We start from the raw sequence: 56,043 nt of genomic DNA on the forward strand, positions 1-56,043 counted from the left end.
AGCCCGACCGCGCCGCGCCCACGGCTGAGGTGGATCGGCGCTTTTACACGCGGCGGTACTTTCTTGCAGTCGCCCCTGAGGACTTTGTCGAACGGTACCTGGAAACCCTGCTCAGCCTGGGCAAGGATCAGGAGCGCCGCATCAAGGACGTGCTCGACGGCCCGCTGCTCAGCGGCAAGCGCGGGGTCAACGACCTGATCGACCGCCCGGCCATGGACGAGCGACTGAACCTGCTGCGCGACGATCTCGGCCGCTGGAATCGCCTGCTCGAACGCATCACCGCTGACCGCACGCAACTGCTGGTCGCCGGGCGCTTTCACCGCGCCGCCTGGTACTACGACGCGCAAGTGGCGGCGCAACTTCATCAAGCGCTCAGCGCCGAGTACGCCTGCCTCAAGGATCTGTGCCGCAGCGACGAAGCCAGCGAGAAAATGCTCGGGTTTGTGGAACAACACCCGGAACTGACCCGAACAGCCTTCTACACCTTGCCGCTGCGCCTGCAATCGGAGCAGAGCGGGCAATACTCGACGCTGTTCAACGCCGGTATGGCGACGTTCAACAACCTGCCGGACTGGCTGGCCAAACTGAAAAAGATCGAACAACCGCAACTGCCTGCGCTCGACGACATGCCCGAGCACAGCCGCGTTGTCGCGGCTGCCGTGCAGGACACCTACAGCCCGGCGCTGAACCTGGGCCTTGACCGGGCGCTGGAAGGCTTCGACCTTGCGGGAGAGAAAATCCCCGACCTCGATGAAATGTTCCTGCGCCTGCCCAAAGCACTGCGCTTGCGCCTCTTCGACGCGGCAAAAACCAGCGGCGTGACCTTCACCGTCGCCAGTCCCACAGAACAGGCTGCGCTGCAAACCACGATCAAGGAGGTACTGCGCGAACGTGAATACCTGAAAACCCTCAACCGCGAACGCAACCAGCTCACCCACAACAAAAATCGTCCGGGCCACAAGACTCCAAGGGCGGTGGAGTTGCAGGAAGAGATTGTGCGCGTGCGGGCGCAACTGGCCCAGGTGGAAGGACGGCTGGCGGCGGCATTGAGCCCGATTGAAGAACTGCCGGACCGCTCGGCCCGGTTGTACGGCGCCACGCCTGCAAGAGCGGGGGTGACGGTGGTGTTTCCGCCGGCGCAGCAAGGGGAGTTGCGGAGTTTGTTGGGGAATATTCGGTTGGGGATTGGAGGGCTGTCCAGGACCAGTCTGGTGAAGACGGAAGGGATGGGGGTGGTGGTGGTTTTGGTGCAGGTGGTGAATTTGGTGGGGGCTTATAAGGAATTGATGAAGCAGACCAGAGACAAGAAGAAGCGTGCGGATTTCTTTGCTGCTTTGGCTGCGACAGGTGCGGCCGGGTTTACTGCGGCGCAGGGGCTTGCGGATACGGCGTTGAAAGCTCGTGGAACAGCGCTTGTTGCAGCGCTTCAGCATCATGCATTGCTGAATGTGCACGTACAGATGGGGAAGTTACACATCGGGTTGGGTTTCTTCACTTATGGCTTTGGTTTGGTGTCATCAGTGATGAGTTTTAATAGCCAGTACTCAAAATTGCAGGAGTCGGTTCGTAGTGGAAATCAATCGGCGCAGGGTGCCGCTGCATTAGCTACATTAGGTGCTGGCGGCATGGTATCGGTTAATGCTTACGGTCTGAGTCATACCGTTCACGCCACTTTCACTGTATTTACTGCTCCGAACAAGGCTGCGCGAACTGCTGCCTGGGCCGCCGCCGGTACACGTCTATCAACAGTGTTTTTCCGCTTCAATCTGGCAGGTGCGCTGTTCACGGTTTTGGAAATCAGTGGTACTTGGCTGTTCAACCGTTACAACATGAGTGCCCACGACAAATGGCTAAAAATCACACCTTGGAGTCGAGATGCGGAGATGCGTGGCGATCACTCACTGGATGACTATCAAAGTTATCTGGCCTTTCTGATCCATGCACCTTAGGCACAACTTGGCCCAAATCCATACGACTCCTGGCTGAAAAACCTGTTGTTCAAAGCCAAGCCCAGCGATATCCATCTGGTCCTGCCCGGACTGACATTGGAAAACTTTCTACCTCCCTTGGGTGGGAAGCCAACACACCGGCTGGGCATTGGTGCACACCGTATTTCCATGCCCCTCCACGGTCGAGGCGCGCCGCGAGAGCGTAAAGACGTGCTTAGCGACGAAGTGTTAAGCAGCCTGCGAATCGTCAAGTCATCGCCAGAAGGGTTGGTCCTCTGCCTCCAATACCCGGTTGATCACAGCGCCGAGTACACGCCAGCAAAAGAAACGCTGGAATTGGCCGTATGCGTTCAAAACCTGAACGACAAAGGTGAGTGGGTGTCACGAACCCGTGTCATCCATATCGACCCGCGGGGTGACGGGCATTTTGCGGTGGTTGCTTCTCAATTGGTCAAGGGGAATCCGCCCATGTTGCTAGTCGAAACCCAGTTTCTGGAGCAAGCCGATCATGGCGAATAAGTGCGATCAAGCCGCAGGTTGTGTGCGGTTTGAACAACCGCGAAAGGCCGGAGATATCGAAACTTTTCCGAGCGGCAAAACTACCTATCTCGCGCCGCTTCCGCTGCCAACACCGATGTCACCCTATGGCCCGCACATTGGTGAACTGAATGATGTGTACATGGATTTTGGGTTGGGTTCGCCACAAGTCTTTTCTTGGCAGGTCGTATTGGGTGGACCATTCAGCGTGTCTTTCACAGTAGTTTTCTTATTCCCACTAATCACCGGTTTTTTGGGAGTTATTTTTGGGTATGGACAGGAATTCATTTGGGACTCGATGGTCGGCTTCTTTGAAGTAGCCTGCGAGAACATACTATTTACAGGTCCATTGATGCTCCTGATCTGCTTAGGAGTCTGGCACCACAACCACAAAAAACGCGCCTCAATCATCCCGACCCGTTTCAACCGCCAACGCCGCGAAGTCTGCTTCATGTCCGAAGGCGAAACCGAACCTGTCTTTGTTCCCTGGGAATCCCTATCGGCCTGGATCATCGAGGCCCAGGGCGCGACCCAATACGGCATCCACCGCCAGTACGGCATGGGCATCGGTTTCTACCACGGCGAAACCCTCACCAGCCTCGAATTCCCCTGCGCCGCGCTACCCCTCGCCATCAGCCATTGGGAAGCCATTCGCGGCTACATGGAATACGAAGTCAACGACCTCAAATCGATTCAGGATCTGCAAGACCTGCAAGGCCCCGACGACCCGCCCCACGAAGGCCAGCACACCTTCCACAACGCCCGCGCACGCATGCATCAGCAGATTCGCGACGGTTCGCGCACGCGGCTGTCCGGCTTCTTTTGGTACCTGTATCACGTCATGACCCTGTGGACGATTCCCAACCGCCTCGTCGAATGGGAAGTGCGCCGCCTCGAAAGAATCGGCAAGCAAACCCTGCCTGAGGCCATGCGCCAATGGTCAGAGTCGCTGCCAGAAGATCAATGGGCCAAACCGAGTGAGGAGTTGCTGCGGTTAAGCGAGCAGGTAAGGCAGATGCAAAAGCGCCAGCCACGCAGACCGATTACCGAGATTTTTGCCGAAGTACAAAGCGCAACACCCAGCGTTAAGCGTGGAGTATGAATAGTTATTCTCTGAACCTGTTCGTCCTCAGCAGCCTTCAAATCGTCAAGGCCGGACGATTCTGGCGTTGTTGTAGGCAATGACTCAAGACGATGTAGCTTCGGAATGTAAAACGCTATTTCTTGTAGGACCTGCCGAAGACGGCGACTGTTTGACCTCGTGCTTCAACAGAAGGATTTATGCCATGGATCTGTTACACCATCTGCTGCATCTTGAGCAGCGCCTGCTATCCCGTGCTGTGCGCGAGGACGCCGCTGAACTGGCACTGCTGATCGCGGACGACTTTGTCGAATTCGGCGCGAGCGGCGGTATCTGGAATAAGTCCGATGTACTGGAAGCACTGCCGCAGCAGACATTCACACAACGTACCGTCAGTCAGTTCACGCTCAAGCCGCTGTCGGAAGATTCGGCGCTGGTGACGTATCGCTGCCATACCGTCGCTGTCGGCCCGCGGGTGCCGGCGGACAGTCTGCGCAGTTCGGTATGGCGGCGGCAGGGTGAGCAGTGGCAGATGGTTTTTCATCAGGGCACCTTCTGTGCTCGGCCGTGAAGCGGTGGTGAGCGGGCGATAGCTTTCGCGAGCAAGCCCGCTCCCACAGGGGACCTTCAGTGAAAGCAGGATTTGTGGATGGCCGCGAGCCAATGTGGGAGCGGGCTTGCTCGCGAAGGGGCTCGGACAGTCAGCGCCAAAATCAGCCGGCCCGCGCTCTGCTAGAATCCGCCCCATCAACTGCCAGAGACTCTCCCATGAGCGAGCCGATTCGTCTGACCCAATACAGCCACGGTGCCGGTTGTGGCTGCAAGATTTCCCCGCAGGTGCTGGAAGTGATTCTGGCCGGCAGCGGAGCGCAGAACCTTGACCCGAAACTGTGGGTCGGCAATGCCTCGCGTGATGATGCGGCGGTGTACGAAATCGATGCGGAGCGCGGTGTGGTGTCGACCACGGACTTCTTCATGCCGATTGTCGACGATCCGTACGACTTCGGCCGGATCGCTGCGACCAATGCGATCAGCGACATCTATGCGATGGGCGGCGATCCACTGATGGCGATTGCGATCCTTGGCTGGCCGGTGAATGTGCTGGCGCCGGAAGTGGCGCGGGAAGTGATTCGCGGCGGGCGCGCGGTGTGTGACGCGGCGGGCATTCCGCTGGCCGGCGGGCATTCGATTGATGCGCCGGAGCCGATCTTCGGTCTGGCGGTGACCGGTCTGGTGGAAAAACGCCACATGAAGCGCAACGACACTGCCACCGCCGGTTGCCTGCTGTACCTGACCAAACCGTTGGGCATCGGCATCCTCACCACCGCCGAGAAAAAAGGCAAATTGCGCCCCGCTGACATTGGTGTGGCCCGCGACTGGATGTGCACCCTGAACAAGCCCGGCAGCCGCTTCGGCAAACTGGCCGGGGTCGCTGCGATGACTGACGTCACCGGTTTCGGTCTGCTCGGGCATCTGGTGGAAATGGCTGACGGCAGCCACCTGACCGCGCGCATCGGCTACAACCACGTGCCGCGTCTGGACAGCGTCGAGTACTACCTCGAACAGGGCTGCGTGCCCGGCGGCACCCTGCGCAATTTCGACAGTTATGCGAGCAAGCTCGGCCGTTTGCAGGAACTGCACAAACGTGTGCTGTGCGACCCGCAGACCAGCGGTGGCCTGCTGATTGCGGTCACCCCTGAAGGTAACGACGAGTTTCTTGCCGTGGCTGCCGAACTGGGCCTGGATCTGGCGCCAATCGGCGAACTGGTCGAGCGACAGACCCACGCAGTCGAGGTGATTTGATGTCACGCGACTGCACCGATTACCGCGACATTTTCCTCAACGACCGGCCGCTGATGGATGCTCGTGCGCCGGTCGAGTTCCACAAAGGCGCATTCCCCGGTGTGGTCAACCTGCCGCTGATGAACGACAGCGAGCGGCAGAAAATCGGCACCTGCTACAAGCAACACGGCCAGCAGGCCGCCATCGAATTGGGCCATCAACTGGTGTCCGGCGCGGTGAAGGCCGAGCGTATTCAGGCCTGGGCCGATTTCGCCCGGGCTCATCCTGATGGCTATCTCTATTGCTTTCGTGGCGGCTTGCGCTCGCAGATCACTCAACAGTGGCTGCGTGATGAGGCCGGCATCGACTATCCACGGGTCGGTGGCGGCTACAAGGCCATGCGTAACTTTCTGATCGACACCCTTGAACAAAGCCTCGCTCAATGTGATTTCGTGTTGCTCGGTGGCATGACCGGCACCGGCAAGACCGAGGTGCTGGTGCAGTTGCGCAACGGTCTGGATCTGGAAGGTCATGCCAATCATCGCGGTTCCAGTTTCGGCAAGCGCGCCACCGGCCAACCGTCGAACATCGATTTCGAAAACCGTCTGGCCATCGACATCCTAAAAAAGCGCGATGCAGGTATCGAGCAGTTTGTGCTGGAAGACGAGAGTCGGGTGGTGGGCAGTTGTGCGCTGCCGCTGCCGCTGTATCAGGGCATGCAGCAGTACCCGATGGTCTGGCTGGAAGACTGTTTCGAGGATCGCGTAGAGCGGATCCTGCGCGATTACGTGGTGGACCTGTCGGCCGAGTTTGCAGCGGTGCATGGCGAGGACAGTTTCAGCTTGTTCGCGGAGCGCTTGCTGGACAGTCTGAACAACGTGCAGAAGCGCCTCGGTGGCGAGCGGCATCGGCGGATGTTGCTGTTGATGGAGGATGCGCTGGCGGAGCAGGAACGTAGCGGGGCGGTTGATTTGCATCGCGGCTGGATCGAAGGGTTGCTGCGCGAATATTACGACCCGATGTATGTGTTCCAGCGCGAGAAGAAGGGCGCGCGGATCGAGTTTGCCGGGGAGCGCGGGGCGGTGTTGGAGTATTTGCGCGAGCGGGTGAATCAGCGGATTTGATCCTGTCTTTGCTGGCCCCATCGCTGGCAAGCCAGCTCCCACAGTGTTTGGGGGATGCCGTAGATTTAAGCATCACTCAAACCCTGTGGGAGCTGGCTTGCCAGCGATGAGGAACTGACAGACGACCCATCACTCAGGTCGGGCAAGTCACCTTGCCGTTATCCAGTCCTTGCTTGTAGCTGTGGCTCTGCAGGCTGGCCTTGCCGTTGTGCCAGGTCAGGGTCAGCACGTACAGCGAATCGAAATCGCCTGAGGCCCAGTCATCGGTGATGGTCTGCTTTTCGCCGACGGCCTTGCCTGCGACCTTGTTGATCAGCTCCGGCAGGTAGCCATGCGACCACGCGGTGTAGATCGTTGCGTTGTGGTACTTGTCTTCGGTCAGCTCACGCGCCAGATCACTGGTGTCGTTGGCGGAATACTCGATGTTCACCGGCAGGCCGAGCTTGATTGCCGCAGGGCTGATGGTCATCAGCGGGCGGATGTAGCTGTAGGAGTTGTCCAGCTCGCCTTCCTCGACATTGCGCGTCGGGTTGGCGGCGAACACGTAATCGGCCTTGCCGAATTTTTCTGGCAACAGGGTCGACAGCTCGATCGCCCGGTTCAGGCCCTGGCAGTTGAGCTGGCCGAGACCGCCCGCAGGTTTTTCCGCGTGGCGCAGGAAAATCAGAGTCTGGGTGCCGTCTACCGGTTGCGCGCGGATCTGGCTCGACTCGAGCGACAAGGTCAGCGCACTGACCGCCAGCACGGAGGGCAGGGCCACGTAGGCGCGATGTTTGAAGCGTTTGGCGAAACTCATGAGGTTCGTCATTGAATATTGGATTCTTCAGCAAATTCGGTTGGGGCTGACCAACCCTTACACCGCGGGCTCCCAGCACCGGGTGTTGTCCATGTCGTGTGTTGCGCTTCCTGTGCGAAAGGCATAGCTCAGAGTCCTCTGAGGCCGGTTTGGTTCATGCACATTACCCGCAGGATGTTACGGTTCGTGTAGGAGCCGCCGCAGGCTGCGATCTTTTGATCTTGGTTTTTTAAAGCCAGATCAAAAGATCGCAGCCTGCGGCAGCTCCTACATTATGATCAGTGCTTCCCATGTGACTGGATGTTTCCCATGACCGATCTGTCCGCGTTCCCCATCACCCAGAAATGGCCCGCGCAGTACCCCGACTGGATTCAGCTGTATTCCCTGCCGACCCCCAACGGCGTCAAGGTTTCGATCATGCTCGAAGAGATCGGCCTGCCCTACGAGCCGCATCGCGTGGGCTTCGACACCCAGGATCAGCTGTCTCCCGAGTTCCTGTCGCTGAATCCGAACAACAAGATCCCGGCGATCCTCGACCCCCACGGCCCGCAAGACCAGCCGCTGCCGCTGTTCGAGTCCGGAGCGATCCTGATCTACCTCGCCGACAAGAGCGGTCAGTTGCTGGCGCAGGAAGGCGCGCTGCGTTACGAGACGATTCAGTGGCTGATGTTCCAGATGGGCGGTATCGGTCCGATGTTCGGCCAGCTCGGTTTCTTCAACAAATTCGCCGGCAAGGACTACGAGGACAAGCGTCCGCGTGATCGCTACGTCGAGGAGAGCAAGCGCCTGCTCAACGTGCTCGACAAACGTCTGGAAGGCCGCGACTGGATCATGGGCGAGCGCTACACCATCGCCGACATCGCCACCTTCCCGTGGGTGCGCAACCTGATCGGTTTCTATGAGGCGGGGGATCTGGTCGGCATCAGCAATTTCCCCAACGTCACCCGGGTGCTGGAGCGCTTTCTGACGCGGCCGGCGGTCGTTCGAGGCTTGACCATTCCTTCCTGATTTGCGCATGACCCCCTGTAGGAGTGAGCCTGCTCGCGATGGCGCCGTGTCAGGCAACATGGACGTCGACTGATACACCGTCATCGCGAGCAGGCTCACTCCTACAGGGCAACGTGTGTTGTCTGACGGATTATTGCGCTCCCGGTAATGCTGTCTTGATTGATCCAGGTTTGTACCCGCGCCCACCGAAGGCATAAGCTTCGCCCCCTACGACTTTCGTCTCATCTGCCGTTTTCAGGAAGCACCATGTCCAGCCAGTTCCCCGAAGCACGTCCCCGCCGTCTGCGCCGCAATGCGAGCCTGCGCAGCCTGTTCCAGGAAACCGAGTTCAGCCTGAATGATCTGGTGCTGCCGATTTTCGTCGAAGAAGAGATCGACGACTTCGTGCCGATCAAGAGCATGCCGGGGGTGATGCGCATTCCCGAGCGCAAGCTGGCCAGCGAAATCGAGCGTTATGCCCGTGCCGGGATCAAGTCGGTGATGACCTTTGGCGTGTCCCATCATCTGGATGCCAACGGCAGCGACACCTGGCGCGAAAACGGCCTGGTCTCGCGCATGTCGCGCATTGCCAAGGACGCGGTGCCGGAAATGATCGTGATGTCCGACACCTGCTTCTGCGAATACACCGATCACGGCCACTGCGGCGTGATGCACAACCACGAAGTCGACAACGACCAGACCCTGATCAACCTTGGCAAGCAAGCCGTGGCGGCGGCGCGTGCTGGCGCTGATGTGATCGCCCCGTCGGCAGCGATGGACGGTCAGGTACGGGCGATTCGCCGCGCACTGGATGACGCCGGGTTCACCCAGATTCCGATCATGGCCTACTCGACCAAATTCGCCTCGGCACTCTACGGCCCGTTCCGCGAAGCCGGTGGCAGCGCGCTGAAGGGCGATCGCAAAAGCTATCAGATGAACCCGATGAACCGCCGCGAAGCCCTGCGTGAATCGCTGCTCGACGAGCAGGAAGGCGCCGATGCGCTGATGGTCAAACCGGCTGGTGCGTATCTCGACATCATCCGCGATATTCGTGAAGCCTCGAACCTGCCGCTGTCGGCGTATCAGGTCAGCGGCGAGTACGCGATGATCAAGTTCGGCGCGCAGGCTGGCGCGATCGACGAGGATCGCGTGGTGCGCGAAAGCCTGGGCGCGATCAAGCGCGCGGGGGCGGATCTGATCTTCACCTACTTTGCGATGGATCTGGCCCTGGCCGGGATCTGAACCCCAGCGCATAACCCCTGTAGGAGTGAGCCTGCTCGCGATAGCGGTGTATCAGTCACAACATTTTTGACTGACACACCGCTATCGCGAGCAGGCTCACTCCTACAGTTTTTTGTGTTGTGTCAGGGGCAGGCGAAATACGGCCTTATCCCGTGATCGCGGAAATAGCGCTCGATCACCTTCGGATCCGCACTGTTATCGGCAATCGCCACATAAGTATCCGGGCGCAACAGATAAAACCCGTTACGCGCCAACCCCGCCGTGTCAAACGCCGGCCGCCAGTCGAACACGTGCAGCGGCAGATGGTGTTCAGTGCACCAGGCGATCATTTCGTCGCTGGTGTCGCCGTACACATGCACCTGCCAGCACGGCTGCCTGAGCGGTTCGTAATTATCCCCCTCACCATCATGTGCCCATGGCAAGCGGTCGCCGCCATGGACGTGGCCGGCCGTGCCCTGGCTCAGCGGCATGCCGCGATAGTTGAGGGTGACTTGCGAGACGGTGCGAAAGAGGAATTCGCGACTGGCCTCGAACGCGGCCATTTTCGGGATCAGAGACGGTGCCAGACGCGTGCGCAGCAGATCGGCGATGCGTCCTTCGGCGGTGACGAAGCTGAACACCTTGTCGGTGGTCGACACCAAGCGCCGGGCGAAGGCAATGCGTTCGGTCTCGTAGGTGTCGAGCAGCTTCGCCGTGGCACTGCCGTCGAGCACGGCGGCGAGTTTCCATGCCAGGTTGATTGCATCGCCGATGCCCGTGTTCATGCCCTGGCCGCCGGCGGGGCTGTGTACATGCGCGGCATCGCCAAGCAGAAACGCCCGACCGCCGCGAAAGTGCTCAGCCACGCGATGATGCACACGGTAGGTGGAGAACCAGTTGACCTCGTCGATGTGCACTTTCAGGTGCTCGATGGCGCGGCTGCTGACGTCGGCAAATTGCAGGGTTTCGGGATGCCTGGCGCGTTCGTCGCGCACCGTGCCGATCAACCGGGCGCGGCCTGCACCGGCCAGCGGAAACACCGCGAGAAAATCCGCTTCGTCCAGATCCAGGTGCAGCTCGCCATTCAGCGCCGGACCGCTGGCCTGCACATCCGCGACGTAGAAAATCTGCTGATAGGTGCCGCCCGGGAAACCGCTGTCGAGGGTTTTGCGCACCACCGAACGCGCGCCGTCGGCACCTGCCAGATAGCATGCCTGACAGATTTCCTGCTGCCCGTCCGGCAAGCGCAAATGCGCGCTGAGGCCATCGCCGGTTTCTTCGAAACTCTCAAGCTCAGTATTGCGCTCAACCACCACGTCGTAGTCTTCGAGGCGTTCGAGCAACAGTCGTTCGTGCTGGTCCTGGGGAAAGATTTCGATGAACGAGTAGGGTGTCAGGCCTTCGCCGATGCGCTGCAGCGGCAACTGCGCGACCGGTTTGCCCTTGACCCAGAAATTCGCCGCCGCGACCTTGTGGCCGTTGCGCACCACGGTGTCGGCCAAGTCCAGCTGGCGGTACAACTCCAGTGTGCGCGCCTGCACCGCCAGTGCCCGCGAAGTGGTGCCGGGCGCGGACGTCTTGTCGATGATGCGCACGCGCACGCCGAGTTTGCGCAGCCACAGGGCCAGCACCAGACCGGTCGGGCCGGCACCGATGATCAGTACGTCGCTGCGGTTCATGGGCCTGTCCTCCGTTGGCTGTGCAGCAAGTATGGATCAGATGGAAAGGGTAGCCAGTGCCGGCCTCTTCGCGAGCAGGCTCGCTCCCACAGTCGAACGCATTCCAATGTGGGAGCGAGCCTGCTCGCGAAAAGGCCTGTTCAGGCACCCAAAAACTCAAAAGGCCCCGCAGCGGTGAAGCTGCGGGGCCTTTTTCATGTTTGGCTGAGTTTCTGTGGCGAGGGAGCTTGCTCCCGCTGGACTGCGCAGCAGTCCGCTTTGCTCACAACAGCGGGTTAGAAATCGATGGTGCCCGACAGCTTCGCCACCCGTGGCTCACCCTGGGTCAGATAACCGCCCTGAGCCGATTCCCAGTATTTCTTGTTCGCCAGGTTCTCGACGCCCAAACGCAGGGTCACGTCTTTCTGCGAGACCTTGAACGCGTAACGCGCACCGGCGTCGAAGCGGTTCCAGGTCGGCAGGCTGAGGTTGTTGGCGGCGTCGGCATATTGGCCACCGGTGCGCAGCATTCGTGCATTCAGCGCCACGCCTTGCAGGCCCGGTACATCCCAATCGGCACCGGCGTTGAACTGGAAGCTCGGCACGCCAATTGCACGGTTGCCGTCGTTGGCGCCGTTCTGGGTGTTGCGCAGTTCGGTGTCCATCAGGGTCAGGCCGCTGATCAGACGCAGGCCGCTGATCGGCTCGCCGAACACGTTCATTTCCACGCCTTTGTTGATCTGCTCGCCTTCACGCACGTACGTGCAAGTGGCGGCGCTGTTGATTTCACAGTAGCCATCGCTTGGCTGCTCGATGCGGTACACGCCCAGGCTCGCGCCGTAGGTGCCCATGTCGACCTTGACCCCGGCCTCGGTCTGCTTGGAGCGGGCCGGTGCGTAGACTTCGTTGCCGTTGGTCACGCGCAAGCCGCCGGCGCTGGTCGGCGAGGTCGGGCCCTGGGCCAGACCTTCGATGTGGTTGGCGTAGAACGACACATGTTCCCACGGCTTGAACACGATGCCGTAGACCGGCGTGGTGATCGATTCGTCGTAGCTCGATTTGCGACTGCCGCTGCCGTAACTGGCGTAGTTGTAGCCTTGCACCACCAGTTGCTGACGACGCAGGCCGGCGGTGAGCAGCAGGCGATCATCGAAGAAACCGAGGGTGTCGGAGAGCGCGAGGCTGCGGTTGAAGGTCTTGCCGACAATGCCCGGATCGCTGACGTCGCCGCCGGAAAAATTGCCCACCGGCGACGGCGTTTCCACCGGGTGGTAGATGTTGTTGGCGTACTTGGTCAGATCGAAATCATAGGCGCTGCGCTGTTCCGCCCACAGACCGCTGAGGCCGAAGTTGAGCTTGTGGCTGACCGCGCCGGTGTTGAACTTGCCGTTGAGGCCGGCCATCAGGCTGGTGTTGTCCTCATCGTGGGGGATGAACGAGCCGGTGGTGTACGAGGCACCGTTGTTGCCGACCAGCGTGGTCGAGTTGTAGCGGCCGACTTCGCGGGTATGCTTGGCGCCGCCGGCAACGTACGCGGTCCAGTTGTCGTTCAGGTCGTACTCGGCGCGGAGCATGCCGAAGGTGTCTTCGATGTCGGTGTAGCCCCACTTCGGCGCGTAGTTGGTGTCGGCCGATGGCGCGTCCGGAATGTGCGTGGTGGTGCCGAGGTTGACCGAGTTGCGGCCACCGTTGACGCGTTCCTTCTGATAGGCGAAATCGCCGGAAATACGCAGCGCGTCACCGCGGTAATCGAGGCCGAGGCTGAACAGTTTCGAACGCTGGTTTTCGTGGTCGATGGCGGTGTCGCCTTCGCGCTGGGACAGGTTGATCCGCGCACCGAAGCGGTTGTCTTCACCGAAACGCTGGCCGATATCGAAATGCTGACCGATGCGGCCTTCACTGTTGATGTCAGTGGTGTAGCGGCGCAGCGGTTCGTCGCCGGCACGCTTGGGCTGCAGGTTGACGCCGCCACCGATGCCGGAGCCGGTCGGGGTCACGCCGTTGATGAAGGCGTTCGGGCCTTTGAACACTTCCACGCGCTCCAGGGCGTCGGTGGAAATGATCTGCCGCGGCAGCACGCCGTACAGGCCGTTATAGGAAATGTCGTCGCCGGTGAGCGGCAGACCGCGGATCATGAAGATCTGCGCCTGGTTCGAGAAACCAGAGGCCTGACGCACTGATGAATCGTTGAGCAACACGTCGGCAACGTCTTCGGCCTGCTGATCCTGAATCAGCTGTTCGGTGTACGACGCAGCGCTGAACGGCACGTCCATCATGTCCTGATTGCCCAACACCCCGAGCTGACCACCACGCGCTACCTGACCGCCGGCGTAGACCGGAGGCAGGGCGTTGGGCGTCGGGGCTTGGGCATTGATGTTGACGTTGTCGAGCACCAGCGCCTTGGCATCTTCATCGGCAGCGTGGGCGGTGACGGTCAGTGAGCACAGCAGGGCGAGCAGCGTTGGGCGAAACGGGACAGCGAGGCGAACTGAAGCGGGCATGTGTTCGTACCTGGAGGCGCGTGGCCGGTAAGAAAAAATAGGGCGGCGCGGGAACTCCTTGCGCAAATGCGACTCCAGGCGCAAATGATAGGTTTTCTCAGTAACGCTTTGCAATCAGTTTGTCATCACCCCTGAAAACACCCGAGCCTGCGGCAGCTCCTACAGGGATTGTGTATGGTGGTTTCGGCTTATTGGATTGGATGAAGCAACATGCGATTACTCATTACCCTCGCCGCGCTGCTGGTGCTCGCCGGTTGCGCCGGCCAGCGCAGCCAGGAGCCGGCACCGCGAGCCCCGGCCGAAGTGAAGGCCGAAATCGTGCGGCTGATGCCGGCGAAAGTGCCCGACCGCCAGGGCTGGGCCACCGATATCTACGCCGCGTTCGCCGCGCAGCACATCAGCCCGACCACACAAAACCTCTGTTCGGTGCTGGCCGTGGCCGAGCAGGAATCGACCTATCAGGTTGACCCGACGGTGCCGGGGCTGGGCAAGATCGCTCGCGACGAAATCGACCGCCGCGCCGGCAAGGCGCACATCCCCGGGATGCTGGTCAGCGCCGCGCTGGCGGTGCGTTCGCCCACCGGCAAAACCTATAGCGAACGTCTGAACGCGGCGCGCAGCGAGAAAGAGTTGAGCGCGATCTTCGACGACTTCATCGGCATGGTACCGATGGGCCGCACCTTGTTCGGTGGCTTCAACCCGGTACACACCGCCGGACCGATGCAGGTCAGCATCGAATTCGCCGAGCAGCACGCCAAGGATTATCCATACCCGGTCAACGGCACCATCCGCCACGAAGTGTTCACCCGCCGTGGCGGCATGTACTTCGGCATCGCGCATTTGCTTGGCTATCCGGTGAGTTATCGCGAGCCGCTGTACCGCTTCGCCGACTTCAACGCCGGTTGGTACGCCAGCCGCAATGCCGCGTTTCAGAACGCCGTCAGCCGAGCCTCGGGCATCCCGCTGGCGCTGGATGGCGACTTGATCCGTTACGACTCGATCATGCCCGGCAGCACCGAACTGGCGGTGCGCACCCTCGGCAAGTCGCTGGGCATGCGCAACCCGACGATTCGCGATCAACTGGAGAAGGGCAAGACTCTGGAATTCGAAGAGACCAAACTCTACCAGCGGGTGTTCGAACTGGCCGAGAAGGCCGAAGGCAAGACCTTACCGCGTGCGGTGTTGCCGGGGATCGTCCTGCAGAGCCCGAAAATCACCCGCAAGCTGACCACGGCATGGTTCGCCAAACGCGTCGATGAGCGCTACAAACGCTGCATGGCGAGGGGCGGGTGAGAGGCCGTCACAGCACTTTGACCGCGCGACCAATCGCCTGAATCGGCCCGGTCGGTTTACCGATCGGCGAGCCATTGGCGCCTTCCAGCGTCAGCTCGAACAGCTGATTCGGTTGCAGCGGCGGCAGCTTGTCCAGCGGCACCGACAGCGCCTCGCCTGGCTTGACCAGCCCCAGCGACACCGGCCCTTGCCAGCCGTCAGCCTTGGTCCAGAACTCCAGCGCCTTGTCCGCCGGCACTTCGACCACGCCCAGCGGGATCAACTGAATTTCCCGTGGATTACTGGCCTGAATCACCCAGCCTGGCGCCTTGTCCTGCGGCGCGACCAGCACCACCAGATAACTCGGCTTCGGAGTGGTCTGAGTCAGCAGGATCGAGCCCAAAACCAATGTGGCGACCAAGCCGGCCGCACTCAAGCCGCGCCACAGCGGCAGCAGATTCCACCACGAGGTTGACGGCTCAGCCGGCGCTTTTCGCGCGAACCGCTCGACACTGCGCTCGATGCGCGGCCACAAGTGCGGCGAGGGCTGCTGCGTCCCGGCAAATTCGGTCAGGTCGAGCAAGCGTCGCTCCCAGGCATCCACCGCCGCTTGCAGTTCGGGCTCGTGGGGCAAGCGCTGTTGCAGTGCTTCACGCTCCGGCGCCGACAGGGTGCCGAGCACGTATTCACTGGCCAGTTCATCACGTTCCTGCGCCGATTCGATGGTCATCCCATGCACTCCCGCAAAGCGTTGAGGCTGCGTTTGATCCAGGCTTTGACCGTGCCCAGCGGCGTGTCCAGGCGCGCGGAAATCTGCGCGTGACTGTAGCCGTCGACATAGGCGTGGAGGATGCAGCTTCGCCGCTGCGGGTCGAGTTGTTCCAGGCAACGATGGATCCGCGCCGAATGGCCCTGCACATCGAAGGCGTCCTCGTCAGGCACGGCATTGTGGTCTTCGTTGAACGGCGCCTCCCGACTTTGATCACGCAGCAGGTTCAACGCCAGATGCCGGGTCACGCTGAACATCCAGCCACGCGCTGAACCGCGCGCCGGATCAAATTGCGCCGCACCGTTCCAGATCTTGATGAACGCTTCATGCACGATGTCTTCGGCCAGCGCCGCGTCACGCACCAGTCGTTTTGCCACGCCGAGCAGGCGCGGGCCTTCCTGCACGTACAAATCGCGCAGGGCCGACTGCTCGCCGCGGGCACAGGCAGCGAGACGGGCTTCGTAATCAAACACCGGTTCAGGCAAAGACATGGGGTGCAATCTAGCTCACATTCGGCAAACATCCAGACAACCCGGGTGTCTCTGTGGACGCCTGTGTGGGAGGGGGCTTGCTCCCGAATGCAGTGTGTCAGTGAACGAGAGGGTGGCTGACACGCCGCCTTCGGGAGCAAGCCCCCTCCCACAAGGAAGATTTGTGCGGGATCGGAAAGTCAGTTCGCCGCCCAGAAAATGTAGTCGGCCTGATATTTCACCACTTCCTGCTTGCCCTTGTTCGCCGCCGTGCATTCGCTGCCTGGTGCTACGCCGCCCTTGAGCGCGACACGCTGGATGTAGCTCACGCCGCTCATCGCGCCTTTGCCGTCAGCGGGATTGGCCTTGACCAGTTGATAGGGCAGGTTGCCCGGGCTCGACGGCGCGACTGCCAGTTGCGTGCCGGTGACTTTCGAACCGTCCTTGGCCTGCCAGGTGGCGGGCGGGCCAAAGTAGGTGCCGACCTGTTTGCCCCTGCGATCATTGAGCACCGCTTTAGGGCCGACGAAAGTCCATTCGGTCTGCCCGGCCGCGTTGGGCTTGTCGCGGCATTCGTAAGTGATCTCGCCGACGCCGGTGGTTTCCAGGGCGATCTTGTGACCGTCCGGGACTTTGATTGCGTCGGGATAGTTGCTTTGGGCGAAGGTTGTCGAGGACAGGGCGAGCAAACCGGTGAGGCCAATCAGTTGAGTGATGTTCATCAGTGTTATCTCCGAAAGGGGTAGACCGCTGACAGCCGACGAGGGCTGTTACAGGGACTACCCGTGACGGAGGCGTTTGGATGCAGTGTCTGAAAAAAATTTTCCACATCCACCAATCCCCCCCTGTGGGAGCGGGCTTGCTCGCGAAGGCGTCCTGCCAGTCGATATTCATGTCACAGGCATATCGCATTCGCGAGCAAGCCCGCTTCCACAGGGATTTGTGTCGGTCTTGAGGCCGGAGGCTGTCAGCAATTCCTGGGTATAGGGATGCTGCGGTGCGGCAAAAATCTCCCGCGACGAGCCCTGTTCCACCACCTTGCCATCCTTGATCACCATCAAGTCATGGGCCAGCGCATGCACCACCGCCAAGTCATGACTGATAAACAGATACGTCAGTCCATGCTTGATCTGCAATTGCCGCAACAGGTCCACCACTTGTTTCTGCACCGTGCGATCCAGCGCCGAAGTCGGTTCGTCGAGCAGGATCAGCGCCGGCTCCAGCACCAGTGCACGGGCGATGGAGATGCGCTGGCGTTGGCCGCCGGAGAATTCGTGGGGATAGCGATGGCGACTCTTGGGGTCGAGGCCGACTTCCTCCAGCACGCGAATCACCGCTGCTTCGCGCTCGGCCTCGGTGCCGATGCCGTGGGTCAGCAAGCCTTCGGCAATGATCTGCTGCACCGACATGCGCGGGCTCAGGCTGCCGAACGGGTCCTGGAACACCACCTGAATCTGCCGTCGCAAGGGCCGCATCAAGCGTTGATTGAGCAGGCTCAGTTGCTTGTTGCCGAAGCGGATATCGCCCTCGGATTCCACCAGCCGCAGGATGGCCTGGCCCAGCGTTGATTTGCCCGAACCGGACTCGCCGACAATCCCCAACGTCTTGCCGCGTTGCAGGCGGAAACTGACCCCGTCCACCGCTTTGATATACGCCTGCGAACGACTGAACAAGGCCTTGGGCAGGGCAAACCAGACCTTCAGATCATCGACTTCCAGCAGGTTGTGCTGGTACGGACTCGGCACCGGCGCACCGCTTGGTTCAGCCTCGATCAGCAAGCGGCTGTAAGGGTGCTGCGGCGCGCGAAACAGCGTCGCGCAGTCGGCCTGTTCGACGACTTCGCCGTGGCGCATCACGCACACCCGTTGCGCGATGCGCCGCACCAGATTCAGATCGTGACTGATCAGCAGCATCGACATGCCGAGCCGCTGTTGCAGCTCGATCAGCAGCTCGAGAATCTTCTGCTGCACGGTGACGTCCAGCGCCGTGGTCGGCTCATCGGCGATCAGCAGTTCCGGCTCATTGGCCAGCGCCATCGCAATCATCACCCGTTGCCGCTGACCGCCGGAGAGCTGATGCGGGTAGGCTTTCAAGCGCTGCAGCGGTTGGCGAATGCCCACCAGTTCGAGCAATTCCAAAGTACGCTCACGGGCGGCGCGGCCCTTGAGGCCCTTGTGAATCTCCAGCACTTCGCTGACCTGTCGTTCCACGGTGTGCAGTGGATTGAGCGAGGTCATCGGCTCCTGAAAAATCATCGCAATCCGGTTGCCGCGCAAACCGCGCATCTGCTGCTCGCTGGCGTCCAGCAAGTTCACCCCGTTGTACGCAATCGAACCGCTGCTGCTGACGGTTTTTCCCGGCAACAGGCGCAAAATCGAATGTGCCGTGACCGACTTGCCCGAGCCGGACTCACCGACCAGCGCCAGGCATTCGCCACGGCGGATATCGAGGTTCAAACCGTGCACCACCGTCTGTTCGCCAAAGGCAACACGCAGGTCGCGGATCTCGATCAAATTGTTTTGCATGTCAGCTCCCTGGATCAAGATCGTGGATCAAACGCATCTCGGCAAGCCTCACCGATGAATACCAATAAAGACAAAATCAGCGCCAAGGCAAAAAACGCCGTCAGCCCCAGCCACGGTGCCTGCAAATTGCGTTTGGCCTGGCCGATCAGTTCGCCCAGCGAAGCAGTGCCTGCCGGCATGCCGAAACCGAGGAAGTCCAGGGCGGTGAGGGTGGCGATGGCGCCTGTCAGAATGAACGGCAGGTAGGTCAGGGTGGAGGTCATCGCGTTGGGCAGGATGTGCCGCAGCATCAGTTCGCTGTCGGTCAGGCCCAGCGCCCGCGCGGCTTTGACGTATTCCAGATTGCGTCCACGCAGGAACTCGGCGCGCACCACATCCACCAGCGCCAGCCAGGAAAACAGCGCCATGATCCCCAGCAGCCACCAGAAACTCGGCGAGACAAACCCGGACAGAATGATCAGCAGGTACAGCACCGGCAGCCCCGACCAGATCTCCAGCACGCGCTGCCCGAGCAAATCGACCCAGCCGCCGTAATAACCCTGCAACGCCCCGGCAACGATGCCGACCAACGCACTGATGCCGGTGAGGATCAGCGCAAACAGAATCGAAATTCGTGTGCCGAAAATCACCCGCGCCAACACGTCCCGGGCCTGATCGTCGGTGCCCAGCCAATTGCTCGAAGAGGGTGGGCTGGGTGCCGGTTCAGTCAGGTCGTAATTGACCGTGTCGTAGCTGAACGGGATCGGCGGAAACAGCATCCAGCCGCCCTGATCCTCGATCAGCGAGTGCACGTAAGCGCTGGCGTAATCTGGCTGAAACGGCAGCTCGCCACCGAAATCGGTTTCCAGGTAATCGCTGAGAATCGGGAAGTACCAGGCGCCGTGGTAGCGGATCAGCAACGGCTTGTCGTTGGCGATCAGTTCGCCACCGAGGCAGATCAGGCACAGCCCGAGGAACAGCCACAACGACCAGCGCCCACGGCGATTGGCCTTGAACTGCGCGACCCGGCGCTGACCCAGAGGGGAGAGTGTGAACATCAGGCAGTCCTCGCCGAGAAGTCGATGCGCGGGTCGAGCAGGGTGTAGCTGAGGTCGCCGATCAGCTTGATCAACAGGCCGAACAGGGTGAACAGGAACAACGCGCCGAACACCACCGGGTAGTCACGTGACACCGCCGCCTCGTAACTCATGCGCCCGAGGCCGTCGAGGTTGAAGATGGTTTCGATCAGCAAGGAACCGGCGAAGAACACCTCGATCAGCGCCGAGGGCACCCCGGCCACCACCAGCAGCATGGCGTTGCGAAACACATGGCCGTAAAGCACGCGGCGCTCGGTCAGACCCTTGGCCCGCGCGGTGATCACGTACTGGCGGCTGATCTCGTTGAGGAAGCTGTTTTTGGTGAGGATGGTCAGGGTGGCGAACCCACCGATCACCAGTGCCGTGACCGGCAGCACCAGGTGCCAGAGGTAGTCGCCGATCTTGCCCAATGTACTGAGGCTGTCGAAGTTGTCCGACACCAGACCCTGCACCGGAAACCAGTTGACGTAGCTGCCGCCGGCGAACACCACGATCAGCAGAATCGCAAACAGAAATGCCGGCATCGCGTAGCCGATGATGATCGCCGTGCTGCTCCAGACATCGAATGCGCTGCCGTTCCTGATTGCTTTGCGGATGCCCAGCGGGATCGAAATCAGGTAGGTGATCAGCGTCGCCCACAGGCCGAGTGACAACGACACCGGCAGTTTCTGCGCGATCAGATCGGTGACTTTGGCGCCGCGAAAAAAACTGCTGCCCAGATCCAGCTGGGCGTAGTTTTTCAGCATCAGCCACAGGCGTTCGTGCATCGGTTTGTCGAAACCGTAGTGGTGTTTGATTTCCTCGATCAGCGCCGGATCGAGGCCACGGCTGCTGCGCCCGGCACCGCCAACCGCGGCGACTTCGCCACCGCCGCCCATATTGTGTCCGCCGAAGCCTTGCAAACGCGCAATGGCTTGCTCCACCGGGCCGCCCGGCGCGGCCTGCACGATCAGGAAATTGACCACCAGAATGCACAGCAGCGTGGGGATGATTAGCAGCAAACGTCGACTCAGATAACGCAGCATGTCACTGGCCCCCCGCGAGTTGGGTGTGCATCTGTTGCGTGGTCAACGGCTTGGCCGAGACCTCCCACCAGGTGTTGAGGCCTTCGTCGTACGCCGGTTGCACCGACGGCATGCCGAAGCGGTTCTGATACACCGTCGGCGTGCCTTTGGAGTAGTAGTTGGGAATCATGTAGTAACCCCATTGCAGCACCCGGTCGAGGGCGCGGGCGTAATGCACCATGGCTTCGCGGGTGTCGGCCTTGACCAGCCCGTCGATCAGTTGATCGACCGCCGGGTTGGCCAGCACCATCGAGTTCGAACTGCCGACTTGCGTGGCACTTTGCGAGGCGTACAGGCTGTACAGCTCGCGGCCGGGGGAGACGATCGGATCGCCACTGCGCGGAAAACTGGTGACGATCATGTCGTAGTCGCGGGCATTGAGCCGATTGACGTATTGCGCCGAATCAATCCGGCGCAAATTCAGGGTGATGCCGATCTGCGCGAGGGTGCGTTTGAACGGCAACAGCATGCGATCAAAACCGCCCTGACCGTCGAGGAAGGTGAACTCCAGCGGCTCGCCTGCGGCGTTGAGCAACCGATTGTTATGCGGCGTCCAGCCGGCCTCGGCGAGCAGCTTCAGGGCTTGCAACTGTTTGTCGCGGATGTAGCCGCTGCCGTCGGTTTTCGGCGCCTGATACACCGTGGTGAACACCTCGTCGGGAATCTGCCCGCGCAACGGTTCGAGGATCTTCAGTTCCTCGGCGTCAGGCAGGGCGGTCGCGGCCATTTCACTCTTCGGCCAGAAGCTGTTCTGGCGCACGTAGAAGCCGCGCATCATCTGCTTGTTGGTCCATTCGAAATCCCACAGCAGGCTGATCGCCTGACGCACGCGGCGATCCTGAAAAATCGGGTTTTGCAGGTTGAACACGAAGCCTTGGGCCGCCGTCGGTTTTTCCGGGGCGAGGATCGCCTGTTGCAAGCGCCCGTCACGCAGCGCCGGACTGTCGTAACCCACCACATAACCGGACGAGGAAAACTCGCGGTTGTAGTCGAACGCCCCGGCCTGCAACAGCTGGCGGGCGACGTCGGTGTCGCCGTAGAAATTCACCGTGAGCGTGTCGAAGTTGTACATCCCGCGACTGACCGGCAGGTCCTTGCCCCACCAGTCCGGGTCGCGCTGGAAACTGATGCTGCGCCCCGCATCGACCTTGCTCACCCGATACGGGCCGCTGCCCAGCGGTGGCTCGAAGCCGCCGCCGTTGGCGAAATCGCGAGTCTGCCACCAGTGCTCGGGCACCACGCGCAGCGTCGCCAGATCCAGCGCGAGGGTGCGGTTGAGGTTGTTCTTGAAAGTGAAACGAATCTGCTGCGGATTCTCGATCAGCACCTCCTGCACATCGGCGTATTGCTGGCGATAACTGAGGCTGCCCTTGGTCATCAGCAGGTTGAAGGTGTAGCGCACGTCCTCGGCGGTGATCGGCGTGCCGTCGGCAAAGCGGGCCTTGGGGTTGAGGGTGAAGCGCACCCAAAGGCCTTCGGGATCGCGTTCCATCTGTTGCGCGACCAGACCGTAAACGGTGTAGGGCTCGTCAAGCGAACGGAACGCCAGCGGCGCATACACCCAGTCGTTGACCTGCACCACGGAAATGCCTTGATCGGCATACGGAGTGATGTAGTTGTACTGGCCGATTTCCATCGACGCGCGACTGAGCGAACCGCCCTTGGGCGCGTGCGGATCGACGAAATCGAAATGCTCGAAACCCGCCGGATACTTCGGCGCCTCGCCGTATACCGTCATTGCGTAGCTGCCGGCGGCCATTGCCGATGTCCCGTTGCATAGCAGCGCACCGCCCAAAAGCAGGCCAGCCATGTTGCGCAAAAAACTCATGCAATCACTCCTCAAAATCCCTGGAAAAGCTCAGCTCAACCTGTGGGAGATCTACTGTGGGAGGGGGCTTGCTCCCGAAGGCGGTGTGTCAGTCAACACACCCTTCACGGATATTCCGCCTTCGGGAGCAAGCCCCCTCCCACAGTGGAACATCTCCCACAGGAGAGACATCCGGTGCTCTCGGTCAGAAGTGATACGTCATGCGCGCAAACAGCGTGCGGCCCAGCGGGTCGGTGTAGCGCGGGTCATAGCCGCTCTGGAAGTTGTAGGCCTGGTTGGTGAATGGCGGGTTGCGGTCGAACATGTTCTTCATCCCGGCATCCACGTCCAGCACCTTGTTGAAGGTGTAGCCGGCCGACAGGTCCCACACCGAATACGACGCGACGCGCGCATGGGTATCGCGGTCGTAGTCGTTGTAGCCGGTGGTGAAGCGGTTGGTCAGCGACGCGCGAGCCGCGCCGAAGGTCCAGCTGCCGGTGAGGTTGTGTTTCCAGCGCGCGATCACGCCGTCCCCTTCGAAGTCGCCGACCTTGTCGGTGAACGGGCCTTTGATGGTGCTCTGGAAGTCGTAACTGTCGACGTAGGTGCCTTGCAGGCCCAGACCGAACTGGCCGTAAGGGGTGTTCGGGAAGCGGTAGTCCAGCGACACATCGACACCGTTGGTCTCGACGATGCCGAGGTTGGCGTTGCCGGTGACGATGTAGTTGAGCGTGCCGTCGGCGTTGCGCACGAAGCGATCCGGGTAGCTGCCGGCCTGATCGAACACGGTGGATTCGGGGAACGGCTGGATCTGGTTGGAAATGTGAATCCACCAGAAATCCAGACCCACCGACAGGTTGCTGACCGGTTGGTAGACGAAGCCCAGCGTCACGTTGCGCGCCTTCTCCGGGGCCAGATCTTCATTGCCGCCGATCTGGTTGAGGAACTGCTGGCCGCAATCGCGCCCGCCGTTGCCGCCCGGTTGCACCACGCCGCCAGTACACAGCACCGGATCGTTGTAGTAGCCCTGGGTGTAAGTGATGCTGCGCGGCGAATACAGCTCGTAGAGTGACGGCGCACGGAAGCCTTCACTGTACGCGCCGCGCACCACCAGCTCCTTGAGCGGCTGATAACGGAACGAATATTTCGGGTTGGTGGTGCTGCCGAAGTCGCTGTATTTGTCGTGACGCACGGCGGCGGACAATTCCAGGCTGTCGAGCACTGGCACGTTGATTTCGGCGTACGCGGCTTTCACGCTGCGGTCGCCCTCGACGCTGCCGGCCGGGTCGATACCGAGGCTCTGGATGTCGCCGGCAAACGACTCGAAATCCTGGTGGAATTTCTCTTTGCGGTACTCGCCGCCCAGCGCCAGACCGGAAGGGCCGGCACCGAACCAGTCACCGATCTCGCGGCTGATCCGCCCGTCGAAACCGGCGACGCGGCCGACGGCGGTGGAGTAGGCGCCGTGGTACATGGCCTGGTCGATGTACTGCTGACCGGCGGCGGATTGCGGGCCGAACGGGTTGAGCAGACCGCTGGCCAGACCGTTGATCATCGCCTGATCGCTGACATATCCACTGGTGACGCTGGAGACGATTTTGTTCTGATTGTACGAGGCGCCGACGTTGTAATCCCAGCCGCCGACCAGCCCGTCGAAGCTCAGCAGAAAGCGCTGGCTGGTGTTCTGGTCTTTCGATTCGCGCGGGCCGGCGGCGGTTTCGCGCCAGTTGACGTCGACCGGTTGCGTCGGGTCGAGGGCGAAGCCGGTCGGGCCTGGCGTGATGCCGTTGCCGGGGTAGTAGGGCGACGAGGAATCCAGGCTCAGGCCGGTGAGCGGTGCCGGGCCGACCGCCGTGGCGTTGTTGTTGCGCGACCAGAAGTATTCGAGGTTGACGTTGTGGTCGTCCGCCAGCTTGCCGGTGGTCTTGCCGAAGAACGACGTCTTTTCGGTTTGCGGAATCAGGTCGATGTATTCGCGGGTGCTGAAGCGGCATAAGCCGTCGCGGGCCACCAGGTTGGGTCCGTTGCAATTGCTGTTGGCCAACGGGTTGGTGGCGTTGCCGTTCTGGCTGTAGTTGCCGGGGAACGCGGTGCCGGAGGTCTGATCCAGACCACGGCCGGGCACATAGTCGCGGGCGAAGGAGCGGTCGTTGGCGTCGAGGTTCTGCTGCTTGTTGTAGTTGAACACGCCGAGCACGTTGAAGCGGTCTTGCTCCAGATCGCCGTAGCCCCAGCTGGCGCTCATGTCTTTGCTGGCGCCACCGCCGCTGTGGGTCGGGGTTTCGCCACCGAGGGTGAGCTGGCCGTCGGTCATGGATTTCTTGGTGATGAAGTTGATCACGCCGCCGATGGCGTCGGTGCCGTACAAGGCTGACGCGCCGTCGCGCAGGACCTCCACGCGTTCGATGGCGGCAAACGGGATCATGTTCAGATCCACCGCGCCGCCGGCCGAGTTGGTGCCGGACAAGGCATTGTTGGCCAGCCGTCGACCGTTGAGCAGCACCAGGGTCTTGTTCGCGCCGATGCCGCGCATGTCGGCAAACGAAGCGCCACCGGTGGCGGCGCCGACCGAACCGGCGCTGTTGTTGATCGACTGGCTGCCGGTGATCCGCTGCACCAGTTCGGCGGTGGTGGTCACGCCCTGTTTGCGCAGCTCATCGGCCTTGAGAATGGTGATCGGCACCGCCGTTTCCGCATCGACCCGGCGAATCGCCGAGCCGGTCACTTCCACCCGTTGCAGTTGCGTGGTCGGCGCCACCACCGCTGCCGCAGCGGGCACGGCCGCGTTGTCATCCTCGGCGGCTTGCACTGCCCCGGCGCCCATCCCCATGGCCACCAGATACAACGGAACAAAACGGTGACGAGAGATCGTGGCCACCAAAGGTTTGAGCGTAAAGCGTGGAGTGTTCATCAGCATGGTTGTTTCCGACTTTATTAGACGTTATCGAAATGGCCTTGTGAGCCCTGATTGCGCAGGTCACGGGGGTGCCGCGCCGCGAAAAACCACTTTCTTCAAGCAAGCCGATCCCCTCCGAGCACGCGTTGCGTTTTTTCGGTCGGCTGATTGCGACGGGATTCTTCAGCGGTGCCGGGCGCGACTCTCAATGCGCGCCCGGCACCGCACTCAGTGGGTGGTCATCACCGAAATCTTGCTGATGCCCGAGCGTTCGATGGAGGCCATGGCCTTGGCCACCTGGCCGTAGTTGACGTTGGCGTCGGCCTGCAGCTGCACGCGCACTTCGGCGTCCTTGGCCTTGACCTCCTTGAGGCTGGCTTCCAGCGATTCCGGCGCCAGTTCGGTTTTCGCCAGGTAGAACTTGCCATCCTGATCGACGCTGACCACCACCGGGTCTTTCTTCTCGGCGGGGGCGACGGCGTCGGTTTTCGGCAGGTTGACCTTGATCGCGTTGGTCATCAGCGGCGCGGTGACGATGAACACCACCAGCAGCACGAGCATCACGTCCACCAGCGGGGTGACGTTCATTTCGCTGAGCACTTCATCGCTGTCTTGCGTGGAAAAGGACATCAGCTGGCCTCCCGCACGGCGGCTGTGGTTTTGCTGGCGATGGCCTGGCGGCTGATGGAAAACGCGCTGCGTGAGGCGAGGGCGTCGAAGTCGTGGGCGAAGTCATCCATGTCCGCCGAGGCGAGTTTCAACCGGCGCAGGAAGAAGTTGTAAATCAGCACCGCCGGGACCGCGACGGCGATCCCCACGCCGGTGGCGATCAGCGCATGGCCGATGGGGCCGGCGACCGCTTCAAGGCTGGCCGAACCGGTTTCGCCAATGCTTTGCAGGGCTTCCATGATTCCCCACACGGTGCCGAACAGACCAATGAACGGCGCGGTGCTGCCGATACTGGCGAGGATCGCCTGACCGTTTTCCAGGGAGCGGCGTTCTTTCTGGATCTGCTGGCGCAGGTTGCGTTCCAGGCGATCGGAACGGTTGATGGTGTGCGCCAGTTGTTGCGTGGTGCGCGGCGATTCTTCCACCAGCAAGGCTTCGAAACCGCTGCTGGCGATGCGCGCCAGCGAGCCCGGATACTGGCTGGCGTGTTCGGCGGCGGTAAGCAGGTCCGGCGCGCCCCAGAAAGCTTTGCTGAACTGTTTGTTCTGGGCTTTCTGGCGCAGGTACTGCGCCGACTTGACCAGCAGGATTGCCCAGCTGACCACGGAAAACAGCACCAGGCCCCAGAGCACACCGGGGACAATCATCGAAGACAGTGAAGAGTTCATGGCTACACCTCGCTTGCATTAAGTCGGTTATGAGTTGGGTTTGCCGTTATTGCGGCAATTTGAAATCGATGGTCTGGGTGGCGAAACCGTCAATCGGCGTGTCACCGCGCTTGGCCGGAATGAATTTCCAGTTCTTCACCGCCGCGACGGCGGCGTCATCCAGTTGCGGCTTGCCGCTGGACTTGGTCACTGTCACCGAGCCGGCGCGACCGTTGGCCAGCACCTGAATACGCAGCACCACGCTGCCTTCCCAATTGCGCCGCAGCGCCAGCGACGGGTACTCCGGCGGCGGGTTGCCGAGGCTGGCGAGACCGGAAATCGCTGCCGATTCCTTGACCGGGCCGGGCGCGGCGGCAGGGGCCGGTGGCGCGCTCGGTGGGGGCGGCGCAGCCGGAGCGGCGGGTCGTGCCGGGGCTGGCGGAGCTTTCGGTGGCTCGACTTTCTTCACCGGTTTGGGCTTCTCGAGCGGCTTCGGCTTTTCGATCGGCTTGGGCTTCTCTACCGGTTTGGGCGGTGGCTTGACCGCGTCTTCGTCTTCCACCGGTTGTTCAGGCTCCGGGGGTGGAGGGGGCGGCGGTGGCGGTGGTGGCTCCGGCGTGGGCGGCGCAGGCGGTGTCGGGCTGCTCAACTCGACAGTCATTTCCGGGATCTGCGGCGGTGTTGGCAGTGGCTCGGGTCGAGTCTGCTGGAGAAACCACCAGGCGCCGCCGTGTATCAGCGCCGACACAGCCACCAGCAACAGCATCTGCTGTTTATTCAACCCGCCGGGTTGCGACGTGTTGGCTGCGAAGGCCGGCCTGTCCGGTGGCGGCGGGATCGGCGCTTGCCGTAACGGCCCCGGCAGGGTTCTGTGCTTTACCGCATCGTTCATTAAAGCTCCCTCGGGTTGATGAAGGGCAATAAGCTGCCGTCCGAACATAGGGGGGATGTTCGAGTGGGTGGGTGCAACTTTCTTCAAGGTGTGCGCAGGCCGATAGTTGAACTATCTATTGAACAAGGCTTGCTGACAGTTACTGGCTTAGCGCCATCGACTTCGAGTGTTCATTAGCCATTCCTTGGTTGTTCTTGTGCTTTATGCAGGAGCTGCGGAGGCTGCGATCTTTTGATCTTAAAAAGCAAAGATCACAGCTTGCGGCAGCTCCTACAGATGTTGTGTTCGAAATTCGTTTTGCAACCGCTGTGCCAAATGTTACGAAAATGTACAGCGGTTATTTCATGGCTGTTACCCATGTCGCATTTATATAAGTTTTACTGGCGAGACAAGTTTTCTTTAATGCGTGACTGTCCACGGCCCCGAATCCCGGGGCTTTTTTACAGGCGAGTCAGGCCTGGCGCTGTATCCGGCAAATTAGCCAGATAGAGCCTCAGAGCTCGGGTCCGCCAGGGCACTTGATGGTGCGCGGCGGACTGATTTGGTGCGAGTCAATGGATTAGCGGGTCACAGGCTGTATTCCTTGTTCTTGTTCATTTGAAATCACTGTTTTAAATGTTGGTTAGTTATGCTCGGGAGTGCGCTTTTGGTGCAATAACAAAAAGCCCTAAGTTATTGTTCGACAATCCTGTTGCCGGTCGTTGGTTGCTCGTTTGTGCAATAACTTCATGCGGTGTATTTAAAAAATAAATAGTGTATTGCCGCTGGCGCAGCCAATGGCGCCAGACGCAGTGCAGGACTGTCGTGTTCAGGTAATAAGATAGATGTATTGATTACCGGGACTGTGGCGGTGAACTCGGCGTTGCGCCAATTGATACCCACAGGCAGTAGTGATGCGGCAGAACGATTGAAGATTCACGCAGTGACCTCCTTGTTGCCAGCTCGGATACGCGAACTTTTGGTTCGGTATCGCACCTTACAAGAACGCGGATAGCGTTCGATGATTGCTCTTGGTGCGGGATGGGCACCGCCAGCGCTGTTTTGCGAGGTTTGAATTCGCAAGTCGCGAGTGCATGGAAAAAATGTGCCAAAGCCGATACACCCGCTATAAATAGGGCTACACCAGACCTGTCGAGATCGAGGAGGGGGCATGTATCAACTTTACGGACATCTCAATTCAGGTGCTGCCGCGATCGAAGCGGCGCTGGAGTTGTGCCAGATCGCCTATCGCTTCATCGATAGCCAGGCCTCGACCGAAGCCGCCGAGGCACTGGCGCTGCTCAATCCACTGAAGCAGGTGCCGACCCTGCAATTGCCCGATGGCAGTGCGATCACCGAGAGTGTGGCGATTCTGATTCACTTGGGCCTGAGCTTTCCCGAGTCCGGCCTGTTGCCGGCCAAGGCGGCGGATCGCGATCAGGCGATTCGCGGCATGGTCTACATCGTCAGCAATTGCTACGCGGCCATCGGCGTCATCGATTACCCCGAGCGCTGGCTGGTGATGCCGGACGAGTCCTCACGGCAAAACCTGATGGCCGGCGCCCGCGAGCGTTTGCACTGGAGTTGGGAGGTGTTCGCCGACCAGTTTTCCGCCGAACTGTACCTGGACAACGAAAAACCGGGAGCACTGGACGTGCTGGCGGCAGTGGTGACGCGCTGGGCGGGGAGCCGCGAGCACCTGCGCCAGACGCGGCCAGGGTTTCATGCGTGGTTGCAGCGCATTGACCGGCATCCGGTGCTGGCACCGGTCTTCGCCCGGCATTGGCCCTCCTGAACACCCCATAAACCAATGTGGGAGCGGGCTTGCTCGCGAATGCGGTTTGTCAGTCAGAGATGTTTTGACTGATACACCGCATTCGCGAGCAAGCCCGCTCCCACAGGGGATTTGCGGTGCTCGGAGGGAAGGAGATCATTCCCCGCGAATGTACTGCTCCAGCTGTTTGATCAGCTCCGCCTGTTCGGCAATGGCCTCTTTGACCAGGTCACCGATCGACAGCAGGCCGATCAGTTTGCCGTTCTCCACCACCGGCAAGTGGCGCAGGCGTCTGTCGGACATGATGCCCAGGCAGGTGTCGACGGTCTGGTGGGTGTCCACGGTGATGACATCCTTGACCATGATGTCGCGCACCGGTGTGCCGACCGAAGAGCGACCATGCAGCACCAGTTTGCGTGCGTAATCGCGCTCACTGATGATGCCGACCACTTTGTCGTCTTCTACCACCAGCAAGGCGCCGACGTTCTTTTCGGCCATCTTCATCAGCGCTTCGAGCACCATGTGATCGGGTTTGATCTGGTGCACTTCCTGATTTTTCTGATCTTTGAGCTTGAGCAGTTGGGCGACGGTCTTCATGGCGGTTACTCAGGTGTTGTCGTTGTTCTCCAAGCATCGTAGACGCTGGCGCGCAGGGCAAGGTGGCAAAGCGGCAGATAGCACGCAAAAAACGTCATTTGCCGGTTTTTCCGGCTTTGCTCTAACCCTGTGGCGAGGGAGCTTGCTCCCGCTGGACTGCGTAGCAGGCCCAAACTCTGAGAATTCGGTTTGCCTGATGCACCGCATTGCCTGGTTTTACGACTGCTGCGCAGCCGAGCGGGAGCAAGCTCCCTCACCACAGGTGAATGGGGTTATCCCTTGAACGGCAGCGTAGAATGCCCCTCTGATTCAATTCCTGAGGTTGCAGTGGTGGATTTACAGCAGGGCTTCGTCCTGACCCGGCATTGGCGCGATACCCCGGCCGGCACCGAAGTCGAGTTCTGGCTGGCGACCGACGCCGGGCCGCGCCGTGTGCGTCTGGCGCTGCAGACCTCGGTGGCGTTTATCCCCGCCGAACAGCGTGAAGCGGCCGAGCGCCTGCTGCACGATGAAAAGAACGTCGAACTGCGCCCGCTGGCCCTGGAGGATTTCGAACATCGCCCGGTGCTCGGGCTGTATTGCCAGCAACACGGCCAGTTGATGCGTCTGGAAACCGCGCTCAACCGCGCCGGTGTCGACGTTTACGAAGCCGATGTACGCCCGCCGGAGCGCTACCTGATGGAGCGCTTCATCACCGCGCCGGTGTTGTTCAACGGCACGCCCGATGCCGACGGTGTGTTGCTCAATTCCCAGCTCAAACCCGACGCCAACTATCGGCCCAAACTGCGCCTGGTCTCGCTGGACATCGAAACCACCGAAACCGGCGAGCTGTACTCCATCGCGCTCGAAGGCTGCGGCCAGCGTCAGGTGTACATGCTCGGCGCGCCGAACGGTGACGCGAGCATTGTCGACTTCGATCTCGAATACTGCGACTCGCGCACGGTGATCCTGAAGAAACTCAACGACTGGTTCGCCCGCCACGACCCCGACGCGATCATCGGCTGGAACGTCGTGCAGTTCGACCTGCGCATCCTCCACGAACACGCGCGACGCCTCGGCGTGCCGCTGAAAATCGGTCGTGGCGGCGAAGAGATGCAGTGGCGCGAACACGGCAGTCGCACACACTACTTTGCCTCGGCGGCGGGGCGGCTGATCATCGACGGCATCGAATCGTTGCGCTCGGCGACCTGGAGTTTCCCCTCGTTCAGTCTGGAGAACGTCGCCCAGACCCTGCTCGGCGAGGGCAAAGCGATCGACAATCCGTACCAGCGCATGGACGAGATCAACCGCATGTTCGCCGAGGACAAACCGGCGCTGGCCAAGTACAACCTCAAGGACTGCGAACTGGTCACGCGAATCTTCGCCAAGACCGAACTGCTGACGTTTCTCCTCGAACGCGCCAGCGTCACCGGCCTGCCGGCGGATCGCAGCGGTGGCTCGGTGGCGGCGTTCACTCACCTGTATATGCCGCTGATGCACCGCCAGGGTTTCGTCGCACCGAACCTCGGCACCAATCCGCCACAGGCCAGCCCGGGCGGCTTTGTCATGGACTCGCAGCCGGGGCTGTACGAGTCGGTGTTGGTGCTGGATTACAAGAGCCTGTATCCGTCGATCATCCGCACCTTCCTGATCGACCCGGTGGGTCTGATCGAAGGTCTGCAACACCCGGACGATGCCGATTCGGTGCCGGGTTTTCGCGGTGCGCGTTTCTCGCGCACCCGGCATTGCCTGCCGTCAATTGTCGCGCGGGTCGCCGAGGGCCGCGAGACCGCCAAGCGTGAGCACAACGCGCCGCTGTCGCAGGCGTTGAAAATCATCATGAACGCCTTCTACGGTGTGCTCGGTTCCAGCGGTTGCCGATTTTTCGATACGCGTCTGGCGTCGTCGATCACCCTGCGCGGTCACGAGATTATGCTGCGCACCCGTCAGCTGATCGAGGCGCAGGGCCACGCGGTGATCTACGGCGACACCGACTCGACCTTCGTCTGGCTGCGCCGGGCGCACGGGCAGGAGGAAGCGGCGCAGATCGGCCAGGCGCTGGTCCAGCACGTCAACGACTGGTGGCGCGAACATGTGCGTGAGGAGTACGGCCTGCAAAGCGCCCTCGAATTGCAGTACGAAACCCACTACAAACGCTTTCTGATGCCGACCATTCGCGGCGCGGAAGAGGGCAGCAAGAAGCGCTACGCCGGCTTGGTGACCCGCGCCGACGGCAGTGAAGAAATGGTCTACAAGGGTCTGGAAACCGTACGCACCGACTGGTCGCTGCTGGCCCGGCAGTTTCAGCAGGAACTGTACGAGCGGATCTTCCAGCGCAAGCCGTATCAGGATTACGTGCGCGATTACGTGCGCAAGACCCTGGCCGGCGAGTTCGATGAGCGACTGGTCTACCGCAAGCGCCTGCGCCGCACCCTCGACGACTATGAACGCAACGTGCCGCCGCATGTGCGCGCGGCGCGGCTGGCTGACGATTACAACGCGCAGCACGGGCGCCCGCGGCAGTATCAGAACGGCGGCTGGATCAGTTATGTGATCACCCTGGCCGGGCCGGAACCGCTGGAAGTGCGCCGCGCCGCGATCGACTACGACCACTACATCACCCGCCAGCTGCAACCGGTGGCGGATGCGATTCTGCCGTTCGTCGACGACGATTTCTCAACCCTGATTGGGGGGCAACTGGGCCTGTTTTGAGTCCACCAGTTGCAGGGTCCATTCGTCGAGGATGCCGTGGAAGTAGCGTTGCAGTGCCTGATTGAACAGACAGTCTTCGGTTCCAAACTGAGCGAACAGGGTCATTGAAGAGTGAAACTTCAGGTCATCGGGATGGCCGAAAATCTCGGCAATCGAACGCTGACGGCTGTTCAGCACCAACTGCGTGCAGGTACGCAGCCGTGGGCCAAGCAGGTCGTGGGCCAGATAGGCCTGCGCCTCTTCGGCAGATTGAATGGCGAAGCGCCGGGACATCTCGCTACCGCCCAGCCCGGCGAACTGCGGGAACACAAACCACATCCAGTGGCTGCGCTTGCGCCCCTCGCCGAGTTCACGCTGGACCCGTTCGAACACCGGGTCCTGCGCCTGGACGAAACGCTGAAGGTTGAACGGGTCGTACTGATCAGTGCTTCTCATGACGAAGCCCTCGCCAGCGGCCAGCGACTCAGACCATCGCCAACCGCCGCTTGCGTTGTGGCGCTTTGAATACCTGATCCAGCGCCGCCAGATCCCCGGCATCCAGTTGCAACTGCGCCGCTTGTGCATTGAGTTGCACGTGTTCCGGTCGCACAGCCTTGGGAATCGCAATCACCCCATCCTGACGCAGAATCCACGCCAGTGAAACCTGTGCCGGGGTCACGTTGTGACGAGTGGCAATCTGGTTCAGCACCGGTTCAGCCAGCAGCGCGCCGCCTTGGCCAATCGGGCAGTACGCCATCAATGGCAGGCGTTGCTGCTGGCACCAGGGCAGCAGATCGAATTCGATGCCGCGCTCTTCCAGGTTGTACAGCACCTGATTGGTGGCGCAGGCCGGGTTGGCCAGTTTTTCGAGGTCGTCGACATCGAAATTCGACACGCCCCAACGGCCGATTTTGCCGTATTCGCGCAAGCGCTCGAACGCTTCAACGGTTTCTTCCAGCGGATACTGGCCGCGCCAATGCAGCAGATAGAGGTCGATGTAGTCGGTGTCGAGCCGGCGCAGACTGCGCTCGCAGGCTTGGGGGATGCCTTTGCGGCTGGCGTTGTGCGGGTAGACCTTGCTCACCAGAAACACCTGGTCACGCAGACCGGCAATGGCTTCGCCGACCACTGTTTCGGCGCCGCCCTCGGCGTACATTTCCGCCGTGTCGATGAGGGTCATGCCGAGTTCGATGCCTTGGCGCAGCGCGGACACTTCACGCTGGTGCGCCGAGCGATCCTCGCCCATGCGCCAGGTGCCCTGGCCAATCACTGGAACCTGCACGCCTGCCAGTTCAAGGGTACGCATTCAAACCTCCTGTGCTGATGGTCGATACCTTAGTGGGCAGCAGGATAGCGCAGGGGTTCCAATGGAGGACGATGAACCTGTGGCGAGGGAGCTTGCTCCCGCTGGGGCGCGAAGCGGCCCTTGCTTTTCATTCAGTTGAAAAAGCAGGGGCCTGCTGCGCAGGCCAGCGGGAGCAAGCTCCCTCGCCACGGGCTAAGTGTCATTTAGCAGAAAACTTCAACACCACGCTATGGCTGTAAGTCTGCCCCGGATCGAGGCGCGTGCTCGGGAAGTTCGGCTGATTCGGCGAATCCGGATAGTGCTGCGTCTCCAAAGTAAACGCGCCCCAGTGCGGATAAACCTTGCCACCCTTGCCCTTGACCGTGCCGTCGAGGAAGTTGCTGGTGTAAAACTGCACCCCCGGCTCGCTGGTGAACAACTGCAGATGCCGCCCTGACTGCGGATCGCTGACCTCGGCGGCGACTTTGCTGACATCGCCTTTGGTATCCAGCACCCAGTTGAAATCGAAGCCACCCTGTTGCGGCTCGGCGAATTTCAGCTGTGGGTGATCGGCCTTGATGTGCGTGCCGATGGCGGTGGGCTGGGTGAAGTCCATCGGCGTGCCGGCCACGGGTGCCAGTTCGCCGGTCGGGATCAGCTTGGCCGTGACCGGCGTGTAGCGGCTGGCGTGCAGGGTCGCGATCTGTTTCAACACGTCGCCAGTGCCGGCGCCGGCGAGGTTGAAGTAGCTGTGGTTGGTCAGGTTCAGCACCGTCGGCTTATCGGTGCTGGCCTGGTAGTCGATGCGCAGTTCGTTGCTGTCGGTCAGGCGATAGGTCACTTGCGTGGTGAGGTTGCCGGGGAAGCCCATTTCGCCGTCCGCCGACAGGTAAGTCAGGGTCACGCCGACCGAGTCCTTGTCCTTGAGCGGTTCGGCTTTCCAGACCTTTTTGTCAAAACCCAGCGTGCCGCCATGCAAGGCGTTGGACTTGTCGTTCTGTGGCACCTGATAACGCTTGCCGTCGAGTTCGAAGGCGCCGTCGGCCAGGCGATTACCGAAACGGCCGATGGTCGCGCCAAAGTAGGCCGTGCCTTTCTGGTAGCCCTGAACATCGTCGAAGCCGAGCACCACGTCGGCGGCTTTGCCGTGTTTGTCCGGTACCAGCAGCGATTGCAGGGTGGCGCCGTAGGTGATGACGGTTGCCTGCATGCCGTGGCTGTTGCGCAGGATGTATTGCTCGACGGGGGTGCCGTCGTTGGTGTTGCCGAAGGCTTTGTGTTCGGCGCTGAGGCCGGCCGCGTTGGCGGAGAGGGTGGCGATCATCAGGGACAGTCCGAGGCCGGAGAGCAAGTGACGGGATTGAAGCATGGTTGACCTTCCTTTTTGTTGTTGTTTTGAAAACACCAAAATTCCCCCGTAGGAGCTGCCGGAGGCTCGGGCCGCGTTCGGACGATCTTTTGATCTTGATTCTAAAAACGAAAGTCAAAAGATCGCAGCTTCGGCAGCTCCTACACGGTACTAGTCAATCTATTTGTGTATGTGGAGAAGATTTATAGCTGATGAATCGTTTATTTCAACAATAAAGACTGACTAATTGCCCCGGCGATCTTTCGCCGTCAATCGACCGGGCAGATCCGCCACTGCACTTTTTCGCAATTGCCGGCTCTATCCATGGCCAGGATGCGGCGACGCCCGCCGCGCAGGAATGTGCCCGTTCGAGAATTCATGCCGAGAGTTTTTCACCCGATCGCCCGATTTGTTCGCCGCCCGTGCCTGTTGCTGGCCTGTCTGTCATCGCTGTTGGTCAGCGGTTGCACGCATCAGAACGGCAACGGTTTTCTTGCGCAGATGCGTGACGGTCAGCCGCAGGAATTTTTGCAGACCAGTGTCGACCGCATGGCTACGTTGGCGATGCGCGACAACCTCAACAGTCTGTACCGGTTGATGGGCAAGCTGTACCTGCGCAACCCGGAAGAGCTGCGCAAGTCGGGTTTCCTCGACATCAATACGGCGGTGAAGCAGGTGCGTCTGGCGGTCGAGCAGCAACAACCGTTGCCGGTGCTGGGCGGGCGCAAGGATCTGGCCGCGCTCAGCTATGCGATGAGCCCTGAGTTTCTTGGTGACCGGGTCGGCGCGTTCATCTATGCCATCGGCAGCATGCTGGTCACCGCCCACGGTAATCGCGTCGAGTTCTATATGACCGATGCCATCAACCCGACCTTCGTCCACAACGCCGCGCGCAACATCGAGAAAGCCACGTGGATTCTGGCCCAGCGCCAGAACAAGGAAGGCCAGCCACTGTTGTTCTCCAACGAAATCTCGGAGGAGGGCAGCAACCTGAGTTTCGCCACCGAGTTCGGCAAGATCGTCGCGCGCCTCGATCTGCTGACGCAGATGCTTGATGAGCGTTACCGGCGCATCGGCCTGAACTACGCGCAGAGCCTGCTGTTCCTGAATTTCCTCCCGGTGCAGTGAACGGCCCCGTACCCTGTAGGAGCTGCCGCAGGCTGCGATCTTTTGCTCTTGATTCTAAAAAAAGAAGATCAAAAGATCGCAGTCTGCGGCAGCTCCTACAGGGATGGTGGTGTAAGTTGTATACAGTTTCAAACAAAAATTAGCTCAAAAGGGAGCTGCACCTGTCATGACCGACTCCGCAAGCACCGAATTCAGTCGTATCGACCGCGCCACCCGCACAGAAAAACTGCCGTATGCCGCGTTACTGGCGTTCGCCATGACCGGCTTCATCGCCATTCTTACCGAGACCCTGCCCGCCGGGCTGCTGCCGCAAATCGGCGCCGGGCTCGGGGTCAGCGAAGTGCTCGCCGGGCAACTGGTGACGCTGTATGCACTGGGCTCGATCGTTGCGGCGATTCCGCTGACCGTCGCTACTCGCGGTTGGCCACGGCGCCGGGTGCTGTTGATGACGGTGGGAGGTTTCCTGGTGTTCAACACCGTGACCACGTTCTCCAGCCATTACGGCCTGACTCTGGCCTCGCGGTTTCTTGCCGGAATGGCGGCGGGCTTGTCATGGGGGATCATGGCCGGTTACGCCCGTGGCATCGTGCCGGTGCATCAGCAGGGGCGGGCGCTCGCGATCGCCATGCTTGGCACGCCGGTGGCGTTGTCGCTGGGCACCCCGGCGGGGACCTGGCTGGGCAACCTGATCGGCTGGCGCGCTTCGTTCGGGATCATGTCGGCGCTGGCCTTGGTGCTGGCAGCGTGGATTGTGCTGGCGGTGCCGGATCGTCCCGGCCAGGCCAGCGCTGAACGCCTGCCGCTGCTGCAATCGCTGCGTCTGCCGGGCGTGCGGCCGGTGCTGTTCGTGGTGCTGACCTGGATGCTCGGGCACAACATTCTCTACACCTACATTGCGCCGTTTCTGATGCAGGCCGGACTGGCCGAACGGGTCGATCTGGTGCTGCTGGTGTTCGGCCTGTGTTCGCTGGTCGGGATCTGGATCATCGGCCTGCTGGTGGATCGCTGGCTGCGCTGGCTGACCCTGATCAGCCTCGCGGTGTTTGCCGTGACCGCGCTGGTGCTGGCGCTGATGTCCCCGTCACCGTGGTTGATCTACACCTGCATGGCCGTGTGGGGGCTGTCGTTCGGCGGCTCGGCGACGTTGCTGTTGACGGCGGCGGCGGATTCGGCCGGCGAGCATGTCGACGTGGTGCAGGCGATGCTCACCACCTCCTGGAACGTGGCGATTGCCGGCGGCGGCCTGTTTGGCGGCTTGCTGCTGGATCGGGCGGGGGCGATGTCGTTTCCGTGGGCGCTGTTGATCCTGTCGCTGATTGCGCTGGCGACGGTGTGGATCAACCGTCATCACAGTTTCAAACCGGGCCGCCGCGTGCATTGATCAACCAGACACCACATCTTCCTTGTGGGAGCGGGCTTGCTCGCGAAGGCGATGGATCAGTCACTATTTGAGTTGAATGACACACCGCCTTCGCGAGCAAGCCCGCTCCCACAGAGAATCATTGGTGTGGCTGAAAGGCATAACGATAGACCGCATTGATATATGTGGTTATATGAAAAATCGCTATGCTGCGGGCCAGATTTTTCCTGTCGTTTTCTGGACGTCTTAATGGAATTGGCAAATTTCGGCCTGGTGATCGCCGGGCTGGTGGTGGGTTTTATTGTCGGCATGACCGGTGTCGGCGGCGGTTCCTTGATGACGCCGATCCTGCTGTGGTTCGGCATCAACCCGGCAACAGCGGTGGGCACTGACCTGTTGTACGCGGCCATCACCAAATCCAGTGGCGTGCTGGTGCACAAGAAGAACGACAACATCGACTGGGCCATCACCGGCTGGCTGACCCTGGGCAGCGTGCCAGCGGTGGCCATGACCCTGTGGTTCCTCAGCACCCTGCACACCGCGCCCGACGCGATGAACGCAATCATCAAACAAGCCTTGGGCTTCGTGCTGTTCGCCACCGCGCTGGCGATTCTGTTCAAGAAGCGCTTGCTGGCATTCGCCCACAGACGCGCCGGCGGCAACTACAACCCGAGCGGTGCGCGCCTGAACGTGATGACGGTGATCACCGGTCTGATCCTCGGCACCATGGTCGCCCTGACTTCGATCGGCGCCGGCGCCTTGGGCACTGTCGCGCTGTTCATCCTCTATCCGCTGTTGCCGACCCGGCGCCTGGTCGGCACCGAAATCGCCCACGCCGTACCGCTGACCCTGGTTGCGGGTCTGGGCCATGCGAGCATGGGCAATATGGACTGGGGCGTGCTGGGTTTCCTGCTGATGGGGTCGCTGCCGGGCATCTGGCTCGGCAGCCACCTGACCGGACGCATTTCCGATGAGTTGCTGCGCCCGTGCCTGGCGACCATGTTGCTGTTGATCGGCTACAAACTGGCGTTCTGAACCAACCCTTCGGAACGCCACAGTCCCCTGTAGGAGCTGCCGCAGGCTGCGATCTTTTGACCTTCAAAATCAAAAGATCGCAGCCTGCGGCAGCTCCTACACTGGGGCATGAACGATGCTGAATTTCATGACGGTCACCGGCAGGTCTTCGTAAACCACATCCTCGACCACCTCCCAACCCAGCCGCGCATACAGCGATTGCGCGGCGTCGGTGTACAGATACAACTCGGTCACCCCCAACGCCGCCGCTTCGGCGACGATTCTGTTCACCAGTTGCGAAGCAATCCCGCGTCCGCGTTCTTCTGATTTCACGTAGACCCCCGCCAGCCACGGCGTCAGTTGCGGGCGGATCTTCATGTCGCTGTCGATCAGCAGCGCGCCCCCGAGCAATCTGCCGTCTTCAATGGCTACCACCACGCTGGGAATCGCGCCCTTGCCGCAGGCGGCGCGCATCCGTTCGGTGCGGGCCTCAAGGGTGTCGCCGGGGCGGAACTCACCCCATTCCTGGAAATTGAGTTCGGCCAGTTCCTCAATCAAATACGGGTGATCGCACAGGTAGTCAACATGCATGGGGTGAACTCCATTTCATGGGCAGAACGGCCAGCCTAATGCGCACATAAAAGGTAATCAAATCCGCGTCACGATTACGCCGATGCGGTTGCGCAATGACGCGGCTGACCTAAGCTTCTGACAAGGCGAAACATATTTGCCGGGCACGACCCCGGAACAATCGCCGCGATGCGCAATCATTAGAGCGTGGATATCAAAAGGAGATGCGCATGCTCATCAGGTCACTGACCCTGACACTCTTGCTGGCGATTGCCGGCCCCTCGTTCGCCGCTGACAACGACTCGCCCATAGCCGGGGATATGGGACGGGCCCGACCGTTGATCGTGATCGCACAAAGCACCGTCGACCCGGTGTGGGTGGGGCTGAAAAAGTCGCTGGAGGATCCGGCGAACAAGAAAGGTGTGACTGACCGCAACATCAAGGTCTACACCATCCTCAATATGGCCGGTCAGCTCGATGGCAAGGATCTCGGCCAGCAGGACACGATGGCCTTGCTGCGTTCGCTGAAACTCGGTGCCGGCGCGTACCCGAAAGTGTTTCTGTTGGGCAAGGACGGCGAAACCAAACTCTCGGCTTCTGGCGATGAAGCGAAATCGGTGGACCTGAAGAAGATCTTCGATACTGTTGATGCGCTGCCGGCCAGCGAAAAGGAAATCAGCGCACCGACGGTCGCCGAAACCAAGGCCACTGCCGCCGAACCGGCAGCCAAGAAAGGCGAGAAGGGCGCCAAGCCAGCCAAACCGGCGAAACCGAGCAAGCCACCGGAAATGCCGGATGACTGATGGTATGGCCTGAAGCAAAAAATGGGCGACCTCTACAGGTCGCCCATTTTTTATTGCCCGCCAAAAAGATCGCAGCCTTCGGCAGCTCCTACATGGGATCGGTGTGGGAGCTGCCGAAGGCTGCGATCTTTTGATTTTCAGTCGGTCAAAACGCTGAGGATCGTGTGAGCAATCTTCACCCGCTCCGGAATCGGAAAGTTCTTGTTCGCCAGAATCACCACGCCGACATCCTTCGATGGCACAAACGCCACGTAGGTCCCAAATCCACCGGTAGAGCCGGTCTTGTTGATCAGCACATTTTCCGCCTGTGGTTGTGGCGGGGTCAGCCACTGCACCTTGTGCGGCTGCATGGCCATTTCCGTGGAGTTGCCGGCCAGCAAACGCTCGAGGCTGATCGGGTAGCGATACATTTCCCAACCCAGACCCTGGGTCATGTCGCCGACGCTGTAGTAACCGGTATGAGTGTTGGCAATGGCTTGTTGCAGCGGGGCTTCAAGGCTTGCCGGTTTCAGGTTGGCCTGCACGAAACGCAGCATATCGGCGGCGCTGGTTTTCACGCCATAGGCCTGCGAATCCATCGCGCCCGGGGTGACGCGCACCGCTTGGTTGTTCTTGTCGTAGCCCTGCGCATACAGGCTCATCTGCGCTTTCGGCACCTGCAGGTAGGTGTGTTGCAGGCCGAGTTTCGGCAACAGGGTTTCGCTCATCACCTGATCATAGGGCTGGCCGAGGGTCTTGGCGGCCAGGTAACCGAACAGGCCCAGGCTCGGGTTGGAATACAGACGCTGGCTGCCGGCCGGGAAGCTCGGTTTCCACTGTTGGTAGTAGCCGAGCATCTTGTCCGCCGAATCCCACTGGTCAGGGAATTGCAGCGGCAGGCCGCCAGCGCTGTAGGTGCCCAGTTGCAGCACGCTGATGCCATCGAAGGCGCTGCCCTTGAGTTCTGGCCAGAGCTGGCTGGCCTTGGTCGACAGGTCCAGTTTGCCGGTCGCCTGCGCATAGCCGGCCAGGGTCGCGGCGAAGGTTTTGCTCACCGAGCCAATCTCGAACAGGGTGTTTTCGCTGACTTTCTGCCCGGTGTCCTTGGCGGCGACGCCGTAATTAAAGTAATGCGGCTTGCCGTTGACGGTGATAGCCACGGCCAGACCCGGAACCTGCTGTTGCTGCATCACCGGGGTAACGACTTTATTTACCAGGGCTTGCAGTTGCTCGTCGCCGGGCGTGGCGGCCATGCAGGCGGTGGCGCCGAAAACCAGGCCGAATGCGCTGCAGGAAATGACTTTGAAGGACATGAGTGAACCACTCTCCATGAGTGTTGAGGATGATATCCCGCTAGACTGCGGGCAATTTTCCGCTTGGGCGACTGATCAGCGCCGACAATTTAGGCAGTCTGGCACTCATCGACAAACGATGATATTTCGCATGAGCCATTAGAAATATTTGGGACTGGGCATGATCCGACCTCAATTGCCGCTCAATGCACTGCGCGCGTTCGAAGCCTCGGCGCGGCATCTGAGCTTTACCCGCGCCGCCGTGGAATTGTGCGTGACCCAGGCAGCGGTGAGCCATCAGGTCAAAAGCCTTGAGGCGCAACTCAATGTCACCCTGTTCAAACGTCTGCCTCGCGGGCTGATGCTGACCAGTGAAGGGGAGACCCTGTTGCCGGTGTTGACCACCTCATTCGATCATATCGCGCAGATGCTCGAGCGGCTGGCCGGCGGTCAGTACCGGGAAATGTTGACCGTGGGTGCCGTCGGAACCTTTGCGGTCGGTTGGTTGCTGCCACGGCTGGCAGACTTCCAGGCGAAACATCCGCTGATAGATTTGCGGCTGTCGACCAACAACAACCGGGTCGACGTCGCGGCCGAGGGGCTGGATTACGCGATTCGATTCGGCGCTGGGGCGTGGCACGGCATCGAGGCAACGCGCCTGCTCGATGCGCCACTGTCGGTGTTGTGCGTGCCGGAAATCGCTCGCCAGCTGCACACTCCGGGCGACCTGTTGCAACAGCGCTTGCTGCGCTCGTATCGCACCGATGAGTGGCCGGAGTGGTTTCTCGCCGCAGGTCTGGCGACGCACGCAGCACCGCCGCAAAGCATTGTGTTCGACTCGTCGCTGGCGATGATGGAAGCCGCGCTGCAGGGCTGCGGAGTCGCGTTGGCACCGCCGCTGATGTTCGCCCGGCAACTGGCGGCGGACGTGATTCGCCAGCCGTTTGAAATTGAAATCACCACCGGCAGTTATTGGCTGACGCGCTTGCAGTCGCGCCCGGAAACGACGGCGATGACGGCGTTCAAAAACTGGCTGCTACAAATCTCTGGTTAATACAAATCCTTTGTAGGAGCTGCCGCAGGCTGCGATCTTTTGACTTTGATTTTTGAAGATCAAGATCAAAAGATCGCAGCCTGCGGCAGCTCCTACAGGTTGGAATTGCGGCTGACGGCCGTTGGTCTGTTCGATAGCACGGCCGGCAGAGCCACGCTTCCAAGCTGTATGGCCCGGGTTTTCCGGACCTCCTTGGTGAGGTGTGTCATGGCTAATGATTTGCTGTTTCAGGGTGGTGTGCTGCCGACCGATCCGACCCGTCCGGTACCCGGCACGGATGAGCCGACACTGGCCGATCACGACGCGCCGCCGGGCATGAGCCCGGGACGTGATCCGCTGAGTGATGCCGATCGTCCGGAAGACTGGAAGGACCCGGCAGCGGACGATGATGTGCCGCCGGCGGATGAGCCGACGCCGTTGTCGGATGACAGGCGCTGAGGCTAACCCGGCATGAGATATTTATAGTCTGCGCCGGCCCTTTCGCGAGCAAGCTCGCTCCCACAGGTAGAACGCATCCCCCTGTAGGAGTGAGCCTGCTCGCGATGGGGTCATCAGCCTCAGTAAAAAACCTCGATCAGACCTCAACCGGTCGACCCTCCACCCGCCGCTCCAGATTCAACGCCAGCACACTGATCAACACTACCGCCGACCCCGCCAGCACCATTAGCGTCGGTCGCTCGCCCAATCCCACCGAAGCAATCCCCATCGCCGTCGGCGGTATCAGATAAAGCGTCATCGTCGCCCGGCTCAAGTCCACATGCTTGAGCACAAAGCCCCAGGCCAGATAGGCCAGCGCGCTGGGAAACACCCCCAACGCCAGCACCGCCCCCTGCACTCGCAGCGGTGCTTTCACCACCGCCGCACTCAGCCCCGGCAGATAAATCAGCAACAACAGCGTCCCCGACCACACCGCATAACAGGCCAGACTGAAGCCGTCATAACGCCGGGCGTGATGTTTTTGCAGGGCGAAGTAAATGCTCCATGACAGCGCCGCCAGCAGAATCAACAAGCCATGTGCGTCGATCTGCCCCAAGCCCCGATCGGCGCTGACCACGATCACCACGCCGACCAGTCCGAGCAACACGCAGCCCCAACGCCAGGCACTGACCTGATCCTTGAACACGTAACGCGCCAGCAGCGTACTGAACAGCGGGCTCGACTGCGCCAGTACACTGGAGGCGCCAGCACTGACGCTTTGTTGGCCGATGTTCAGCGCGACGTGGTGCAGGCTGACGGCAAAAAATCCCAAGGCGAATAACAGCGGCAGGTCGCGCCATTGCGGCAGGCGAATGCCCTTGAACGCCGCGATCGCGGCCATGAACAGCGACGCCAGGAGAAACCGCAGTAACGCCAGATGCACCGGGTCGTAGGCCTGCAGGCCGATGTGAATGCCGGTCGGTGAATACGCCCAGCAGCCGACCACGAAGGCCATGGCCAGAATGATTTTTACAGGAGAAGGAGACGGCATGATCGGCGCACCGCAAGGGTTGATGCGCCGAGTATCCGGGCGGCGAACAAGTCTCCACAACTGACTTATACTGCGCTGAATGTTCACTTTGAGTGATGAGTATGGAGTTGGCGCAGATCCGCATGTTCAAGACCGTGGCCGATGAGGGCAGCATTGCCCGCGCCGCTGAAAAATTGTTTTGTGTGCCGTCGAACATCACCGCACGGATCAAGGCGTTGGAAGCGGAACTCGGCGTGGCGCTGTTTCTGCGCGAGGGGCGCGGGCTGCGGATCAGTCCGGCGGGGCAGACGTTTCTTGCGTATGCCGAGCGGATTCTGGCGCTCACCGCCGAAGCCAAGCGCGCGGTGGATCCCGGCGGCGAACCCTCCGGGCCGCTGCGTATCGGCGCGATCGAGTCCTCGGCCACCGGGCGTTTGCCGCGCCTGTTGGCCAAGTTTCACCAGCGCTATCCGCAGGTGGCGCTGGAATTGACCACTGGCACCTGGGGTCAATTGCTCGACGACACCGTCAGCCATCGCCTTGACGGCGCCATCGTCGCGGTGGACGTCGAGCGCTCGCAACTCAAGCGCACGCCGATGTACCGCGAGGAGTTGCTGCTGATTGCTTCGACGTCATTCGGCCCGGTGCGCGACATCCATGATCTGCAGGATAAAACCGTGTTCATGTGGCCGCAGGGTTGCCCGTATCGGGCGGCGCTGGAGCACTGGTTGTTGCGCCAGGGGCAGGCGCTGCCGATTGTCAGCCTGGCGAGTTACGGGGCGATTGTCGGTTGCGTGAGTGCTGGCGCCGGGGTCGCGCTGGTGCCCAAAGGGGTGTTCGAGCAATACGCCAAAGGCGCTGGATGCGCGGGCTATGAGTTTCCTGAACTGACAGCGATCGACAACCTGTTTTACTGGCACGAAAACGCCGGAGTACACCCGGCGCGTGAAGCGTTCGTGGCGATGTTGCGTGAAGAATTCCTCTGACTCCGCTACACCTGCATTCCTGTGTAGGAGCTGCCGCAGGCTGCGATCTTTTGATCTGGTTTTTCAAAAAATAAAGTCAAAAGATCGCAGCCTTCGGCAGCTTCTACAGGGGAGGAATTCAGGGGTTCAGGGAGTCAGGTCGCGCATCAGCAGGCCAAAACGCAAATCCACCGCATCCGGAATTGGCAGGTAAACCGTGTGCCCGTCGCCGGGGGCGACTTCAATGGTTTCGCCCTTGGCACTCTGCAACTGGTGCAGATCGAAGTGGAAATTGCCCTTGGGCGTCATCAATTCCAGGTGATCGCCGAGGGCAAAACGGTTTTTCACCTTGACCTCGGCCAACCGGTCGCGGCGCTCGCCGGTCAGTTCGCCAACGAACTGCTGACGTTCCGACACCGAGCTGCCGTTCTGATAATTCTGGTATTCGTCATGCACATGGCGGCGCAGGAAGCCTTCGGTGTAGCCGCGCTGGGCCAGTGATTCCAGATCGCTCATCAGGCTGCGATCGAACTCGCGTCCGGCCATCGCGTCGTCGATGGCCCGGCGATAAACCTGAGTGGTGCGTGCGCAATAGAAGTGCGACTTGGTGCGGCCTTCGATCTTCAGCGAGTGCACGCCCAGGCGCGTCAAGCGCTCGACGTGTTGCACGGCGCGCAGATCCTTGGCGTTCATGATGTAAGTGCCGTGCTCGTCCTCAAAAGCGGGCATCAACTCATCGGGACGATTGGCTTCTTGTAGCAGGAACAGTTGATCGGTCGGCGCGCCGATGCCCAAGGTCGGCTCGGGCTGGAAGGTTTGCACGATCTCGCTGAGCTCATTTTCGGTGGCCGCCTGCGCCGAATATTTCCAGCGGCAGGCGTTGGTGCAGGTGCCCTGATTGGCGTCGCGCTTGTTCATGTAGCCCGACAACAGGCAGCGCCCGGAGTAGGCCATGCACAGCGCACCGTGGACGAACACTTCCAGTTCCATGCCCGGCACCTGTTCACGGATTTCGCCGATTTCTTCCAGCGACAGTTCTCGCGACAGGATGATCCGGCTCAGGCCTTGTTGCTGCCAGAATTCGACGCTCGCCCAGTTCACCGTGTTGGCCTGCACCGAAAGGTGGATCGGCATCTGCGGGAAGTGCCGACGCACCAGCATGATCAGGCCTGGGTCGGACATGATCAGCGCGTCCGGCGCCATCTCGATCACCGGCGCCAGATCCTTGAGGAAAGTTTTCAGTTTGGCATTGTGCGGGGCGATGTTGACCACCACGTAGAATCGCTTGCCCTGGGCCTGCGCTTCGCGAATGCCGAGGTCGAGGTTGGCGTGGTCGAATTCGTTGTTGCGCACCCGCAGGCTGTAGCGCGGCTGGCCGGCATAGACCGCATCGGCACCGTAGGCGAAGGCGTAGCGCATGTTCTTCAGGGTGCCGGCGGGGGCGAGCAATTCCGGGGCGGCGAGGGGGAGGTCTGACTTCATGGCGGCATCGGTCGCAAAAGCGCGGCAGGGTAGTGCAGTGACAATTGCGGTTTATTGATCTGGATCTATCTTTGCGCGGGTGACGCTGGTCTGTGCAGCAGATCTGTGCAGAGCATGCACAGATCATGTGTCGGTTCCACTGTGTTCGGTGCGGCGATGGCTGCTTAACATTCGCTCATCAAATCAACCGAAGCAGGATTCTCTCATGCAAAACTTCACCCGCCGTTTTCTCACCGCTTGTGCATTTTCCGGTGTCTTGGCCAGCACCGGGGCCATGGCTGACAGCCACCCGACCATTCGTGCAATGTCCGGCGCCACGCCGCTCGATCACTTGCCGGCCGGCAAGTCCGCACTGGTGGTGATCGACTTCCAGAATGAATACTTCAGCGGCAAGATGCCGATCCCGGACGGTGCCGCTGCGCTGGCGAAAACCCGTGAGCTGATCACGTTCGCCGACAGCCACAAGATCCCGGTGTACCACGTGCAGCACATTGCACCGGCCGGTTCTGCGGTGTTTGCCATTGATGGCGAGACGGTGAAATTTCACAAGGACATGCAGCCGCGCCCACAAGACGTTGTCCTGCAAAAAAGCACTGTCAGCGTGTTTGCCAGCACTGATCTCGACCAGCGCCTGAAACAGGCCGGCATCCAGACCCTGATCATTTCCGGCCTGATGACGCACGCCTGCGTGGCGGGTGCCGCTCGGGATGCCGCGCCTTTGGGTTACAACGTGATTGTTGCGTCCGATGCCTCGGCGACCCGTGCCATCACCCGCGCCAACGGCGTGTCCATCGACAAGGACTCCCTGCACCAGGCCGCGCTGGCGGAAGTCGAGGACACCTTCGGCGACGTGTTGAGCACTGCGCAGATCGTCAAACTGCCGGTGCGCTGATTACCCGGGCCGTATGGTCCAGGCAATCTATGCTCCATGAACAAAGATGGCACTCGCGCGCGCCCCGGCTGACTAAGGTTCGGGGCGTGCGAGACGCCTGACTGACATGGATCGGACATGAACGAAAAAACCCTGCAATTCAAATCCCTCACCGTGCTGTTGCTGTTGGTGACGGTCGCCTTCATCTGGATTCTGCTGCCGTTCTACGGCGCGGTGTTCTGGGCGGTGATTCTCGGCATTCTGTTTGCGCCGATGCAGCGCAAGTTACAGATCAAATTCGGCTGGCGGCGCAACCTGACGTCTTTATGCACCCTGGGCATTTGCCTGGTCATCGCGATTCTGCCGGTGATCATCCTCAGCGTGCTGTTGGTCCAGGAGGGTGCGACGCTGTACAACAACATCGAAAGTGGCCAACTGGACATCGGTGCCTATCTGGCGCAGTTCAAACACAGCTTGCCTCCATATTTTCAGCATCTGCTCGACCGCTTTGGCATGGGCGAACTCAACGGCCTGCGCGAGAAAATCGTCAAGGCGTCGATGCAGGGCAGTCAGGTGCTGGCCAGTCAGGCGTTCAGTTTCGGTCAGGGTACATTCGAGTTCGTGGTCAGCTTTGGCATCATGCTGTACCTGCTGTTTTTCTTTCTGCGTGATGGCGCCGAACTGGTACGCAAGGTGCGCACCGCAGTGCCGCTGGAAGAGAACCACAAACGTCGTTTGCAGTTGAAGTTCAACCGGGTGGTGCGCGCGACGGTCAAGGGCAACTTGGTGGTGGCGGTCACTCAAGGGGCACTGGGCGGGGCGATTTTCTGGTTTCTCGACATCCCCAGCGCGTTGCTCTGGGCAGTGCTGATGGGCTTTCTGTCGCTGTTGCCGGCGGTGGGTGCGGGGATTGTCTGGGCACCGGTGGCGGTGTACTTCCTGCTCAGCGGGATGATCTGGCAGGGCGTGGTGCTGGGACTGTTCGGGGTGTTTGTGATCGGTCTGGTGGACAATGTGCTGCGGCCGATTCTGGTCGGCAAGGACACGCGCATGCCGGATTACATGATCCTGATCTCGACCCTCGGCGGCCTCGCGGTGTTCGGCCTCAACGGTTTCGTGATCGGGCCGCTGATCGCGGCGCTGTTCATGTCGAGCTGGGCGCTGTTCATCGAGACCAAACCGAAAGTCCAGTTGCCTTAAGCGTGGAACGGCGCGCTGACGATTTTCTGCGACAGGGCCTGCGCTGCGGGCAGTGAAGTGAGCGGGCCGCTGATCGGCTCGCCATCGCGCACCAAGTACCAGCAGGCGAGTAATCCCGACGCCCTGAGCGATGCGGGAACGGCGCTGCCGACCACTGACATGATTTGAACCTGAGCCATGACAAGTACCTCCATCAATCTGTGGAGCTACCTTAGGGATTCGCTGCGCTCAGGGACAATCAACGCTTTCGATAGTGGTCATTGATCACAGTGAGGACTGTTTCAATCGACAACCTGGTCGAGCATGTGCACCACTTCGCGCTCATTGAGCAGGCCCTTGTGCACCAGATTCTCTGCCAACAGCGAAAGAAACTTGGCGCAGCGGTGGCCTTCCAGGTGTTTCAGTTCAGTCAGCGCGTTGTACACCTTGCTTGAGGTGCACAGGCCGACGATGCGGTGCGGATTCTGTGTAGGCATGGGTCGTCCTTGTTTTTATCAACCTGTTGTTTACGGACGGATTCAGATTGCGGTTCCGTCATGACAAATAGATGACCGTTTTGTGTTTTGCCCCCGACGGTCAAGTCCATCATGCCGACTTTAGTCGTTGTAACTGTCCTCACAGCGACCTTTGCGCGATTTTTTCAGACTCTGCCCGACCGACGGTCATAAAAAAGCCCCGCTATAAAGCGGGGCTTGTTGGTTGCGATTACCAGCGCGGACCACCGTAGTAGCCATGTGGCCGGCCGTAGTAGCCGCGTGGTGGGCCGTAGTAGACCGGGCCAGGCACGTAGACCGGTTGTTGCACATAGACCGGCGCCGGCTGGTAGTAGACCGGTGGCGGCGGTTGTTGCACGTAAACCGGCGCCGGTTGAGCGTAAACAGGCTGTTGCACGTAGACCGGCCGGTCCTGATTGATCAATGCCGAGCCGATGATGGCCGAGCCGACGATCGCACCAAACACTGCCGGACCCTGCCAGCCACCGCCGTGGGCTTCTGCCTGACCTGTGATAGCGAATGCACCAATCAACAAGGCCACGATGGGGAGTTTACGAATCATGATAATTCCTCGGTTCTTCGACCCGGCGTCCGGGCCTGCACCAGGCCCAAAGTTGTCGCGGGGATACTTCTATGACAGCGAAATTCTGAAAATCAGCACAGCCGCTGGGTAAATTTTGTGTAAGGTCTGTACCGGCTTCTTTACCAGTCGGTCAAAGGGGCTCGCGGCCCGTTGCAGACAGGCGCTCATGATCGTTCAGAACCCGATGGAATGGCTAACTCCGTCCATCCGAAAGTCCGTTTTAAGGAGAAGTTTCATGCAGATGAACCCCAACAAAGACACCCAACTGTGCATGTCCCTGTCCGGGCGCCCGGGGAATTTCGGTCTGCGCTTTCATAACCATTTGTATGAGCAGCTGGGGCTGAACTTCTATTACAAGGCGTTCAGCAGTCAGGATCTGCCAGGGGCTGTCGGCGGGATTCGCGCGCTGGGGATTCGCGGTTGCGGGGTGTCGATGCCGTTCAAGGAAGCGTGCATCGCGCTGGTCGATGAGCTGGATGCGTCGGCGGCGGCGATCCAGTCGATCAACACCATCGTCAACACCAACGGCCATCTCAAGGCCTATAACACCGACTACATCGCCATCGCGCAGTTGCTGGAAACCCACGCGGTGCCGCAAGCCACGACGTTCGCCCTGCGCGGCAGCGGCGGCATGGCCAAAGCAGTGGCCAGTGCCTTGCGCGATGGTGGCTACAAAAATGGCTTGATCGTGGCGCGCAACGAGCGCGCCGGGCGGTCATTGGCCGATTCGCTGGGCTATCGCTGGCAGGCGGAACTGGGCGAAGCGCGGCCGCAGATGCTGATCAACGTCACTCCGGTGGGCATGGACGGCGGACCGGAGGCAGGGCAACTGGCGTTCGAGCCTGAAGTGATCGAGGCCGCCGACACCGTGTTCGACGTGGTGGCGATTCCGTCGGAGACACCGCTGATCGTGCGGGGCCGGGCCGAGGGTAAAAAGGTCATCACCGGGCTTGAGGTCATTGCGATCCAGGCGTTGGAGCAGTTCGTGCTGTACACCGGGGTGCGGCCGAGTGAAGAACAGTTTGCGGCAGCGGTGGCGTTTGCTCGCAGCTGATGTTCAGGATTATGTGTTGAAGGAGTTGGCCCCATCGCTGGCAAGCCAGCTCCCACAGGTATCAGGTTGCAACACAACCAGGTGAGCAACCCCAGATCCTGTGGGAGCTGGCTTGCCAGCGATGAATTCAACTCGGTTTATCGGGTTACCTATACTGCGCCAGCAGCAAGCCAAGACTTGCCCCTGACAAAAACCTGATCGAGGCTCCCCATGCATCCGCCCATCCTCAACCTGCACCAGGTCGAACTCGAATCCCTGCCCGAAGCCCTGGCCCCGGAAGGTGAGACCGCTGATCGCTATCAGCAGCGCATGGCCCGTATCGGCCAGCGGCTGGGTGCGCAGAAACTTGGTTATCGGTTGTATGCGCTGCCACCGGGCATGCGCGGCAGTCCGTTTCACAGCCATCGGGTGAATGAAGAGATGTTCTACGTGGTCGCCGGGGAGGGCGAGGTGCGGCTGGGGGCCGAGCGCTTTCCGATCCGTGCTGGTGATGTGATCGCCTGCCCACCCGGCGGCCCCGAAACCGCGCACCAGATCATCAACACCAGTGACGCCGAGCTGCGTTATCTGGCGGTCAGCACCCAGCAGCAACCGGATATCTGTGAGTACCCGGATTCCAACAAATACGCGGTGATGGACAACTTCAAGGTGGATGCCGAAGGCAATACGTCAGGCTTTGTTGCCGTGGCGCGGCAGGCGGACGGGGTGGATTACTGGGAGGGTGAATAAATAGACCCTGTGGGAGCGGGCTTGCTCGCGAATGCGGTGGGTCATTCACCGGGATGTGACTGACACGGCCTCTTCGCGAGCAAGCCCGCTCCCACAATAGGATTGTGGTGATTATTCGAGACGCGCCAGACGTTCTTCCAGCGCTGCAATCCGCGCTTCCAGCTCTTCGATTCTCTCCACGGAAACGCCGCTATTCGAGCGCTCCCCGGGATTCTGCCGCGCCGCCAATATCGCCTCGATATCCGCCGGATCGCCCAGCGCATGGGTGTAACGGTCTTCGCGCTGCCCGGCCTGACGCGGAATCAGCACCGCCAGCCCGCGCGCGATCAGACGTTCAAGCTGATGCACCACTTGCTCGGCATCTTCGAAGTCGTGCATGCGGCCGCTGCGGGTCAGCAGTTCATTCACCGTCTGCGGGCCACGCAGGAACATCAGCCCGGTGAGGATCACCTGGGCCGGCACCAGCTCCAGCGCCTTGTCGAGCTTGTGCTCCCAGCGGTCGGCGCGACTGCCCATGACCAACTTGGCGTAACCGTGGCTTTCCAGCGCCCGCAGGCTCTGGCCGACCTGGCCTTGAGTGAGGTTCATCACCGGCTCGCGGCTGGTTTTCTGATTGCAGGCCAGCACCAGTGCATTGAGGGTCAGCGGGTAGGTTTCCGGGCTGGTGGCCTGTTTTTCGATCAACGAACCCAGAATGCGGATTTCCGTGGCGTTGAGCCGTGGTTCGTCGGTGGTGGTGTCAAGTTCGGTGGTCATCGCGCGTTCCCTCTGCAGTCGAAGGCGCCTAGCCTAATCCTTGGCTAACAAAAGGCAAGCCGTGTGGTCATCAAGCATGGCTATAATCGCCCCCACGTTCCACCCAGCCACCACACGAGACTGCCATGACCATTTCCCTGTACGCCGCATCCGTCCCGGTTTTTCAACAAATGCTCAACGCGTTGAGCAATGTCCTGAAGAAGGCTGAAGCCCACGCCACCGAGAAAAACATCGACCCGAACGCTTTCCTGCAAGCACGTCTTTACCCGGACATGTTCCCGCTGGTGCGTCAGGTGCAGATCGCCGTCGACTTCGCCAAGGGCGTTTCCTCGCGTCTGGCTGAAGTCGAAGTCCCGAAATATGACGACACCGAAACCACCTTCGCCGAGCTGCAAGCGCTGATCGCCAAGGTGCTGGCCTACATCGGCGAGATCAAGCCGGAGCAGATCGACGGCAAGGAAGGCATCGAGATCGTGACCCGTCCGGGCACGCCGAAAGAGAAGCGCTTCAGCGGCCAGGCTTATCTGCTGAGCTACGGTCTGCCGCAGTTCTTCTTCCACGTGACCACTGCCTATGACCTGCTGCGCCACAACGGTGTTGAAGTGGGTAAACGCGATTACATGGGCGCGTTCTAAAACACCGGCAACAAAGAGCCCGCCAAGGTTTGCGCCTTGGCGGGCTTTTTATTGCTTTTTGTAGGAGTGAGCCTGCTCGCGAAGGCGGTGTGTCATTCAAAGGTGAGTTTGCAGATCAGACGCTATCGCGAGCAGGCTCACTCCTACAGGGGTTATGCTGAACGCTGAACTTTTGCCTCTTCACCCAAGCAAGCCGCGGCGGTAAACAGCACATCAGTGGACGAGTTCAGCGCAGTCTCCGCCGAGTCCTGCAGCACGCCAATGATGAAACCGACCGCCACTACCTGCATGGCAATCTCGCTCGGAATGCCGAACAGGCTGCACGCCAGTGGAATCAGCAGCAGCGAGCCGCCGGCCACGCCCGAGGCGCCACAGGCGCAGATTGCCGCGACGACGCTGAGCAGGATTGCGGTCGGAATGTCCACGGCAATCCCCAACGTGTGCACCGCCGCCAGGGTCAGGACGGTGATGGTGATCGCCGCACCGGCCATGTTGATGGTCGCGCCCAGCGGGATCGACACCGAGTAGGTGTCTTCATGCAGGCCCAGACGCTTGCTCAGCTCCAGGTTGACCGGAATGTTCGCCGCCGAGCTGCGGGTGAAGAAGGCGGTGATGCCACTTTCGCGCAGGCACTTGAGGGTCAGCGGGTACGGGTTGCGACGCAGCTTCCAGAACACGATCAGCGGGTTCATCACCAGCGCGACGAACAGCATGCAGCCCAGCAGCACGCCCAGCAGGTGCGCGTAACCGATCAGCGCGCCGAAGCCCGAGGTCGCGAGGGTCGAGGCCACCAGGCCGAAAATACCCAGCGGCGCGAAGCGAATCACCACGCGCACGATCAGCGTCACGCCGTTGGACAAGTCACCGACCACTTCGCGGGTAGTGTCACCGGCGTGGCGAATCGCGACGCCCATGCCGATCGCCCAGGCCAGAATGCCGATGAAGTTGGCGTTCATCAGGGCGCTGACCGGATTGTCGACCACGCTCAGCAGCAGGCTTTGCAGCACTTCAGTGATTCCGCCTGGCGCCGTTACCGCCAGATTGTCGGTGGACAGCACCAAGTGGGAGGGAAACGCCATGCTGGCAACCACCGCGACCACTGCCGCGGCGAACGTGCCGAGCAGATACAGAAACAGGATCGGCCGGATGTGTGTTTCCTGGCCGTGCTTGTGGTTGGCAATCGACGCCATTACCAGCACGAATACCAGAATCGGGGCCACGGCTTTCAGCGCCGAGACAAACACTTTGCCGATGAACGCCGAGCCTTTTGCTGCTTCCGGGGCGAACAGCGCCAGAGCGATACCGGCAATCAGACCGATCAGGATCTGCGTGACCAGGCTGAGGTTTTTCAGGCGTTGCAATAGAGAAGGGGATGAAGCAGTCATAACGGCATCTCTGTTTTTATACGGTTCAGGGTTGCGTGAAACCGGTGATACATCGGGGGCAGGTCACCGGCACGAAACGAAAGGGCTGACGCGGCATCAACGCCATTAAACCGGTCGTTGATCTGGGTGTACGTTTTTCGGGGCGCGGACTTTATCACAGGGTCGGCCTTATCCTTCAGACCTGTGACGATCTGCCACCGGATTGATCGGCAAACCGGCAGGTTTGTGCAAGTCAGTCCGGAAACACTCTGTTAAGATTCGCCATCCTCATTTTCACAGTCTGCCAGCGGGCCTTTCGGTCATCGCTGGTGTCGTCGTTTTGCTGGAGTTGCCCATGCTGTTGCCCATTCTTCTGTTGTCCGCCGCCGGCTTCACGGTGCTGACCACGGAATTCGTCATCGTCGGCCTGTTGCCGGCAATCGCCCGAGACCTGGCGGTTACCATTCCGCAAGCCGGTCTGCTGGTGACTCTATTCGCTTTCACGGTGGCGATGTTCGGTCCATTCTTGACCGCGTATTTCGCCCGTTTCGAGCGGCGCAAGCTGTTCATCACCATCCTGATCATGTTCGGCCTGGCCAACACGGTGGCGGCGCTGGCGCCGAACATCTGGGTGATGGCCATCGCCCGGTTGATCCCGGCGCTCGGTCTGCCGGTGTTCTGGGCCTTGGCCAGTGAGACGGCGGTGGACATTGTCGGCCCGGATCACGCTGGCCGCGCGATTGCCAAGATCGGCTTCGGCATTGTGTGCGCGACGGTGTTCGGCATCCCGGTGGGCACGTTGATTTCCGACGCGTTCGGCTGGCGCAGTGCGTTCGCGATTCTGGCGGTGATCGCTTTCGCCAAGGCCTTGCTGCTGTTTGTGTACCTGCCGAAAACCAGCCTGCACCAGCATCAGGTGAGTTTCGCCTCGCAGTTCAAGATCCTGCGCAATCCGCTGATGATCGGCCATGTCGTGTTGTCGATTCTGGTATTCAGCGGCATGTTCACCGCCTACACCTATCTGGCGGACATTCTTGAACGGCTGGCCGGGTTCAACGGCACGGTGGTTGGCTGGTGCCTGATGGGCTTCGGTGCGGTCGGGCTGATCGGCAACTCGCTGGGCGGCCGCGCGGTGGATCGTCATCCGCTGGGCGCTTCGGTGCTGTTCTGCGCGTTCATGATTGCCGGCATGGTGTCGCTGGTGCCGAACATTCACTCGACGGTGGGACTGGCGGTGGCCATGGGCATCTGGGGTATCACTCAGGCGGCGCTGTTCCTGGTTAGTCATGTACGCTTGATGAAGGCCGCACCGCAGGCGCCGGCCTTCGCCGCCTCGCTGAACATCGCCGGGGCCAACCTCGGGATCGGTCTGGGCGCGATGATCGGCGGTCGGGTGATCGACAGTGCCGGCCTCGGCTTTCTCGGCTTCGCCGCGGCCGGGTTCATTCTGTTGTCGGTGTTCCTCGCCATGGTGTTGATGACCCTTACGCCGCGCGAAGAGTGCGCGCAGGCGTCATAACGCCGTAAACAGCTCGCGTCGGGCACCTTCGGTAATCGCAACGATGCCGGGGTGCTTGACCTTGCGCTCCACCGAAATGGCATAGAACGACTCAGTCACGGCGTCGGTCTGGCCAATCTCCTCGACGCCGTACTGGCGTTTGACTTCATCGGCAATCACGCTCGGGCCGATGAAAATCCCGCTGCCCGATTGGCCGAAGGCCTGCATCAGGGCGCTGTCATCGAACTCGCCGACGATTCGCGGCTGGATCTGCTGCTCGGCGAACCAGCGCTGCAAACGGCTGCGCACTACGGTTTCAGCACCGGGAATCAGCAGCGGCGCACCGTTGAGGCTGCGCGGGAAATCCTGTCCGTATTGCGTCGCCAGTT

General features: G+C 60.8%; 51 protein-coding genes and 1 pseudogene (1 of these 52 only partly in view). 24 read left to right on the plus strand and 28 right to left on the minus strand.

Going from position 1 to position 56,043, the window contains the following annotated elements; all coding sequences use genetic code 11:
* From ACIOUG_RS13635 to mnmH, 6 genes and pseudogenes are all read left to right on the plus strand, one after another.
* A pseudogene (locus ACIOUG_RS13635) lies at positions 1–1,949 on the plus strand (hypothetical protein); the annotation flags it as partial.
* A 45-nt stretch (positions 1,950–1,994) separates the two neighbouring features.
* Positions 1,995–2,468: a hypothetical protein gene (locus ACIOUG_RS13640; RefSeq protein WP_401066272.1), complete on the plus strand. Its 474-nt coding sequence runs from the start codon at positions 1,995–1,997 to the stop codon at positions 2,466–2,468.
* Positions 2,458–3,588, plus strand: coding sequence for a hypothetical protein (locus ACIOUG_RS13645; protein ID WP_401066274.1), 1,131 nt, complete (start codon positions 2,458–2,460; stop codon positions 3,586–3,588). The genes ACIOUG_RS13640 and ACIOUG_RS13645 overlap by 11 nt, the downstream gene beginning before the upstream one ends.
* Positions 3,589–3,772: 184 nt before the next feature.
* The gene (locus ACIOUG_RS13650) at positions 3,773–4,138 is read left to right on the plus strand and encodes a DUF4440 domain-containing protein (RefSeq protein WP_401066277.1); all 366 of its coding nucleotides are present in this window, start codon (positions 3,773–3,775) and stop codon (positions 4,136–4,138) included.
* A 197-nt stretch (positions 4,139–4,335) separates the two neighbouring features.
* A complete protein-coding gene (selD, locus tag ACIOUG_RS13655; protein WP_401066280.1) occupies positions 4,336–5,370 on the plus strand; it encodes a selenide, water dikinase SelD in 1,035 nt (344 codons plus the stop codon).
* Positions 5,370–6,473, plus strand: coding sequence for a tRNA 2-selenouridine(34) synthase MnmH (mnmH, locus tag ACIOUG_RS13660; RefSeq protein ID WP_401066281.1), 1,104 nt, complete (start codon positions 5,370–5,372; stop codon positions 6,471–6,473). Before selD ends, mnmH begins: the two co-directional genes overlap by 1 nt.
* Before the next feature lie 133 nt (positions 6,474–6,606).
* On the opposite strand, the gene ACIOUG_RS13665 is transcribed toward mnmH, so the two are convergent.
* Positions 6,607–7,281, minus strand: coding sequence for a histidine phosphatase family protein (locus ACIOUG_RS13665; protein ID WP_401066282.1), 675 nt, complete (start codon positions 7,279–7,281; stop codon positions 6,607–6,609).
* Between the two features lie 297 nt (positions 7,282–7,578).
* Between ACIOUG_RS13665 and ACIOUG_RS13670 the strand changes: the two genes are divergently transcribed.
* Together ACIOUG_RS13670 and hemB are read left to right on the plus strand one after the other, a co-directional pair.
* A complete protein-coding gene (locus ACIOUG_RS13670; RefSeq protein WP_401066283.1) occupies positions 7,579–8,277 on the plus strand; it encodes a glutathione binding-like protein in 699 nt (232 codons plus the stop codon).
* A 246-nt stretch (positions 8,278–8,523) separates the two neighbouring features.
* Positions 8,524–9,498: a porphobilinogen synthase gene (gene hemB, locus ACIOUG_RS13675; RefSeq protein ID WP_003223551.1), complete on the plus strand. Its 975-nt coding sequence runs from the start codon at positions 8,524–8,526 to the stop codon at positions 9,496–9,498.
* Positions 9,499–9,620: 122 nt separating this feature from the next.
* On the opposite strand, the gene ACIOUG_RS13680 is transcribed toward hemB, so the two are convergent.
* On the minus strand, positions 9,621–11,156 hold the full coding sequence (locus ACIOUG_RS13680) for an FAD-dependent oxidoreductase (protein WP_401066284.1): 1,536 nt from the start codon (positions 11,154–11,156) through the stop codon (positions 9,621–9,623).
* Between the two features lie 275 nt (positions 11,157–11,431).
* Entirely contained in the window at positions 11,432–13,636 is a 2,205-nt protein-coding gene (locus tag ACIOUG_RS13685; protein ID WP_401066286.1) for a TonB-dependent receptor, read from the minus strand.
* Between the two features lie 210 nt (positions 13,637–13,846).
* Here ACIOUG_RS13685 and ACIOUG_RS13690 point away from each other — a divergent pair, with 210 nt between their 5' ends.
* Positions 13,847–14,929, plus strand: a complete 1,083-nt coding sequence (locus ACIOUG_RS13690; RefSeq protein ID WP_401066288.1) for a DUF1615 domain-containing protein — start codon at positions 13,847–13,849, stop codon at positions 14,927–14,929.
* A 7-nt stretch (positions 14,930–14,936) separates the two neighbouring features.
* Here the strand turns inward: ACIOUG_RS13690 and ACIOUG_RS13695 are convergent, their stop codons facing one another.
* From ACIOUG_RS13695 to ACIOUG_RS13745, 11 genes are all read right to left on the minus strand, one after another.
* Positions 14,937–15,638, minus strand: a complete 702-nt coding sequence (locus ACIOUG_RS13695) for an anti-sigma factor domain-containing protein (RefSeq protein ID WP_401066290.1) — start codon at positions 15,636–15,638, stop codon at positions 14,937–14,939.
* Positions 15,635–16,168 (minus strand): sigma-70 family RNA polymerase sigma factor, encoded by a 534-nt coding sequence (locus tag ACIOUG_RS13700; protein WP_401066291.1) that lies wholly within the window; start codon positions 16,166–16,168, stop codon positions 15,635–15,637. The genes ACIOUG_RS13695 and ACIOUG_RS13700 overlap by 4 nt, the downstream gene beginning before the upstream one ends.
* Positions 16,169–16,347: 179 nt before the next feature.
* The gene (locus ACIOUG_RS13705) at positions 16,348–16,869 is read right to left on the minus strand and encodes a DUF3455 domain-containing protein (protein WP_401066293.1); all 522 of its coding nucleotides are present in this window, start codon (positions 16,867–16,869) and stop codon (positions 16,348–16,350) included.
* 168 nt (positions 16,870–17,037) lie between these two features.
* A complete protein-coding gene (locus ACIOUG_RS13710; RefSeq protein WP_401066294.1) occupies positions 17,038–18,672 on the minus strand; it encodes an ABC transporter ATP-binding protein in 1,635 nt (544 codons plus the stop codon).
* A gap of 14 nt (positions 18,673–18,686) precedes the next feature.
* Entirely contained in the window at positions 18,687–19,709 is a 1,023-nt protein-coding gene (locus tag ACIOUG_RS13715) for an ABC transporter permease (protein ID WP_401066295.1), read from the minus strand.
* On the minus strand, positions 19,709–20,773 hold the full coding sequence (locus ACIOUG_RS13720; RefSeq protein WP_401066297.1) for a microcin C ABC transporter permease YejB: 1,065 nt from the start codon (positions 20,771–20,773) through the stop codon (positions 19,709–19,711). The genes ACIOUG_RS13715 and ACIOUG_RS13720 overlap by 1 nt, the downstream gene beginning before the upstream one ends.
* A 1-nt stretch (position 20,774) precedes the next feature.
* Positions 20,775–22,640: an extracellular solute-binding protein gene (locus ACIOUG_RS13725; protein WP_401066298.1), complete on the minus strand. Its 1,866-nt coding sequence runs from the start codon at positions 22,638–22,640 to the stop codon at positions 20,775–20,777.
* 184 nt (positions 22,641–22,824) lie between these two features.
* Positions 22,825–25,536 carry a TonB-dependent receptor gene (locus ACIOUG_RS13730; RefSeq protein WP_401066300.1) on the minus strand — a complete coding sequence of 904 codons (2,712 nt, stop codon included), beginning with the start codon at positions 25,534–25,536 and terminating at the stop codon, positions 22,825–22,827.
* 207 nt (positions 25,537–25,743) lie between these two features.
* Positions 25,744–26,145 carry a biopolymer transporter ExbD gene (locus ACIOUG_RS13735; RefSeq protein ID WP_003223575.1) on the minus strand — a complete coding sequence of 134 codons (402 nt, stop codon included), beginning with the start codon at positions 26,143–26,145 and terminating at the stop codon, positions 25,744–25,746.
* Positions 26,145–26,852 (minus strand): MotA/TolQ/ExbB proton channel family protein, encoded by a 708-nt coding sequence (locus ACIOUG_RS13740; protein WP_003223576.1) that lies wholly within the window; start codon positions 26,850–26,852, stop codon positions 26,145–26,147. Before ACIOUG_RS13740 ends, ACIOUG_RS13735 begins: the two co-directional genes overlap by 1 nt.
* A 46-nt stretch (positions 26,853–26,898) precedes the next feature.
* Positions 26,899–27,723 carry an energy transducer TonB gene (locus ACIOUG_RS13745; protein ID WP_401066302.1) on the minus strand — a complete coding sequence of 275 codons (825 nt, stop codon included), beginning with the start codon at positions 27,721–27,723 and terminating at the stop codon, positions 26,899–26,901.
* Between the two features lie 1,150 nt (positions 27,724–28,873).
* On the opposite strand from ACIOUG_RS13745, the gene ACIOUG_RS13750 reads away from it, so the two are divergent.
* Positions 28,874–29,497, plus strand: a complete 624-nt coding sequence (locus ACIOUG_RS13750; RefSeq protein ID WP_401066303.1) for a glutathione S-transferase N-terminal domain-containing protein — start codon at positions 28,874–28,876, stop codon at positions 29,495–29,497.
* Between the two features lie 135 nt (positions 29,498–29,632).
* Here ACIOUG_RS13750 and ACIOUG_RS13755 read toward each other — a convergent pair whose 3' ends face one another.
* The gene (locus ACIOUG_RS13755) at positions 29,633–30,073 is read right to left on the minus strand and encodes a CBS domain-containing protein (RefSeq protein WP_401066305.1); all 441 of its coding nucleotides are present in this window, start codon (positions 30,071–30,073) and stop codon (positions 29,633–29,635) included.
* 330 nt (positions 30,074–30,403) lie between these two features.
* On the opposite strand from ACIOUG_RS13755, the gene ACIOUG_RS13760 reads away from it, so the two are divergent.
* Positions 30,404–32,764, plus strand: coding sequence for a DNA polymerase II (locus ACIOUG_RS13760; protein WP_401066306.1), 2,361 nt, complete (start codon positions 30,404–30,406; stop codon positions 32,762–32,764).
* Here the strand turns inward: ACIOUG_RS13760 and ACIOUG_RS13765 are convergent.
* From ACIOUG_RS13765 to ACIOUG_RS13775, 3 genes are all read right to left on the minus strand, one after another.
* A complete protein-coding gene (locus ACIOUG_RS13765; RefSeq protein ID WP_401066308.1) occupies positions 32,729–33,199 on the minus strand; it encodes a DUF1810 domain-containing protein in 471 nt (156 codons plus the stop codon). The genes ACIOUG_RS13760 and ACIOUG_RS13765 overlap by 36 nt on opposite strands.
* A gap of 28 nt (positions 33,200–33,227) precedes the next feature.
* Positions 33,228–34,049, minus strand: a complete 822-nt coding sequence (locus ACIOUG_RS13770; protein WP_401066310.1) for an aldo/keto reductase — start codon at positions 34,047–34,049, stop codon at positions 33,228–33,230.
* Positions 34,050–34,248: 199 nt separating this feature from the next.
* Positions 34,249–35,397: an aldose epimerase family protein gene (locus tag ACIOUG_RS13775; protein ID WP_401066311.1), complete on the minus strand. Its 1,149-nt coding sequence runs from the start codon at positions 35,395–35,397 to the stop codon at positions 34,249–34,251.
* Between the two features lie 357 nt (positions 35,398–35,754).
* Between ACIOUG_RS13775 and ACIOUG_RS13780 the strand changes: the two genes are divergently transcribed.
* The 3 genes from ACIOUG_RS13780 (at position 35,755) to ACIOUG_RS13790 (ending at position 38,899) form a co-directional block, all read left to right on the plus strand.
* A complete protein-coding gene (locus tag ACIOUG_RS13780) occupies positions 35,755–36,504 on the plus strand; it encodes a hypothetical protein (protein ID WP_401066313.1) in 750 nt (249 codons plus the stop codon).
* A gap of 166 nt (positions 36,505–36,670) precedes the next feature.
* Positions 36,671–37,885 carry an MFS transporter gene (locus ACIOUG_RS13785; protein ID WP_401066315.1) on the plus strand — a complete coding sequence of 405 codons (1,215 nt, stop codon included), beginning with the start codon at positions 36,671–36,673 and terminating at the stop codon, positions 37,883–37,885.
* A 228-nt stretch (positions 37,886–38,113) separates the two neighbouring features.
* Positions 38,114–38,899, plus strand: coding sequence for a sulfite exporter TauE/SafE family protein (locus tag ACIOUG_RS13790; protein WP_401066317.1), 786 nt, complete (start codon positions 38,114–38,116; stop codon positions 38,897–38,899).
* Between the two features lie 96 nt (positions 38,900–38,995).
* Here the strand turns inward: ACIOUG_RS13790 and ACIOUG_RS13795 are convergent, their stop codons facing one another.
* Positions 38,996–39,469, minus strand: a complete 474-nt coding sequence (locus tag ACIOUG_RS13795; RefSeq protein ID WP_401066318.1) for a GNAT family N-acetyltransferase — start codon at positions 39,467–39,469, stop codon at positions 38,996–38,998.
* Positions 39,470–39,678: 209 nt separating this feature from the next.
* Here ACIOUG_RS13795 and ACIOUG_RS13800 point away from each other — a divergent pair, with 209 nt between their 5' ends.
* Entirely contained in the window at positions 39,679–40,251 is a 573-nt protein-coding gene (locus tag ACIOUG_RS13800) for a DUF4174 domain-containing protein (protein ID WP_401066319.1), read from the plus strand.
* Between the two features lie 137 nt (positions 40,252–40,388).
* Here ACIOUG_RS13800 and ampC read toward each other — a convergent pair whose 3' ends face one another.
* Positions 40,389–41,543, minus strand: coding sequence for a class C beta-lactamase (ampC, locus tag ACIOUG_RS13805; protein ID WP_401066321.1), 1,155 nt, complete (start codon positions 41,541–41,543; stop codon positions 40,389–40,391).
* A 160-nt stretch (positions 41,544–41,703) separates the two neighbouring features.
* Between ampC and ACIOUG_RS13810 the strand changes: the two genes are divergently transcribed.
* Positions 41,704–42,576, plus strand: coding sequence for a LysR family transcriptional regulator (locus tag ACIOUG_RS13810; protein WP_401066323.1), 873 nt, complete (start codon positions 41,704–41,706; stop codon positions 42,574–42,576).
* A 207-nt stretch (positions 42,577–42,783) separates the two neighbouring features.
* Positions 42,784–43,014: a hypothetical protein gene (locus tag ACIOUG_RS13815; protein ID WP_007965409.1), complete on the plus strand. Its 231-nt coding sequence runs from the start codon at positions 42,784–42,786 to the stop codon at positions 43,012–43,014.
* 136 nt (positions 43,015–43,150) lie between these two features.
* Here the strand turns inward: ACIOUG_RS13815 and ACIOUG_RS13820 are convergent, their stop codons facing one another.
* Positions 43,151–44,044: a DMT family transporter gene (locus ACIOUG_RS13820; protein WP_401066325.1), complete on the minus strand. Its 894-nt coding sequence runs from the start codon at positions 44,042–44,044 to the stop codon at positions 43,151–43,153.
* A gap of 101 nt (positions 44,045–44,145) precedes the next feature.
* Here ACIOUG_RS13820 and ACIOUG_RS13825 point away from each other — a divergent pair, with 101 nt between their 5' ends.
* Positions 44,146–45,009, plus strand: coding sequence for a LysR family transcriptional regulator (locus tag ACIOUG_RS13825; RefSeq protein ID WP_401066351.1), 864 nt, complete (start codon positions 44,146–44,148; stop codon positions 45,007–45,009).
* A 126-nt stretch (positions 45,010–45,135) separates the two neighbouring features.
* On the opposite strand, the gene yegQ is transcribed toward ACIOUG_RS13825, so the two are convergent.
* Positions 45,136–46,470 (minus strand): tRNA 5-hydroxyuridine modification protein YegQ, encoded by a 1,335-nt coding sequence (gene yegQ, locus ACIOUG_RS13830; RefSeq protein ID WP_401066326.1) that lies wholly within the window; start codon positions 46,468–46,470, stop codon positions 45,136–45,138.
* Between the two features lie 205 nt (positions 46,471–46,675).
* On the opposite strand from yegQ, the gene ACIOUG_RS13835 reads away from it, so the two are divergent.
* Positions 46,676–47,362 carry a cysteine hydrolase family protein gene (locus ACIOUG_RS13835; protein WP_401066328.1) on the plus strand — a complete coding sequence of 229 codons (687 nt, stop codon included), beginning with the start codon at positions 46,676–46,678 and terminating at the stop codon, positions 47,360–47,362.
* A gap of 117 nt (positions 47,363–47,479) precedes the next feature.
* Positions 47,480–48,541 (plus strand): AI-2E family transporter, encoded by a 1,062-nt coding sequence (locus ACIOUG_RS13840; protein ID WP_401066329.1) that lies wholly within the window; start codon positions 47,480–47,482, stop codon positions 48,539–48,541.
* Here the strand turns inward: ACIOUG_RS13840 and ACIOUG_RS13845 are convergent.
* The 3 genes from ACIOUG_RS13845 to ACIOUG_RS13855 all read right to left on the minus strand — a co-directional run bounded on the left by ACIOUG_RS13845 (position 48,538) and on the right by ACIOUG_RS13855 (position 49,597).
* Entirely contained in the window at positions 48,538–48,720 is a 183-nt protein-coding gene (locus ACIOUG_RS13845) for a hypothetical protein (protein WP_103520501.1), read from the minus strand. The two genes, ACIOUG_RS13840 and ACIOUG_RS13845, sit on opposite strands and share 4 nt — an antisense overlap.
* A 102-nt stretch (positions 48,721–48,822) precedes the next feature.
* Complete coding sequence (locus tag ACIOUG_RS13850; RefSeq protein ID WP_127652170.1) at positions 48,823–49,017, minus strand: hypothetical protein; 195 nt, start codon at positions 49,015–49,017, stop codon at positions 48,823–48,825.
* A gap of 229 nt (positions 49,018–49,246) precedes the next feature.
* The gene (locus ACIOUG_RS13855; protein WP_007965394.1) at positions 49,247–49,597 is read right to left on the minus strand and encodes a hypothetical protein; all 351 of its coding nucleotides are present in this window, start codon (positions 49,595–49,597) and stop codon (positions 49,247–49,249) included.
* Positions 49,598–49,853: 256 nt separating this feature from the next.
* Between ACIOUG_RS13855 and ACIOUG_RS13860 the strand changes: the two genes are divergently transcribed.
* Both ACIOUG_RS13860 and ACIOUG_RS13865 read left to right on the plus strand, forming a co-directional pair.
* Positions 49,854–50,672 (plus strand): shikimate 5-dehydrogenase, encoded by an 819-nt coding sequence (locus tag ACIOUG_RS13860; protein WP_401066332.1) that lies wholly within the window; start codon positions 49,854–49,856, stop codon positions 50,670–50,672.
* Positions 50,673–50,882: 210 nt separating this feature from the next.
* The gene (locus ACIOUG_RS13865; RefSeq protein WP_401066333.1) at positions 50,883–51,401 is read left to right on the plus strand and encodes a cupin domain-containing protein; all 519 of its coding nucleotides are present in this window, start codon (positions 50,883–50,885) and stop codon (positions 51,399–51,401) included.
* A gap of 111 nt (positions 51,402–51,512) precedes the next feature.
* Here the strand turns inward: ACIOUG_RS13865 and ACIOUG_RS13870 are convergent, their stop codons facing one another.
* Positions 51,513–52,157 (minus strand): YceH family protein, encoded by a 645-nt coding sequence (locus ACIOUG_RS13870; RefSeq protein WP_401066335.1) that lies wholly within the window; start codon positions 52,155–52,157, stop codon positions 51,513–51,515.
* Between the two features lie 125 nt (positions 52,158–52,282).
* Here ACIOUG_RS13870 and ACIOUG_RS13875 point away from each other — a divergent pair, with 125 nt between their 5' ends.
* Positions 52,283–52,792 (plus strand): DUF1993 family protein, encoded by a 510-nt coding sequence (locus tag ACIOUG_RS13875; protein ID WP_401066336.1) that lies wholly within the window; start codon positions 52,283–52,285, stop codon positions 52,790–52,792.
* 152 nt (positions 52,793–52,944) lie between these two features.
* Here the strand turns inward: ACIOUG_RS13875 and sstT are convergent, their stop codons facing one another.
* Positions 52,945–54,177, minus strand: coding sequence for a serine/threonine transporter SstT (sstT, locus tag ACIOUG_RS13880; RefSeq protein WP_401066338.1), 1,233 nt, complete (start codon positions 54,175–54,177; stop codon positions 52,945–52,947).
* Between the two features lie 334 nt (positions 54,178–54,511).
* Here sstT and ACIOUG_RS13885 point away from each other — a divergent pair, with 334 nt between their 5' ends.
* Positions 54,512–55,675, plus strand: a complete 1,164-nt coding sequence (locus ACIOUG_RS13885; protein ID WP_401066339.1) for an MFS transporter — start codon at positions 54,512–54,514, stop codon at positions 55,673–55,675.
* Here ACIOUG_RS13885 and nhaR read toward each other — a convergent pair.
* Positions 55,670–56,043: the end of a transcriptional activator NhaR gene (nhaR, locus tag ACIOUG_RS13890; RefSeq protein ID WP_401066340.1), read on the minus strand. Its footprint extends 526 nt past the window's final position; the window shows 374 of its 900 coding nt (coding positions 527–900); its start codon lies off the right edge, out of view; it ends in the stop codon at positions 55,670–55,672. The genes ACIOUG_RS13885 and nhaR overlap by 6 nt on opposite strands.

This window comes from Pseudomonas sp. NPDC087803, from assembly GCF_044742995.1.
Taxonomy (GTDB): Bacteria; Pseudomonadota; Gammaproteobacteria; order Pseudomonadales; family Pseudomonadaceae; genus Aquipseudomonas.

What these genes read in the sequence shown, in the direction of transcription:
- ACIOUG_RS13700 (WP_401066291.1), bottom strand. Translation starts at nt 16,168, where the DNA reads ATGTCTTTGCCTGAACCGGTGTTTGATTACGAAGCCCGTCTCGCTGCC.
- ACIOUG_RS13795 (WP_401066318.1), bottom strand. Translation starts at nt 39,469, where the DNA reads ATGCATGTTGACTACCTGTGCGATCACCCGTATTTGATTGAGGAACTG.
- ACIOUG_RS13705 (WP_401066293.1), bottom strand. Translation starts at nt 16,869, where the DNA reads ATGAACATCACTCAACTGATTGGCCTCACCGGTTTGCTCGCCCTGTCC.
- ACIOUG_RS13765 (WP_401066308.1), bottom strand. Translation starts at nt 33,199, where the DNA reads ATGAGAAGCACTGATCAGTACGACCCGTTCAACCTTCAGCGTTTCGTC.
- ACIOUG_RS13710 (WP_401066294.1), bottom strand. Translation starts at nt 18,672, where the DNA reads ATGCAAAACAATTTGATCGAGATCCGCGACCTGCGTGTTGCCTTTGGC.
- yegQ (WP_401066326.1), bottom strand. Translation starts at nt 46,470, where the DNA reads ATGAAGTCAGACCTCCCCCTCGCCGCCCCGGAATTGCTCGCCCCCGCC.
- ACIOUG_RS13720 (WP_401066297.1), bottom strand. Translation starts at nt 20,773, where the DNA reads ATGCTGCGTTATCTGAGTCGACGTTTGCTGCTAATCATCCCCACGCTG.
- ACIOUG_RS13855 (WP_007965394.1), bottom strand. Translation starts at nt 49,597, where the DNA reads ATGATTCGTAAACTCCCCATCGTGGCCTTGTTGATTGGTGCATTCGCT.
- ACIOUG_RS13790 (WP_401066317.1), top strand. Translation starts at nt 38,114, where the DNA reads ATGGAATTGGCAAATTTCGGCCTGGTGATCGCCGGGCTGGTGGTGGGT.
- ACIOUG_RS13815 (WP_007965409.1), top strand. Translation starts at nt 42,784, where the DNA reads ATGGCTAATGATTTGCTGTTTCAGGGTGGTGTGCTGCCGACCGATCCG.
- ACIOUG_RS13670 (WP_401066283.1), top strand. Translation starts at nt 7,579, where the DNA reads ATGACCGATCTGTCCGCGTTCCCCATCACCCAGAAATGGCCCGCGCAG.
- ACIOUG_RS13730 (WP_401066300.1), bottom strand. Translation starts at nt 25,536, where the DNA reads ATGCTGATGAACACTCCACGCTTTACGCTCAAACCTTTGGTGGCCACG.
- ACIOUG_RS13875 (WP_401066336.1), top strand. Translation starts at nt 52,283, where the DNA reads ATGACCATTTCCCTGTACGCCGCATCCGTCCCGGTTTTTCAACAAATG.
- ampC (WP_401066321.1), bottom strand. Translation starts at nt 41,543, where the DNA reads ATGTCCTTCAAAGTCATTTCCTGCAGCGCATTCGGCCTGGTTTTCGGC.
- ACIOUG_RS13685 (WP_401066286.1), bottom strand. Translation starts at nt 13,636, where the DNA reads ATGCCCGCTTCAGTTCGCCTCGCTGTCCCGTTTCGCCCAACGCTGCTC.
- ACIOUG_RS13695 (WP_401066290.1), bottom strand. Translation starts at nt 15,638, where the DNA reads ATGACCATCGAATCGGCGCAGGAACGTGATGAACTGGCCAGTGAATAC.
- ACIOUG_RS13735 (WP_003223575.1), bottom strand. Translation starts at nt 26,145, where the DNA reads ATGTCCTTTTCCACGCAAGACAGCGATGAAGTGCTCAGCGAAATGAAC.
- ACIOUG_RS13680 (WP_401066284.1), bottom strand. Translation starts at nt 11,156, where the DNA reads ATGAACCGCAGCGACGTACTGATCATCGGTGCCGGCCCGACCGGTCTG.
- ACIOUG_RS13825 (WP_401066351.1), top strand. Translation starts at nt 44,146, where the DNA reads ATGGAGTTGGCGCAGATCCGCATGTTCAAGACCGTGGCCGATGAGGGC.
- mnmH (WP_401066281.1), top strand. Translation starts at nt 5,370, where the DNA reads ATGTCACGCGACTGCACCGATTACCGCGACATTTTCCTCAACGACCGG.
- ACIOUG_RS13870 (WP_401066335.1), bottom strand. Translation starts at nt 52,157, where the DNA reads ATGACCACCGAACTTGACACCACCACCGACGAACCACGGCTCAACGCC.
- sstT (WP_401066338.1), bottom strand. Translation starts at nt 54,177, where the DNA reads ATGACTGCTTCATCCCCTTCTCTATTGCAACGCCTGAAAAACCTCAGC.
- hemB (WP_003223551.1), top strand. Translation starts at nt 8,524, where the DNA reads ATGTCCAGCCAGTTCCCCGAAGCACGTCCCCGCCGTCTGCGCCGCAAT.
- ACIOUG_RS13810 (WP_401066323.1), top strand. Translation starts at nt 41,704, where the DNA reads ATGATCCGACCTCAATTGCCGCTCAATGCACTGCGCGCGTTCGAAGCC.
- ACIOUG_RS13645 (WP_401066274.1), top strand. Translation starts at nt 2,458, where the DNA reads ATGGCGAATAAGTGCGATCAAGCCGCAGGTTGTGTGCGGTTTGAACAA.
- ACIOUG_RS13860 (WP_401066332.1), top strand. Translation starts at nt 49,854, where the DNA reads ATGCAGATGAACCCCAACAAAGACACCCAACTGTGCATGTCCCTGTCC.
- ACIOUG_RS13740 (WP_003223576.1), bottom strand. Translation starts at nt 26,852, where the DNA reads ATGAACTCTTCACTGTCTTCGATGATTGTCCCCGGTGTGCTCTGGGGC.
- ACIOUG_RS13885 (WP_401066339.1), top strand. Translation starts at nt 54,512, where the DNA reads ATGCTGTTGCCCATTCTTCTGTTGTCCGCCGCCGGCTTCACGGTGCTG.
- ACIOUG_RS13800 (WP_401066319.1), top strand. Translation starts at nt 39,679, where the DNA reads ATGCTCATCAGGTCACTGACCCTGACACTCTTGCTGGCGATTGCCGGC.
- ACIOUG_RS13745 (WP_401066302.1), bottom strand. Translation starts at nt 27,723, where the DNA reads ATGAACGATGCGGTAAAGCACAGAACCCTGCCGGGGCCGTTACGGCAA.
- ACIOUG_RS13865 (WP_401066333.1), top strand. Translation starts at nt 50,883, where the DNA reads ATGCATCCGCCCATCCTCAACCTGCACCAGGTCGAACTCGAATCCCTG.
- ACIOUG_RS13770 (WP_401066310.1), bottom strand. Translation starts at nt 34,049, where the DNA reads ATGCGTACCCTTGAACTGGCAGGCGTGCAGGTTCCAGTGATTGGCCAG.
- ACIOUG_RS13785 (WP_401066315.1), top strand. Translation starts at nt 36,671, where the DNA reads ATGACCGACTCCGCAAGCACCGAATTCAGTCGTATCGACCGCGCCACC.
- ACIOUG_RS13750 (WP_401066303.1), top strand. Translation starts at nt 28,874, where the DNA reads ATGTATCAACTTTACGGACATCTCAATTCAGGTGCTGCCGCGATCGAA.
- ACIOUG_RS13780 (WP_401066313.1), top strand. Translation starts at nt 35,755, where the DNA reads ATGCCGAGAGTTTTTCACCCGATCGCCCGATTTGTTCGCCGCCCGTGC.
- ACIOUG_RS13725 (WP_401066298.1), bottom strand. Translation starts at nt 22,640, where the DNA reads ATGAGTTTTTTGCGCAACATGGCTGGCCTGCTTTTGGGCGGTGCGCTG.
- ACIOUG_RS13715 (WP_401066295.1), bottom strand. Translation starts at nt 19,709, where the DNA reads ATGTTCACACTCTCCCCTCTGGGTCAGCGCCGGGTCGCGCAGTTCAAG.
- selD (WP_401066280.1), top strand. Translation starts at nt 4,336, where the DNA reads ATGAGCGAGCCGATTCGTCTGACCCAATACAGCCACGGTGCCGGTTGT.
- ACIOUG_RS13775 (WP_401066311.1), bottom strand. Translation starts at nt 35,397, where the DNA reads ATGCTTCAATCCCGTCACTTGCTCTCCGGCCTCGGACTGTCCCTGATG.
- ACIOUG_RS13840 (WP_401066329.1), top strand. Translation starts at nt 47,480, where the DNA reads ATGAACGAAAAAACCCTGCAATTCAAATCCCTCACCGTGCTGTTGCTG.
- ACIOUG_RS13755 (WP_401066305.1), bottom strand. Translation starts at nt 30,073, where the DNA reads ATGAAGACCGTCGCCCAACTGCTCAAGCTCAAAGATCAGAAAAATCAG.
- ACIOUG_RS13850 (WP_127652170.1), bottom strand. Translation starts at nt 49,017, where the DNA reads ATGCCTACACAGAATCCGCACCGCATCGTCGGCCTGTGCACCTCAAGC.
- ACIOUG_RS13650 (WP_401066277.1), top strand. Translation starts at nt 3,773, where the DNA reads ATGGATCTGTTACACCATCTGCTGCATCTTGAGCAGCGCCTGCTATCC.
- ACIOUG_RS13690 (WP_401066288.1), top strand. Translation starts at nt 13,847, where the DNA reads ATGCGATTACTCATTACCCTCGCCGCGCTGCTGGTGCTCGCCGGTTGC.
- ACIOUG_RS13820 (WP_401066325.1), bottom strand. Translation starts at nt 44,044, where the DNA reads ATGCCGTCTCCTTCTCCTGTAAAAATCATTCTGGCCATGGCCTTCGTG.
- ACIOUG_RS13835 (WP_401066328.1), top strand. Translation starts at nt 46,676, where the DNA reads ATGCAAAACTTCACCCGCCGTTTTCTCACCGCTTGTGCATTTTCCGGT.
- ACIOUG_RS13845 (WP_103520501.1), bottom strand. Translation starts at nt 48,720, where the DNA reads ATGGCTCAGGTTCAAATCATGTCAGTGGTCGGCAGCGCCGTTCCCGCA.
- ACIOUG_RS13665 (WP_401066282.1), bottom strand. Translation starts at nt 7,281, where the DNA reads ATGACGAACCTCATGAGTTTCGCCAAACGCTTCAAACATCGCGCCTAC.